This window comes from Nocardiopsis metallicus, assembly GCF_014201115.1.
GTDB classification, from domain to species: domain Bacteria; phylum Actinomycetota; class Actinomycetes; order Streptosporangiales; family Streptosporangiaceae; genus Nocardiopsis; species Nocardiopsis metallicus.
This window is the reverse complement of the sequence record NZ_JACHDO010000001.1, coordinates 5,324,533-5,380,589: the sequence shown is the minus strand read 5'-3', so window position 1 is coordinate 5,380,589 and position 56,057 is coordinate 5,324,533. Positions and strand designations below refer to the sequence as shown.

52 protein-coding genes, 1 tRNA gene and 2 pseudogenes (1 of these 55 running past the window's edge) are annotated in these 56,057 nt (G+C 68.3%); 20 read left to right on the top strand and 35 right to left on the bottom strand.

The window, feature by feature from the left end:
* Positions 1-143: 143 nt before the first annotated feature.
* Complete coding sequence (locus HNR07_RS35140; protein WP_246420467.1) at positions 144-284, bottom strand: hypothetical protein; 141 nt, start codon at positions 282-284, stop codon at positions 144-146.
* Between the two features lie 1,008 nt (positions 285-1,292).
* Here HNR07_RS35140 and HNR07_RS36195 point away from each other — a divergent pair.
* From HNR07_RS36195 to HNR07_RS23540, 3 genes are all read left to right on the top strand, one after another.
* On the top strand, positions 1,293-1,724 hold the full coding sequence (locus tag HNR07_RS36195) for a hypothetical protein (protein ID WP_184366832.1): 432 nt from the start codon (positions 1,293-1,295) through the stop codon (positions 1,722-1,724).
* Between the two features lie 283 nt (positions 1,725-2,007).
* Positions 2,008-2,274 (top strand): AbrB/MazE/SpoVT family DNA-binding domain-containing protein, encoded by a 267-nt coding sequence (locus tag HNR07_RS23545; protein WP_184372540.1) that lies wholly within the window; start codon positions 2,008-2,010, stop codon positions 2,272-2,274.
* A 7-nt stretch (positions 2,275-2,281) separates the two neighbouring features.
* On the top strand, positions 2,282-2,581 hold the full coding sequence (locus HNR07_RS23540) for a hypothetical protein (protein WP_246420464.1): 300 nt from the start codon (positions 2,282-2,284) through the stop codon (positions 2,579-2,581).
* Positions 2,582-2,771: 190 nt separating this feature from the next.
* On the opposite strand, the gene HNR07_RS23535 is transcribed toward HNR07_RS23540, so the two are convergent.
* The 9 genes from HNR07_RS23535 to HNR07_RS23495 form a co-directional block, all read right to left on the bottom strand.
* Positions 2,772-4,196 carry an IS1380 family transposase gene (locus HNR07_RS23535; RefSeq protein ID WP_312893591.1) on the bottom strand — a complete coding sequence of 475 codons (1,425 nt, stop codon included), beginning with the start codon at positions 4,194-4,196 and terminating at the stop codon, positions 2,772-2,774.
* Positions 4,197-4,676: 480 nt separating this feature from the next.
* Positions 4,677-5,042, bottom strand: coding sequence for a hypothetical protein (locus HNR07_RS23530; RefSeq protein ID WP_184366831.1), 366 nt, complete (start codon positions 5,040-5,042; stop codon positions 4,677-4,679).
* Positions 5,043-5,148: 106 nt separating this feature from the next.
* Entirely contained in the window at positions 5,149-6,342 is a 1,194-nt protein-coding gene (locus HNR07_RS23525; RefSeq protein ID WP_246421195.1) for a Wadjet anti-phage system protein JetD domain-containing protein, read from the bottom strand.
* Positions 6,335-9,703 (bottom strand): ATP-binding protein, encoded by a 3,369-nt coding sequence (locus HNR07_RS23520; protein WP_184366829.1) that lies wholly within the window; start codon positions 9,701-9,703, stop codon positions 6,335-6,337. Before HNR07_RS23520 ends, HNR07_RS23525 begins: the two co-directional genes overlap by 8 nt.
* Positions 9,696-10,511 (bottom strand): DUF4194 domain-containing protein, encoded by an 816-nt coding sequence (locus HNR07_RS23515; RefSeq protein WP_184366828.1) that lies wholly within the window; start codon positions 10,509-10,511, stop codon positions 9,696-9,698. Before HNR07_RS23515 ends, HNR07_RS23520 begins: the two co-directional genes overlap by 8 nt.
* Positions 10,495-12,045, bottom strand: a complete 1,551-nt coding sequence (locus HNR07_RS23510; RefSeq protein ID WP_184366827.1) for a DUF3375 family protein — start codon at positions 12,043-12,045, stop codon at positions 10,495-10,497. Before HNR07_RS23510 ends, HNR07_RS23515 begins: the two co-directional genes overlap by 17 nt.
* A 289-nt stretch (positions 12,046-12,334) precedes the next feature.
* Positions 12,335-12,949: a PIN domain-containing protein gene (locus tag HNR07_RS23505; protein WP_184366826.1), complete on the bottom strand. Its 615-nt coding sequence runs from the start codon at positions 12,947-12,949 to the stop codon at positions 12,335-12,337.
* Positions 12,946-13,815, bottom strand: a complete 870-nt coding sequence (locus HNR07_RS23500; RefSeq protein ID WP_184366825.1) for an ImmA/IrrE family metallo-endopeptidase — start codon at positions 13,813-13,815, stop codon at positions 12,946-12,948. The genes HNR07_RS23505 and HNR07_RS23500 overlap by 4 nt, the downstream gene beginning before the upstream one ends.
* Positions 13,816-13,832: 17 nt before the next feature.
* A complete protein-coding gene (locus HNR07_RS23495) occupies positions 13,833-14,171 on the bottom strand; it encodes a helix-turn-helix domain-containing protein (RefSeq protein ID WP_073701080.1) in 339 nt (112 codons plus the stop codon).
* 317 nt (positions 14,172-14,488) lie between these two features.
* Between HNR07_RS23495 and HNR07_RS23490 the strand changes: the two genes are divergently transcribed.
* Complete coding sequence (locus HNR07_RS23490; protein ID WP_184366824.1) at positions 14,489-15,718, top strand: hypothetical protein; 1,230 nt, start codon at positions 14,489-14,491, stop codon at positions 15,716-15,718.
* 741 nt (positions 15,719-16,459) lie between these two features.
* On the opposite strand, the gene HNR07_RS23485 is transcribed toward HNR07_RS23490, so the two are convergent.
* The 3 genes from HNR07_RS23485 to HNR07_RS23475 are packed head-to-tail and all read right to left on the bottom strand — an operon-like array spanning position 16,460 to position 17,904.
* Positions 16,460-17,032: a hypothetical protein gene (locus tag HNR07_RS23485; protein ID WP_184366823.1), complete on the bottom strand. Its 573-nt coding sequence runs from the start codon at positions 17,030-17,032 to the stop codon at positions 16,460-16,462.
* Positions 17,029-17,325, bottom strand: a complete 297-nt coding sequence (locus tag HNR07_RS23480; protein ID WP_184366822.1) for a hypothetical protein — start codon at positions 17,323-17,325, stop codon at positions 17,029-17,031. Before HNR07_RS23480 ends, HNR07_RS23485 begins: the two co-directional genes overlap by 4 nt.
* A 33-nt stretch (positions 17,326-17,358) precedes the next feature.
* Positions 17,359-17,904: a hypothetical protein gene (locus HNR07_RS23475; protein WP_184366821.1), complete on the bottom strand. Its 546-nt coding sequence runs from the start codon at positions 17,902-17,904 to the stop codon at positions 17,359-17,361.
* 276 nt (positions 17,905-18,180) lie between these two features.
* On the opposite strand from HNR07_RS23475, the pseudogene HNR07_RS36190 reads away from it, so the two are divergent.
* Together HNR07_RS36190 and HNR07_RS23470 are read left to right on the top strand one after the other, a co-directional pair.
* Positions 18,181-18,375, top strand: a pseudogene (locus HNR07_RS36190) (HNH endonuclease); the annotation flags it as partial.
* 15 nt (positions 18,376-18,390) lie between these two features.
* On the top strand, positions 18,391-19,539 hold the full coding sequence (locus tag HNR07_RS23470; RefSeq protein ID WP_246420463.1) for a DEAD/DEAH box helicase: 1,149 nt from the start codon (positions 18,391-18,393) through the stop codon (positions 19,537-19,539).
* Between the two features lie 19 nt (positions 19,540-19,558).
* Here the strand turns inward: HNR07_RS23470 and HNR07_RS23465 are convergent.
* Positions 19,559-20,757, bottom strand: a protein-coding gene (locus tag HNR07_RS23465; protein WP_184371482.1) for an IS3 family transposase whose coding sequence is annotated in 2 segments (ribosomal slippage) — positions 19,559-20,514 and positions 20,514-20,757 — 1,200 coding nt in all. Because the reading frame shifts where the segments join, the coding sequence is not laid out codon by codon here.
* Between the two features lie 122 nt (positions 20,758-20,879).
* Between HNR07_RS23465 and HNR07_RS35130 the strand changes: the two are divergent.
* From HNR07_RS35130 to HNR07_RS36185, 5 genes and pseudogenes are all read left to right on the top strand, one after another.
* Positions 20,880-21,107 (top strand): annotated as a pseudogene (locus HNR07_RS35130) (ISAs1-like element ISMul1 family transposase); the annotation flags it as partial.
* A 340-nt stretch (positions 21,108-21,447) separates the two neighbouring features.
* Positions 21,448-22,872 (top strand): IS1380 family transposase, encoded by a 1,425-nt coding sequence (locus HNR07_RS23455; RefSeq protein ID WP_312893591.1) that lies wholly within the window; start codon positions 21,448-21,450, stop codon positions 22,870-22,872.
* Between the two features lie 166 nt (positions 22,873-23,038).
* A complete protein-coding gene (locus tag HNR07_RS23450; protein WP_184372534.1) occupies positions 23,039-23,371 on the top strand; it encodes a tyrosine-type recombinase/integrase in 333 nt (110 codons plus the stop codon).
* A 133-nt stretch (positions 23,372-23,504) separates the two neighbouring features.
* Positions 23,505-24,314 (top strand): transposase family protein, encoded by an 810-nt coding sequence (locus HNR07_RS23445; RefSeq protein ID WP_184371353.1) that lies wholly within the window; start codon positions 23,505-23,507, stop codon positions 24,312-24,314.
* A gap of 40 nt (positions 24,315-24,354) precedes the next feature.
* Positions 24,355-24,612: a tyrosine-type recombinase/integrase gene (locus tag HNR07_RS36185; RefSeq protein WP_184366819.1), complete on the top strand. Its 258-nt coding sequence runs from the start codon at positions 24,355-24,357 to the stop codon at positions 24,610-24,612.
* 732 nt (positions 24,613-25,344) lie between these two features.
* Here HNR07_RS36185 and HNR07_RS23435 read toward each other — a convergent pair.
* The 4 genes from HNR07_RS23435 to HNR07_RS23420 all read right to left on the bottom strand — a co-directional run bounded on the left by HNR07_RS23435 (position 25,345) and on the right by HNR07_RS23420 (position 28,874).
* Positions 25,345-25,431: transfer RNA gene (locus tag HNR07_RS23435), tRNA-Ser, on the bottom strand.
* Between the two features lie 113 nt (positions 25,432-25,544).
* Positions 25,545-27,524 (bottom strand): ABC transporter ATP-binding protein, encoded by a 1,980-nt coding sequence (locus tag HNR07_RS23430; RefSeq protein ID WP_184366818.1) that lies wholly within the window; start codon positions 27,522-27,524, stop codon positions 25,545-25,547.
* A 334-nt stretch (positions 27,525-27,858) separates the two neighbouring features.
* Positions 27,859-28,386, bottom strand: coding sequence for a SigE family RNA polymerase sigma factor (locus tag HNR07_RS23425; protein ID WP_184366817.1), 528 nt, complete (start codon positions 28,384-28,386; stop codon positions 27,859-27,861).
* 299 nt (positions 28,387-28,685) lie between these two features.
* Positions 28,686-28,874 carry a hypothetical protein gene (locus HNR07_RS23420; protein WP_184366816.1) on the bottom strand — a complete coding sequence of 63 codons (189 nt, stop codon included), beginning with the start codon at positions 28,872-28,874 and terminating at the stop codon, positions 28,686-28,688.
* A 292-nt stretch (positions 28,875-29,166) separates the two neighbouring features.
* Here HNR07_RS23420 and HNR07_RS23415 point away from each other — a divergent pair, with 292 nt between their 5' ends.
* Positions 29,167-30,153: a hypothetical protein gene (locus tag HNR07_RS23415; RefSeq protein WP_184366815.1), complete on the top strand. Its 987-nt coding sequence runs from the start codon at positions 29,167-29,169 to the stop codon at positions 30,151-30,153.
* Positions 30,154-30,156: 3 nt separating this feature from the next.
* Positions 30,157-31,170, top strand: a complete 1,014-nt coding sequence (locus HNR07_RS23410) for a MauE/DoxX family redox-associated membrane protein (protein ID WP_184366814.1) — start codon at positions 30,157-30,159, stop codon at positions 31,168-31,170.
* Here the strand turns inward: HNR07_RS23410 and HNR07_RS23405 are convergent.
* Positions 31,145-31,801 (bottom strand): hypothetical protein, encoded by a 657-nt coding sequence (locus tag HNR07_RS23405; RefSeq protein WP_184372531.1) that lies wholly within the window; start codon positions 31,799-31,801, stop codon positions 31,145-31,147. The two genes, HNR07_RS23410 and HNR07_RS23405, sit on opposite strands and share 26 nt — an antisense overlap.
* Before the next feature lie 171 nt (positions 31,802-31,972).
* Between HNR07_RS23405 and hisC the strand changes: the two genes are divergently transcribed.
* The gene (gene hisC, locus HNR07_RS23400; protein WP_184366813.1) at positions 31,973-33,055 is read left to right on the top strand and encodes a histidinol-phosphate transaminase; all 1,083 of its coding nucleotides are present in this window, start codon (positions 31,973-31,975) and stop codon (positions 33,053-33,055) included.
* Positions 33,056-33,133: 78 nt separating this feature from the next.
* Here the strand turns inward: hisC and HNR07_RS35940 are convergent, their stop codons facing one another.
* From HNR07_RS35940 to fbaA, 12 genes are all read right to left on the bottom strand, one after another.
* The gene (locus HNR07_RS35940; RefSeq protein WP_184373113.1) at positions 33,134-33,487 is read right to left on the bottom strand and encodes a hypothetical protein; all 354 of its coding nucleotides are present in this window, start codon (positions 33,485-33,487) and stop codon (positions 33,134-33,136) included.
* Between the two features lie 689 nt (positions 33,488-34,176).
* Positions 34,177-35,442, bottom strand: a complete 1,266-nt coding sequence (locus HNR07_RS23385) for a hypothetical protein (RefSeq protein ID WP_026116286.1) — start codon at positions 35,440-35,442, stop codon at positions 34,177-34,179.
* Positions 35,443-35,692: 250 nt separating this feature from the next.
* Complete coding sequence (murA, locus tag HNR07_RS23380) at positions 35,693-36,988, bottom strand: UDP-N-acetylglucosamine 1-carboxyvinyltransferase (protein WP_026116285.1); 1,296 nt, start codon at positions 36,986-36,988, stop codon at positions 35,693-35,695.
* Positions 36,989-37,363: 375 nt separating this feature from the next.
* Positions 37,364-38,269 (bottom strand): phosphoribosylaminoimidazolesuccinocarboxamide synthase, encoded by a 906-nt coding sequence (locus HNR07_RS23375; RefSeq protein WP_184366812.1) that lies wholly within the window; start codon positions 38,267-38,269, stop codon positions 37,364-37,366.
* Positions 38,270-38,478: 209 nt separating this feature from the next.
* On the bottom strand, positions 38,479-39,729 hold the full coding sequence (gene purD / locus HNR07_RS23370; protein WP_184366811.1) for a phosphoribosylamine--glycine ligase: 1,251 nt from the start codon (positions 39,727-39,729) through the stop codon (positions 38,479-38,481).
* A gap of 48 nt (positions 39,730-39,777) precedes the next feature.
* On the bottom strand, positions 39,778-41,061 hold the full coding sequence (locus tag HNR07_RS23365; RefSeq protein ID WP_184366810.1) for an adenylosuccinate synthase: 1,284 nt from the start codon (positions 41,059-41,061) through the stop codon (positions 39,778-39,780).
* Positions 41,062-41,316: 255 nt separating this feature from the next.
* On the bottom strand, positions 41,317-41,733 hold the full coding sequence (locus HNR07_RS23360) for a DUF3151 domain-containing protein (RefSeq protein WP_184366809.1): 417 nt from the start codon (positions 41,731-41,733) through the stop codon (positions 41,317-41,319).
* 45 nt (positions 41,734-41,778) lie between these two features.
* Entirely contained in the window at positions 41,779-42,474 is a 696-nt protein-coding gene (locus HNR07_RS23355; protein ID WP_312893954.1) for a hypothetical protein, read from the bottom strand.
* Positions 42,462-43,754, bottom strand: a complete 1,293-nt coding sequence (locus HNR07_RS23350) for an ABC transporter permease (RefSeq protein WP_184366808.1) — start codon at positions 43,752-43,754, stop codon at positions 42,462-42,464. The genes HNR07_RS23355 and HNR07_RS23350 overlap by 13 nt, the downstream gene beginning before the upstream one ends.
* Positions 43,755-43,849: 95 nt before the next feature.
* Complete coding sequence (locus tag HNR07_RS23345; protein ID WP_184366807.1) at positions 43,850-44,626, bottom strand: ABC transporter ATP-binding protein; 777 nt, start codon at positions 44,624-44,626, stop codon at positions 43,850-43,852.
* 45 nt (positions 44,627-44,671) lie between these two features.
* Positions 44,672-45,106, bottom strand: a complete 435-nt coding sequence (locus HNR07_RS23340) for a hypothetical protein (RefSeq protein ID WP_184366806.1) — start codon at positions 45,104-45,106, stop codon at positions 44,672-44,674.
* Between the two features lie 375 nt (positions 45,107-45,481).
* Positions 45,482-46,504, bottom strand: coding sequence for a class II fructose-bisphosphate aldolase (gene fbaA / locus HNR07_RS23335; protein WP_184366805.1), 1,023 nt, complete (start codon positions 46,502-46,504; stop codon positions 45,482-45,484).
* Between the two features lie 431 nt (positions 46,505-46,935).
* Between fbaA and HNR07_RS23330 the strand changes: the two genes are divergently transcribed.
* Positions 46,936-47,325 carry a RodZ domain-containing protein gene (locus tag HNR07_RS23330; RefSeq protein ID WP_184366804.1) on the top strand — a complete coding sequence of 130 codons (390 nt, stop codon included), beginning with the start codon at positions 46,936-46,938 and terminating at the stop codon, positions 47,323-47,325.
* 113 nt (positions 47,326-47,438) lie between these two features.
* On the opposite strand, the gene pyrE is transcribed toward HNR07_RS23330, so the two are convergent.
* The gene (gene pyrE / locus HNR07_RS23325; RefSeq protein ID WP_184366803.1) at positions 47,439-47,972 is read right to left on the bottom strand and encodes an orotate phosphoribosyltransferase; all 534 of its coding nucleotides are present in this window, start codon (positions 47,970-47,972) and stop codon (positions 47,439-47,441) included.
* A gap of 67 nt (positions 47,973-48,039) precedes the next feature.
* Between pyrE and cutA the strand changes: the two genes are divergently transcribed.
* From cutA to HNR07_RS23310, 3 genes are all read left to right on the top strand, one after another.
* On the top strand, positions 48,040-48,381 hold the full coding sequence (cutA, locus tag HNR07_RS23320) for a divalent-cation tolerance protein CutA (protein ID WP_376769938.1): 342 nt from the start codon (positions 48,040-48,042) through the stop codon (positions 48,379-48,381).
* A complete protein-coding gene (locus tag HNR07_RS23315) occupies positions 48,378-48,959 on the top strand; it encodes a hypothetical protein (RefSeq protein WP_184366801.1) in 582 nt (193 codons plus the stop codon). The genes cutA and HNR07_RS23315 overlap by 4 nt, the downstream gene beginning before the upstream one ends.
* 70 nt (positions 48,960-49,029) lie before the next feature.
* Positions 49,030-49,686, top strand: coding sequence for a GNAT family N-acetyltransferase (locus HNR07_RS23310; protein ID WP_184366800.1), 657 nt, complete (start codon positions 49,030-49,032; stop codon positions 49,684-49,686).
* On the opposite strand, the gene HNR07_RS23305 is transcribed toward HNR07_RS23310, so the two are convergent.
* Positions 49,656-50,255 (bottom strand): hypothetical protein, encoded by a 600-nt coding sequence (locus tag HNR07_RS23305; RefSeq protein WP_184366799.1) that lies wholly within the window; start codon positions 50,253-50,255, stop codon positions 49,656-49,658. The two genes, HNR07_RS23310 and HNR07_RS23305, sit on opposite strands and share 31 nt — an antisense overlap.
* 535 nt (positions 50,256-50,790) lie before the next feature.
* Here HNR07_RS23305 and HNR07_RS23300 point away from each other — a divergent pair.
* Positions 50,791-51,363, top strand: a complete 573-nt coding sequence (locus tag HNR07_RS23300; RefSeq protein ID WP_184366798.1) for a DinB family protein — start codon at positions 50,791-50,793, stop codon at positions 51,361-51,363.
* Positions 51,364-51,396: 33 nt separating this feature from the next.
* Here the strand turns inward: HNR07_RS23300 and HNR07_RS23295 are convergent, their stop codons facing one another.
* Together HNR07_RS23295 and HNR07_RS23290 are read right to left on the bottom strand one after the other, a co-directional pair.
* The gene (locus HNR07_RS23295; RefSeq protein WP_184366797.1) at positions 51,397-51,951 is read right to left on the bottom strand and encodes a GNAT family N-acetyltransferase; all 555 of its coding nucleotides are present in this window, start codon (positions 51,949-51,951) and stop codon (positions 51,397-51,399) included.
* Between the two features lie 305 nt (positions 51,952-52,256).
* Positions 52,257-53,012: a hypothetical protein gene (locus HNR07_RS23290; protein ID WP_184366796.1), complete on the bottom strand. Its 756-nt coding sequence runs from the start codon at positions 53,010-53,012 to the stop codon at positions 52,257-52,259.
* Positions 53,013-53,243: 231 nt separating this feature from the next.
* Between HNR07_RS23290 and HNR07_RS23285 the strand changes: the two genes are divergently transcribed.
* Positions 53,244-56,057: the 5' portion of a sigma-70 family RNA polymerase sigma factor gene (locus tag HNR07_RS23285; RefSeq protein WP_184366795.1), read on the top strand. 153 nt of this gene lie beyond the right edge of the window; the window shows 2,814 of its 2,967 coding nt (coding positions 1-2,814); its start codon is at positions 53,244-53,246; its stop codon lies beyond the right edge, outside the window.

Genomic DNA, 56,057 nt, shown 5'->3' with positions numbered 1-56,057 from the left:
GGGTCGGGCTTGGGCCGGTTTGGTGCGAGTCTGGTGCGCCTTGGCCCAGTTCGGTACACGACTGACGTGTGCGGATGGAAGACCTCGTGGGGGCGATATGGGCTGTGGCGTCGCCAGCAGGTGAGGGCTCCCGGCAAGGCGGGTCATCTGATCCCGCCTGTCCAGGCCTCAATCGGACCCTGGCCGCACAGTTGACGGCAGGTCCAGGTGAATTCTTCGTCGAGGATCGCTGGAGCGTCTTCATCGGGATCCGGGAACTCGCCGTCGTAGTCGATCGAGCGCATACCGGGGGAAGGTCCGGAGGAGGTGGTCGAACGGACTGTCGGGAACCGTGGCCTGATCGTTCTCGTCGACTTCGGGTTCTGCGTGCTCCCGAGTCACGGTTCCGATGCGGGAAGGGATCCATGGCCCGTTCGAATCCCGTCCGACAATGCGCACATGCGGCTGGTGGGGGTTTGGGCCTCCGTCTTTGGTGGGGTCGAACGTCTCGTCCGCCAAGACGTCCGGGCCATGCCCTGATTCTCGCTTCCTCCCGACGCCTGTCGGGTCCAGCGTGTCCAAGATCCAGGGTTAAGCCCCGCTGGCCGCTACACCCAGTGACAAGACGAGCCCATTTTATGTGACGCCAGTCACTCTCGCTTGGTACAAGCCCACCTGGATCCAGCCGGGTTGGGGCTGTCGGGCGTGCTGGGTTTCGCCGGTTGGCGCCGCATGCCTTCTGCGGCACTCTCGGGCCCAGGTCGCCCGAAGGCTCGTTCTCGCAGCTCAGCGGCCAGGGTTGGGGGCCGTGGGCGACGGGCGTGTGTACCTGACACGGATCCTGTGCCAGTGGACCCCTGAACATGAGAAGACCTGGGGCTTCTCTCACTTTCACGATGCGAGAAGCCCCAGGTCAGAGCGCGGAGGATATGGGATTTGAACCCATGAAGGGGTTGCCCCCTAACCGCATTAGCAGCATGGTTCAATATTGCATCATGTTATCAGGTACCCTTTTATGCCATTTTATATGGTCAGGATGGGTTCGCCGTGTCATGGTGGGTTACCCTGTGAGCCCTCGTGCCGGAAGGTTTGTGCCGGGCGCGTGCCAGGGCCTCTTCCTAAGTCCTCTGCTTGGTTTGTACCAAGCAGATGAAGCTACCATGATCTGACCCTTGCACCAGGTCCATGGCCTGTTGGGCGAGGCCCGGACCTGATTCAAGGGGCGTGACCCAGGCCCGATCTTCGGATCGTTTATGGGCAGAGTATGTGGTCAGACCTGGCCCATAGAGGGAGCCAGAAAAAAATTTACCTAGATGCCTGCTGCGAACCTGATGGCCCCGATTTCGGAGAGGGGTGTGCCGCGTATCAAAGGGTTGCAAGGCCTGGCTGTCATGCAGGTTCGCCCCTTAGTCCCCATGGCCGAGAGCGCTCCGGGCCGTTCGGTGATCAAGTGGATCTTTGGCCTCTTCTTGCCTCGATCGACAGAGTTCGAACTCGTTAGGTCCTTCTTTGAGGGCGTGCATGTTGACCAGGCTGGCGGTGCGCCATCACCAGTCCAGTTCGCTGTGGGCACCGAGTTCGTGCAGGGCTTGGCGGTGCGGCTTGGCCTCGACCGGTTCCAGTGCCCACTCGGTGAAACGTTGATCCGCAGCGGGTTCGGAAGGCTCGAAGAGCCGGTGGTGGCCACGAAGATGACCGGGGCCAACGTCTTGCGGTCGCCGTATCTGCGCCGCCCGTTGTCCTGAGGTCGGATGAGCGCTCCGTGCGCTACTTGCTGAAACAGTTTCCCCCAACTCATCCGGCACCAAGCGCTCAACCATCGACACAGAGGCAGGCTCCCGAGGAGTCAAACGAGACTAGACCTGAGACGCTCGCGTCAGAAAGTCGTACTTTCTTACCTTCAGATGTATCCTCGAGGTGTGTCTCCGGGGATGGGAAGCCCCTGGAGCACGCCCCATCAGAAAGGCCCTTACCCCGCCGGGAGGACGACCGATGCACGACACGAAAGGGAGACGTCGACGTGCGGTGATGCGTCGTAAGAACCAGCTCACCCTGCCTCGGGAGGTCACCGAGGCGCTGCACATCCGCGAAGGTGACGAGGTCGAGTTCGAGATCGGTGAGGACGGACAGGTCGTGCTGCGCGGCATGACTGTGGTCCCGGCCGATCAGGCCTGGTTCTGGGATCGGGAGTGGCAGCAGGGAGAGCGGGAGGCCAGCGAGCAGATCGCCACTGGTCGCACCGAGGAGTTCGAGGACGCGGAGTCGATGTTCGACGCTCTTGAACAGGAGCGCTGAAGAGTAGTTGGCCACGTTCGCTACCACCCCCCGCTTCAAGGCGGACTTCAAGAAGCTGACCAGGGAGCAGGTCGCGCGCTTTCGGCGCGTGGTCACGGGCGAGTTCGCTCCCGACGTGCAGAAGGGGGAGTTCCGGCCCGGCCTGCGGGTCAAGGGTGTCCAGGGTGCCCCGGGGGTCTACGAGATGACCTGGGCCCCTGACGGGCGAGCCACGTGGGAGTACGGGGAGGAGCGTTTCCCCGGAAAGCCGCACGTGATCTGGCGTCGGGTGGGTACCCACGCCATTTTCAACCCCGGCCCGCCCTGAGAGAATTGGTTGTCCAGCCCGGATTCGTCAGGGGTCTGATCGCGTCTTCTGATCCGGCACTTCGCCCATGGTGTCCCTGGTCCGGGCAGGAACGAGCCCTCGCGTGACGCCGCGGTGCGCGCCGGGCTCCACGAACCCCGGAACTGCGTGCTCCCTCCTTCCTGCTGCTCGTCGGATCAGGTCCCGATCCTCAGGTGAGGGTCGGCAGAGCGGTCAACCGCTGCCAGCAGGTAGTGAACGCCTCCGCCCAGGGCCAGGACCGTTCGATACGCAGGAAGCGGCGGCGGGCGTGGCGGGCCAGACGGGCGGGCAGGTGGTAGATCCGAAACCGCATGCTCTCAGGCTCGGCATCCGCGAGGTCCTCCGCATCGTGCAGGGTGAGCAACCGCAGCCAGGCGTCCAGATCCGCGGCCAGGTTGGCCGCGAGCACCCACGCCTGGTTGACCTGCCAGGACGATGACGGCAACAACGCGAGCCCCATCGCCTTGTTCGTGCGCACCCGATCCTCGACCTCGGCGTGGTCTCGGTGCAGCGCGTCCAGAAACTGGGCCTGGTGGGAGCCCGGCACCCGATGCATCCGCTTGATGTTGGTCGCGCAGATGGCGTAGCGCCAACCGGTCTTCCTCTCCATGGCGGTGAGCTTGGCGGTGTGGCGGCGGGAGGGGCGTACCCGGCGGACGATGAGCCGCATCCCCTTGGGCCAGCCTTCGCGGGTGTTGAGCCCGGTCAGTTCGGCGACCTCATAGCCCTCTTGGAGGTCGCCTTTCTGGTCCACGGCGCTCTCCCACGCGCTCTCGGGGATCTTCGCGATCGCCTCCTCGTCCGCGGTGGTGATCTTCCACCCGACGGTGAAGCGCACCGTCCTGCGGCTGGTGTTCAGCTTCTCCAGGTACTCGAGGAGGTCGTGGGTGGCGCCGGCTCCGTCGATACGGACGAGGATCTTGGCCCGGGAAGAGCCGGGGACCTGATCCAGGGCCCAGGTGAGCACGTTGATGTGGTCGCTCGCGGTGTTGGCTCCGGCGTTGCCGGGGCGCAGCAGCATGGCCAGGCACTCGCCGGTGTTGGCGCACCAGGCGGCCAGGGGGTGGAACCCGAAACTGGACTTGAAGGTGGGTGCGGCCCCTTCCTTGTTGGAGGTGGTGGTGATGATCGTGGCGTCGGCGTCCAGCACGATCCATCCCTTCAGGGGTTTGCCCGCGACCTTCACTTGGGGGAACCCGCCGGGGCGCAGGTGCAGCAGCGTCCACACGTGGCGGCGGATCTGCCGCCGGGCCTTGGCGATCGCCGCCAGGGCCCTCTCGTCGAGGACGTTCAGGGCGCGGCGCAGGGTGGAGTCGGAAGTGGGTGGGCCGAACACGGGCCGGTGGTGCAGGCCCAGGCGTTCGGCTTCGGAGAGGTTGCGGGCGCCGAGCACGATGGCGATGACCAGGTGGACCAGGGTGGTGGCCCGGTCCCGCCAGCCGTTGGCGGTGCTGGTGGGCAAGGCTGTGGCGAGGGCCCGGGTGAGGCCGGTGCGGTCGGCGAGCTGGCGGAGCAGGACGGCTCCGGCATGCCCGACGAGGTTGGTGCTGTTGGCGGTCACGGACAGGCGGTGGTCCCAGGTAGGCTCGTGCACCAGAAAGGTGCTCCTGATTCTGCTGTGATGTTTCCTAGACAGTCACATCTTTGCAGGTAGGGGCACCTTTCGTGCTGTCAGGGGTCGGTCCTCCCAATTCCGCTGAATAGCCGGGGCTGAGCACGAGCACCGCTTACCCAGGTGCCCTCGATCAACAGGACGGCCGTCGGCCGTTCGCCTTTGGGGGCTACGTCGGTGATACCCCACTCTGGCTGCAGCATACGCAGGGTGTGGGCCGCCGTTCGTGGTGGTAGCTCCCGGACCGGCCTCGGCGATGAGTACGTCGTACTCTGGCCGCTCGAGGTTCTCTTGCTGACTTGTCTTGGACCGGTTTGGTACAGGGCTGGTACGCCTTGGCCCAGTTCGGTACACGGCTGACGTGTTCGGGTGGAAGACCTCGCGGGGGTGATATGGGTTGTGGCGTCGCCAACGGGTGAGGTCTCCCCGGAAGGCGGGTCATCTGATCCCGCCTGTCCAGGCCTAAACCGGGTCCTGGCCGCACAGTTGATGGCAGGTCCAGGTGAATTCTTCGTCGAGGATCGCTGGCACGTCTTCGTCGGGATCCAGGAACTCGCCGTCGTAGCCGATCGAGCGCACACCGGGAAAGGCTCGGAGGAGGTGGTCGAACAAACTGTCGGGAACCGCGGCCTGATCGTTCTCGTCGACTTCGGGTTCTGCGTGCTCCCGAGTCACGGTTCCGATGCGGGGCGGGATCCATGACCCGTTCGAATCCTGTCCGACAATGCGCACATGCAGCTGGTGGGGGTGTGGGCCTCCGTCTTCGGTGGGGGCGAACGTCTCGTCCACCAAGACGTCCAGGACGGCTTCGTCGAACCTTTGGCTCATCGATTTTCCTATCCTTGTCTTATTTTCGTTGTCTGGTGTGCGTTCTCGGGGACTGACGGTAGGGCGGGGCGGCGGTGCTGGAACACGCTCAATCGAACTGAACGTGTCACTTTGGTTCGATGGCCGCGGTGAGAACCGAGTGGGCGTGGGGCCAGGGGATGCGTTCCTGTTCGAGCAGCAGACCGACCCCGTGTTCGGCGGCGTGGTGGACGAGGTGGTCGTACAGGCTCTGCTCATGCTCGGTGAGATGGGGTAGCTCTCCGCGTTGTGGGCCGGCTCCGTCGACGGCCAGGTGCTGGAATTGCTTCAGCGTGGGGAGATCCATCAGGATGCTCCGAGCCGGGACGCCCTGGTGCCGGAGGTCGTTGACGAACTGCAGCCCCGGGGCGTCGATGTCTCCCCAATAGATCACGGTGTGGGCACCACGGATCCAGGGAAGTCGTCCGTACTCGGAGACGTTGAAGCCCTGGCCGTGGAAGGCGACGACGCCCATGTGGTCGTCGGTGATGGCGTAGCCTGTCTCCTTGTTCTCCAGAATGACCACGGTGTGCGGTACATGGGCCCATCGGCTCAGGTCTTCGACCGAGGCTGCGAAGTGCCGCATCCCGCCGACCTGGGAGCGCAGGCCGGGGTCGAGTACGCAGACCTGGACGAGTTCGGGCGGAACTCGTAGCCCGAGCCGTTCGTGCAGGCGTCGGCGGATCGGACCGGGCGTGCTCGGCTCCGCTTGTTGGGCATCTGGTCCGGTGGATTTTCCGAGCAGGGCGAGTACCAGGGTGGAGTGTCGGGCGAGCCATTTGGTGTCGACGCCCTCGATGGGGAGTTGCCGCAGCAGCCGGCCGGAGGTCGGGTTGGTTTTCAGCCAGGTGACCGTGTCGACCAGTTGCTGGTACTGGTCTTCGTCCAGTTCGATGAGCTTGCGGATGATCCCGGTGAAAGAGGCCTCGGGAAAGTCACGCTGGAGCTTGGGCAGTCTTCTACCGCACCGTGCCCAGGTCTCCCGTGTGTGGGGTGTAACCCCGGCGACGTCGGCGGGCCGGTCGAAGACGAGGGTCTTCGGTATGTTGTGGAGGCCTGTAGGAAAGCGGAGTCTGGAGTGTTCGATCCTTCCCGGACCGTTGTGGTCGGCCCAACGTGCTGCCCAAGCATGGCAGCCGACCGGATCCGCCGACCGTTGTCCGGTGGACGGTGGCGCCAGGGGCACGCGTAGGGGCCAGGAACCTCCCCCGCGAGCCCATTGGGGGTAGTCACGTTCGAAACGGGCCCGAAGCCGTTCGACGACGTCGGCGGGTTCACGCATCTTCACCCCCGTCACTCTCCGCGGCCCTTCGGATGGCGAGATCGCCGAAGGTCGCTGACGTGGCGTTGGAGCGTGCACCTTCGGCCGTGGTGCGCTTCTCCACCAGGAGCACCTGACCGATGAAGGGTTCGAGGACACCGGAGATGCGGATCGGGGCGGCCACGAGAAGCTGGAAACCGAATTCTTCGAACGCGGCGAGGGCTTGCCCAGAGAACGTTTCATCGGACTTGCTGAACGCCTCGTCCAGCATGAGCGGAGCGAAGCGCGGGCGGCCCTTGGAGCTGGGGTCGGCCAGGTTGTAGCTGAGTGCCGCGGCGAGGCAGAAGGCTACGAGTTTCTCCTGCTCTCCTCCGGAGTTGGTGGCGGTGTTGCGGTGGGTGCTGACCGTGATCCCGTCGGGAGTCTCCTCGCGGCCGTAGAAGGTGTAGCCGAGGCGGACGTCGAGGACGGTGTCCCTCCAGCGGCGGGATTCGGCGTCGTCGGAGGTGAAGCGCGCCATCAGCCGGCGGACACGCTTGAATTGCTCCACAGACACCTGTACGTCGGTCTCGGCGGCGGGCTGGCTACGCATGAGCTCGTCGACCCGTCGACGGAAGTCCTTGGCCTCGGCGAACTGCTTGGCTGTGTGGGCGATCTGTAGATGGGTACCGGTGTTGAACTCGGTCCGTCGAAGCCCGATATTGACCTTCTCGACACGCTCCTTGATGCCGCTCGTGGCCTCTTCGATGGCACGTTGGACGAACGCTATCGAGGGGACCATGTCCTGGCTGATCATGTGACGGAACCTGTCCATGGCCTCTGGAAGTCGGCGTTCGTTGATCTCCTCGTGCAGGGCGGCGAAGTCGCTTCCGCTGCGCTCGACGTCGTCACTGTTGTGGGGGGCTGAGTCTTCCCACCGGTCCAGGAAACGTCGGATGGCCTGCTGGACCCCTGAGGACGACCGCTTCTGCTCGGCCTCGGCGCTCTTCCCTCGATGTTCCAGCTCTTTACGGGCGAGCTCGTAGAGTTGCGACATTGTGTCGAGGCGGACAGGAGTGCCCAAGTCGGTGAGCAGCGATGTGAGGTAGGCGTGATCGTCGTCGTCGACCGTGCGCGGTTCGGCGCACAGCCGTTCGCGCACTTGGGTCATATCGGATCTTGATCGGTCGTCGTCCTCGATTTTGTTGCTGATCCGGGAACAGGTGTCGTTCAGTCTCTTCCACGTGCTCCTCGCCGCGTCCTTCTGGTGCGTGAGTCGCTGGAGGTCGACGTCGTTCCGTTTGATGTCCGCGATGCGCTCCGCCAGGGATGCGGCCCGCTTTTGAGAGGCTCCATGGTCGAGGTCGGCCCACCTGTGGTGGTTGAGAACCTGTTCTGCGGCCTGGACCAGGTCGCGGATGGCATCGCCTCGGCGGGCGATCTCATCCGCCCTGTCCCGAGCCTTTTTCTTAGCCGTCTCCAGCCGTGCTGTCTCCTCCTCCAGAGCCGCGCGTTTTGTGGCGATATCGGCCCCGAGGATGTACGAGGACGGCTTGGCCACATCGGGGCGGTCGTCCTTGCGGTAGTGGTTGCCGGGTAGCTTCACCGTTCCGCGTACGGTCACCGCTTTACGGTGCGCCTCGAGATCACGTGTGCTCTCGACGCACACGTGGTCGAACTTGCGGGCGAGCTGTCCGCTCAGCCACAGCCCGTAGGGGTGGTCGGTTCGCACCTTCAGCTTGCTGGCCAGGGTGTCGGCGTACGGAAGGGGTTGGTGTTGCGAGGCCTGGGTGATGACGCTGTAGTCGACCACACCCCTCATATCGTGCTGGTCGATGAACGCCTTGACCGCGTCTTGCTGTTCGGAGGGGACGAGGAGGCGAAGCCCGTAGCCGCGCAGTACCTTCTCCGCGGCTGGACGCCACCGCTCCTCCTCTGGCAGGAGGTCGATCAGCTCGGCAGCGTAGGGGAGGTCAGCGGCGGGTACTCCGCTGCCACGCGCTATCTGGTCCCTGCGGTGCAGTTCCCTGGGCGGGATGAGGGAACCGGCGGTTCGCAGGGCGGTGAGTTCCTTGAGTTTGTCCTCGTACTGCCGATTGGTGGTGGAGGCGGTGCCGAACGCTTCGTGCAGCGTTGGTGTGAGTTCTTCCCTTTCCTGTTCGGCGTGCTCGCGCATGACGTCGGCCTTGTCGCGGACGGTGGTGAACGCGACCTCGTCGGAGGGGAGCGCGAGTCCGAGAAGGCGCACCTGAGCCGCGTAGCGGTCGAAGGCGTTTTTCTTCAGGTTCTGTTCGTTGCGTACCGTCTCGAGTTCAACGGTCAGTTCCTGAAGCACCGCGCCTTCCCGATCGAGCTGCCTCTCCAAGGAGCGGTAGTCAGACTCCGCGGTCGAAGCCCGCCGCGTCTGCTCCGTCAACTCTGCCTTGAGTCCTTCGCGGACCTCCTCCAATCGCGTGATCTCCGTCCGGAGCGTGTCAACGTGCACACGTCGCAGGTACCGGTCCAGCGGCGAGCCGAGGAGCCGGGACACCAGAGCGGCCTCCTCCTTGGCCTGGCCGTAGACACGCCAGTCCTCTGGGACCGAGCTGAGCACTTGCTTCTGTTGGTCGGCGCGTTTGGCGGTTTCGTAGGCCTCGTTCAGTGGTGTGAAGGCCTTCACCATCTTTTCAGCGGCCTCATAGGTCGCTGGTTCGTCCAGCATGTTCTCGCGGATGAACAGGTTCAGGTCACCGACGTTCTTCATGGCCTTGGCCTTGCCCAACAGCGACAATGCGGTCCGGGAGGTGCCCAAGCCGATGCGTTTGCTCAGGCGGCGCAGATAGACCTCCTGACCGTTGGGGTCATCGGCGGGATGCCTCTTCTTGAGCCAGGCTGTGTCGAATCCCCGCTCCGCCCACTCGTTCAGGGCGAGTAGGTCGAAGTGTCCGTCGTGCAGTCGGAACATCGATTTCAGGGACGCGCCGTCGGTTTCGGTCCCGGTGAACCATTTCACCGCTACCGCTGTCGTGACCGAGCCCTGTCCGTCCTCGTAAGTGGCACCGACGGCCGACCAGGTCGGTTGACCTCCGCGCAGGTAACGGATCCGGGACTGTCCGCGTTCGTCGTCGGTTTCGGACCATGCGCCGCGGACGTAGTCGGCGGCGTTGCGGGTGCCCTGTTTGGCACCGCGGGCTGTCAGGTCCGCTGAGGCGTTGAACCGGTGGTCCCGGGTCGGAAGCAGCACGATCGAGTGTGCGTCCATCAGTGAGGACTTTCCCGATCCGGACGGGCCGGTGAACAGCACACCGCGAGGATCGATGGGGAAGTCCTTGTATCCGCCGAAGGTGCCCCAGTTGATCACTTGCAGCCGGGTCAACCGGAATTGTGCTGCGGCGGTGTCGGCCGCATGGTGGGAGTCAGGCATCGGTGTCCTCCTGGGAGGGGCCTTCTGCAGTGTGGGCGTGCAGGGAAGTGCTTGGAGGCGTCCCGGGCGTATTGGCTCGGTCGCTGTCGACGAGCGCCTTGAAACGGGAGCTGAGGGCCTCCACCCGTTCGGCGGTGAGGATGGAGGCGATGACGCCGTAGACGACGTAGCGGCTGGTCCCCTTGACCGGCTTGATGATCGCCGCGTCTTCCAGGGATTTGATCGCTGTCGCGATCCTCCTCTGGAAGGCGGCGTCATCGGTGTCGGTGGGCCGACGGTAGGCCCGCATGTGCTCTTCCATGTCGGCGGTTTCCACCACAGGCGCGTCCGGGGAGAGCACGTACTGGTTGTAGAGGTAGAGGCACAAGGTGCTCGCGGCGAGGTTGAGGGTTTTGGTGCGCAGGATCGTCCGGCTGTGCGGGCTGGGATCCTCGGCCTGACGGGTGAAGGCGTATCCGTGTTCTCGGTTAATCTCCAGGATGAGCCCGAGTTCGGACAGCCGGCTGCGCAGGATGTCCTCGTATTGGAGGACCGTGGCCCAGTGTTTGGGGTGCTGTTGGCTGACGTGGGGTGCGGCCACCAGAGCCTGCAGCGCCCAACTCGTCTCGGCGGGTAATGCGCCGGTGTCGCCATCGAAGCGCGGCTGATGTGTTGCACCCTCTACGTGCGAACCGACGGTGTCGCCCTCGTCGTCGAACACCTCGGAAAGGTTGTCGCTGGCGATGCCGGCGGGCGAAGAGGGGGCGGCGCCCGGGCGCTCCGTCTCACCGAAGACCTCTTCGAAGGACGGTTCAGGGGGGTGGCTCATCCTTGCTGCCTTTCCGAAGGGGCCCTCGCGCTCGGGTAGGTGGGGCGGCGGTCAGGTGCGCGGGGGTGGGGATCGGTTCGCCGAAAACCAGGTAGGGCACGGACAGCTCACGGAGTCCTCGGTCGGTCTCGACCTGGACGCTGATTCGCGTACGGTCGTCAATCTCCCCATAGCGCGCGGCCAGTGACCACAGACCGACGATGTCGCCGGTTCGCGCCTGGGGCAGGTGTTCGAGCACCTCGGCGAGGGTGGCGATGTCTCCGTGACCGGCCATCGCGGCGTGTACGGCCGCACGCAGGGCCACCCAGTCGATGGATTCCCGCCCAGTCAGCGCGGTCGGGTCGATAGCGAACTCATCTCCGGAGTCGGTGACGAGCTCGGGCTGGGTCGCGGTGCCCTCGTCCAGACGCAGTCTGCCGACCGACGTAGTGTCGGCACCGCTCATGGGAACGACGAACCCTACGTCGCGGCCACCATGGGTGACGTGGAACGCGTCGGCGGCGAGTGCCTGTGCCTCGCTGATGCGGGTACGCATACCCCGGTAATGGGCCGCGTCACCACCGCGCACAAAGTTGCTCATCCTGCGAAAGGCGGCCCCGCGGACGTCTTCAACCTCTTGGACACGGCGCCACATGGCGTCGATGAAGCCCCGTAATGACCCTGCCGGATGCTCGGGAAGTTCCTCCAACCTCGTGAGGATCTCTTTGATATCGGATTCCAGCTGGGAGCGTTGCGAAGGAGTTCCGACCAGTGTGGCGAAAGCGCGGAACGCTTGCCCTTCAGGGGATTCGGCGATGACGTCGTGACCGGCGAACATACGATCGAGGGCTTGTGCGAACTCCGCCGGTGTGTCCGACAGGCTCTGCCGGAGGAGCGTGGCGGTGTTGGTGTGCATCTCCTCGCCGTAGCGCGCGAGGTCTGCGGGAATGCGTTCGATCAGCTGGGACAGGGCCGTCACCCGGTCGATCAGTCGATTCGTGTCGACCTTGATGTGCCGTTGGTCTTCGAGTTCCTCGCGCTGAGCTTGGAGCGCGAGGATCTGCTGGTCGATTGCCTCCCGTCGCACGGCGGGGTCGGGGTCGGCTTCGGTAGCGATCTGCCGCAGCTCGGCCATGACCATCGCGAGTGCGGATCGGGTCGCGACCGAGGCTTCCCGACGCAGGCCCCGCATCTGCCGTACTGCGTGCGCGGCGCCCGAGGTCAGTTGATAGCGCTCAGTGCGGGTCTCGGGATCCACACCGCGATGGACCCATCTCTTCCTCACCCACGTCGCGAGAGTCTCCTCCGCGTCCGAGAGGGCACCTGTGGGCGTATCCGCTTCCGCTCCCGGGATGCTCTGGGTGAGCAGGGGGAGGTCCTCGTCGAGTCGAGCGGTCAGGGTCATACCGTCCGCGATCTGCCCGTCTCCCAGGTGGGCGGCCATCAGGGCCAGATGCACCAGAGCATGCCGGGACCGCAGCAGCGACATCGCCGTGTCCGCTTCCGCACCGTTGCGGAACTCGTGGAGGAACTGCTCGGCGCTCTTGGTCCCCATCCGAGGGACCACCTCCCTAGGAAGGCCGGACCTCTACCCATCTCGGATGAGTCTTACAGACACCGGTGACAAAATCACGAGGAGCTTGAGTGCGAACACCTCGACCAGGTCCAGCATCTTGTGGCGGAACTCAGCTGGGTATCGATCACGTTCCACGATGTCCTCTTTGAGGTCGCGGGGTCCCAGAATCTAGAAATCCGTCTCTGAAGAACGCGGGACACATCACCAGCTCCGCCAACCCCGGTACGGGAACAGCCCACACTGCGATTTTGTGCAGCGAGGACCGCTCTCAGGGCCAGAGGCCAGGCGACAGCAGTCGGGTCGTCTCGATCGGCGGCAACCCGTCATCGAGTCCGCGCAATCTCCGGTAGAGCTGGCGCATATCCGCTTTGCCTGGCACGTACTGCTTCTGTGCCGCACGCTCCAAGATGGTCAGCGTGCTGACCAGACTGATCGACCCCACCGGACGCCCACTGCGCCGGAGTCGTTCGAGGCGGTTGATCTCGGAGGTGGCGGTCCGCGCCCCTTCCCCGTCGTCGATGAGCACGGTCACCTCCTGACCTGCTTCAGCAGCCACGACCGCGTGCGCGATGACCATGATCTCGCCCAGGTCCTTGGGCCGCCCCAGACGTTCAGCCATGGGTTGGTGGGTGATGCGCTGGACGACGCCTTCGAGTTCCGGGGTCTGGTCGTCGGACAGGATCTGCATCCAGTTGGGGGTCAGCTTTCGCCAGATACCTTCGGCGACGCGGAAGCGCTCATCCTGCCGGGCCTTGCTGAACACCTCGCTCTGCACGGTCTCTGGGGCACTGAGCTTGCCCAGGACGCGGATGAGGAGACGCTCCTGGTTGATCGAGAGGAAGTTCAGGCCGGGACCGGCGTCGATGATCGGCCGGTGGCTCATCCGTCCTCGCCCGCTGTCACCTCAGGAGCCGCGGCATCGTGATCAGGACCCTCGAGAGCTGCGTCCAAAGCCGCGAGGTCCACGTCCGCATCCGGTAGTTCGGTGAGATCGGCCCACTCGACTGGCTGTTCGCTCGGAACCACGCCGGCCTCGCGCAGTTCCGCTTCGGCCTCCTGCCGGGTGATACCGCGAAGGGTGGCGATGGCCTGTACGGACAGCACGCCCTCGGCGTAGGCGCTGATGGCTCGGGCGAGCAGTCGTTGCGGTGCCCTGCGCCGAGCTGATTCGTCCCGCAGCGCGCGGTACTGGTCGCTCCACCCGAACCGCGTGGCCAACTGCGGCGTGGTGAGTGCCAGCCACTCCCGTTTGGTGGCGGCGTCGATGTAGCCCGCCTGACATAGCGCGATCGCGGCGATCGATGGTGAGACGAGGAAGCGCTGAACAACCTCGGAGAGCACTGACTGGGACAGCAGCTCTCGCTCACCGAGGAATTCGCGCAGGCCCTCGATCGGGATGAGCAGGTGTCGAGCGAAGGCGTCGGCTCGGATCTCTTCGTGGGACCGGTGGCTCCAGGCACCCGCCGAATTGTCGGTCACGTCCGTGAACAGGACGTGGCCGAGTTCGTGGGCGAGGGTGCTGCGTTGCCGCATCGGGCGGCTGGTGCACGCGACACCGATGAACACGGCGTCGCGCTGTGGGTCCCGCATCATCAGGCCGTGCTGGTCCTGGTCAGCCTCGAGTACGGCCACGTCGATCCCGGTGGCCTGCTCGATGAGGGCCACGAGGTCACCCAACGGCTGTACGCCTAGGTGTTGCTCCTCGCGGAACCGTTCGGCGGCGGAACGGCCTTCGGCTTCGGCGCTCACAGTTCTTCGGTTCCGTTTCAGACCGTTGCGGGGATGGCCTGGTCGTCCAGGTAGGCGTCCAGTTCCAGGAAGTCCAGCAGTGCCTGGCGCATATCGCCCATGTCAGAGTCGTTGGTGGCCCGGGCCGCGCACTGCACGCGCTCGGTTACCGCACCGGTTCCGGTGAGTTGGGCAACCGTATGCCCGGTCTCCCAGGCGATCGCCACGAGCTCTGGCATCTTCGCCACCCGGTCTTCGGAAATGATCCGAGACAGGGTGGCCTGCGAGATGCCCGTGGCCTCAGCGAGAGCACGCTGGCTCAGTCCCGCTGCCGCGCGGGCGCGTTCGATCCGCGCGCCGATACCTGCTGCTGTCATCGTCACCACCCCACCAATCTGAATCACTTTCCTCCAGCTTGATTCATTATAGCCGCATGCCCTGTGCGACGCCATGGTTCGAACAGTCAGAGGGCTTGCTCAGGGGCGGACTACAGGCGCTCAGGCCCTCGCTATTCGACATCGTGCCAACATCGCATATTATGAGCACTCACTGAGTACTCAATGGAGGCATCGTGTCGGAACCAGTGGACATCAGGGCAGCACGAGAAACACTGAACCTCAGTCAGGCCGAAGCGGCTCGCCGCGCGGGGATCTCCCTAGCCACATGGCGGCGAGCGGAGTCGGACACCTCCGCGGTGGGCGCCACAACCCGCAAGAAGATCCGTGAGATGGTCACCGCGGCCCTGCACCCGGCCCATGCCTGGGTGCCGCTCTTCAACAGGAGATTTCGCGGCGACCCGCTGACACCTTCACAAGCGCACCTGCTGGCCATGGAACTCACGATGAACGGGGAACCCTTTCACCTCAACGAGGACAATGTCTGGGACTCCCACGTCCTAGGCGAACTCGCAGACGCGGTCCTGATGCAGGTCGCCGAACGGCCACAGTGGTTCAGGCGCTTCCTGGCCACCTCCCAGCACCTGGGCGGACTCCTTGACCAGGGGTGGCCTCCCCGAGCCGAGAACCTCGCCGAAGCAGCCGCCCTGCGCATCGCGCTCACCTCTGCGTCATTGGGAGATTCATCCGAGCTCTCCGACCTCGGATACCGGGAGTACGAGCAGGACCTGGTAGGGCGCAAGAAGTGGCCGACGGTGCGGCGGGCACTGACTTCCCCTCAGCTGATCCAGGCCCTGCAGATGCTCGATGCACCCCGCTACGCGGCGCACCTGCTGGCCCCCCTGCAGATCGAGGGCCGGCTGGTCACCTCTCCCCTGCACCCCGACCGCTGGTGGGAGCCCTGGTCACAGGAGACACAGGAATGGCTGCAGCAGGCCGCATCAGGTACGCACCCGCCCTCCGACCAGAACACTCCGCACGTCTTCGACGACAACCCCGACCAGTCCCGTGTGATGGCCTCAGGCATCTTCGACCTACTGGCCAAACGCGAAGAAGACCTCAACCTGCTCCTCAACAGAATCCTTCACCAGGGACGGGTAGCCCAGATCAACGATGACTCCTGCCCCACCATCGTGTTGGAAGCCAAGACGGGCCACGATGTGCTGATCAGGGTCTCCTGCCGCGACCATAACCGGCCAGGGCAACCTCTGCCCGGCTTCCCGGACGAGGATCCCGCCGGCTCTGCGACCTTCGCCTGGGGACTCCTCGACCTGCTGAGCGAGGAGACGCCAGAGCTGGACGAGGTGTTCGAAGGCGACCTGGTGCGACAGGGACTCACGATGGCCGGGAACTCGATCCTGGTCCTACCCGATGCCTCCGGTTTCGATCTGCTGTTGAGCGTGGGGACCCAAAAGCGCACACCTGAGCGCTCAGCCGCGGTCGACGTGGCCCGCGCTTCCTGGCTGGAGTACCAGCAGGAGATCGAGGAAGAACTCGCGGCCTGGGAATTGGAAGACGACCAGGACTGAGAATCAGGGGATCTGGAGTTGTGGAACCGGCCTTGCGTTTTCCGTGGGGTTCATAGGGACGGCTGAGCGAGACACGCGGGTCTTCCTTCCCGAAGCGCTGGTGGCAGGAGGAGTCCCGCGGCCTCAGAACACCTGGCGCTGAGCGCCGGTGGCTCGGCCGGCGGTCAGGGAACCGAACCCCGTATCGGTGGGAATCGTTCACCAGGGGATTCGGAGGACGAAGGAGGGGGTGTGCCATCGCTGCCAGCAGGTGTACCAACTGGCGGCAACGGGTGCGTGAGCCTCTGGCGCACGTGCTGGCGATGATGAGCACGGCCAGGTCGGGGTTGGGGGTAAGGCTGTTCAGGAATCCTCGGATGGTGGCCGGGATGGGTGGTTGGTGCAGGCCCAGGGCTCGGCAGATTACGCGGGAGCCCAGGCGAGCCAGGGTGTGCTGGGGCGCGTTGTGCGCCTGGGCTGCTCGCGGTCAGGAAGCAGGCCCCAGACAGCACCGCGTACAGACAGATCAGGACGATGCGGTCCAGATGGTGAGGGCGGCTCCGCCGATCGCGGGGGCAGCCTCCTCATCTGTGAAGGCGCAACGGAGCCCTTGTGGCGCCAGGGGCGTGGAAGTTCCTGACCTCTCATCGGGGCTCCGTTGCTGCGTTCAAGGGGCCTGCCTGGTTCTGACGCCCTCTTGTGACCAGGAACGATGTCTCCCATCCCTGACTTTGCAACACTCCTGGACGCGGAGGGGAGGGATCAGCCCAGGAGCTGCGGTGCTGTGCGGAGCTGCTCGAAGAGCGCGCCGAGGTCCACGGCGTCCATATCGGTGACCAGGAGCAGCAGTTCCCGGTGAGGGCGGGAACCGCTGAACGCACTCATGCCATTGGAGCGCCCGAGGGCTTCGCGGAACGCAGGGTGGTGGAAGGCCTGGACTTCCACGATGTTGCCGTTCGCATGGGTGATGGTCAGCAGCGGGGCCACGTACGCGGTTCCGTCTTTGGTTTCACGCTGGGTCCAGACCAGTTCCGGCCGGATGTGGGGGCGGTCGTGCAAGATCGCGGCAGGGGCGGCGGCCAGGACGGCCTGTCCGTCTCCAAAGGTCCCCGGATTTGAACTGGTCCCTTTCTCGTCGGTACCGAGATCCTCGGTGAGCCAGGTGAGGGTACACAGTTCCGGTGCGGTTCCGATCCCCCAGGTATTGGGCAGGGGGCGGCCGGGTCCTGGGGTGTACAACCTGCGCAGGATGACCCAGGTGTGTCCGACGATGGTGATCTCGCCGAGTGCGGTAGTCCTCGTGGTGCCGAGCTTGTTGCTGGTTTGCGTGGTCATCGGCTCACCTTCTGGGCGTCGCGGCGGGTGATCTCGGCGGTGATGTGGTCGACAAGGCCGATCGGCAAAATGTCGGTGTTCCGCACCCATTTGGTGCGCTCGGCGGCGGTGAGCTCGAAGTTGAAGATCAAGCAGAAGAGCTGGAGCCCGTCGTGTTTCTCCTCTAGGCGGGCTGCGATCAGGGGGTACCCGGCGGGCAGCTCCGCTGAGGACATGAAAACCGCGACGTTCGGGGTCGGGTAGAAGGTCGGTTCGGCGATGAAGGCCGGGATGGTGATCGTGGACTCGCTCATCGGTTGGCCGCCTGTGTGTAGTGGTGGGAGACCTCAGCCCACGCCGTGTCGAACAGGTCGATTTCCCGCTGAGCGTAGACCGGCGCGGGGCGGTGCACCCCGTAAACGGGGCATTTGATCTTTTGAGGATCCTTGCCGCATTGGGCTCAGTAGAGGGCAGCCGCGGCCATGCCCAGCCGAGTGCGTGGCCGAGCGCAACACCTTGCCCTTGACGCCCTGGTCATCCAGGCACTCGTGGCAGGTGATGGTGATATCGGCGGGGTCGAGCTGGGCTTCCTCATCGGTCATGCGGGCGAGGAGGGCGTGGGAGATGCCTTCGAGGTAGGAGTCATTGACGAGCCCGTACTTCTTGGCGACGCCGAGAAGTTCGAGCTGCGTGGCGGTACGGGCGATCAGTGCGCCGAGCTGGCCGACCGTGGCGCAGAAGTTGATGGCGCCACCCTCCGTCCAGTATTGGCGCAAGGCTTGATCGGATTCGCGCTGGCACTGGCTGACCAGGTCGCCGGCGGCGGAGTTGACCTTGGTCTCGCCAATGTTGGCGAGGAGTATCCACCAGGAGCCCAGACTGCAGGGCTCCATCCCGCTGCTATCGCCTTGGGCTGTTTTTAGGGAGCCGTCTTCTTAAACAGATGGATGGCTCAGCGATTGGCTGGTTGACACCCATAGAGTTTGAGAGCAAAAAATCGAGCATCATGCCTTGAAAACAGTAAAGATGCTCCACCAAAACCGGCATATACCAGCGGGACATGCGGTGCCCGTGCCCGCTGCCGCTCGTCATACGTCTTCCGTAATGTCGGTGGCTGACGCTAGCCTTCGAACCATCATTAGGTTCTGCGGAGGGGGAGAAGAGCTCTCATGGTTGACCTTGATCCTCGCCGATCCTTCAGCTCCTCCCAACGACAAATGCTCTACGAAAACGCTGAAGGCCGCTGTCAGCGGTGCCTCACACCTTTGGACCCAGGGTGGCACGCGGATCACCGCATCCCCTGGGCCGACGGAGGGCGAACAGAAATAGAAAACGGACAAGCCCTCTGTAACTCCTGCAATCTACTCAAAGGACGTGATATGCACTATCGCGATGCCTTCATCCCCCGCCCGTTTCAAGCCAACTTGATCGACCGTGTCTTGGAACGAGTTTCCGCTGGCGAGGACCGCACGGTAGTGCTCGCGTCTCCCGGATCAGGTAAGACCCTCGCCTACCAGTCCTTGGCTACCCGGATGATCAGGGAGGGGCTGATTGACTACATCGCGGTCTTCGCCCCTCGAACGGCACTCGCAGAACAGTGCGAGGTCGGCTGGATGACGACGGACGCCAGTGGGCACGTCACAGGTGGGCTGTGCGAGCTGTTCGATGCCACGAAGCGGCTCGGGAAGATCCGCCACCGTGTCAACGAGGTGCCGCTCATTCCCAGCAACGAGCGCAACAGTGGTTTCGTTGCCACCTACAGCGCGCTGGTCACGAACGAAGAGATCTTCACTCGATGGGCCACCCGTCACCAGGGGCGTTTCCTCCTGATCGCGGACGAGGCGCAATTCTGCGGTGACGATGACAAAGAGGGCGGTGGAACCCGCGCTGGCGAGCTGATCAAGAAGCTGCACGAGTACGCGCTGCACACTTTGCTGCTGACTGGAACGCCCTATCGTGCTGACAACCAGAAGCTGATTCTCGCCGACTACGAGCCGCACCGGGACTCCGGGAAGGAGCGGCTGGTTCGGCACGCGGAGGCCACCTACATCGATGGCATCGCCGAGAGCTATCTTCGAACCTTCGAGATGAAGCTCACCGACGCTCGGATCTCCAAGCGCACCATGAGCGAGCCTGAGGCCGGCCGTGGCGACAGCCTGCTGGAGTTCAACCTCTCCAACGACGGCAGTGAGCTGAGGGCGGCGCTGAAGGATGAACGGACCTGGAAACCACTGGTTGACTTGGTGGTCAAATCGGTTCGGGACAAGCAGAAATTCAACCAGGCCTACCGCGGCTTGATCTCCTGTATGCAGCAGGCCGAGGCGAAGAAGGTCGTCAAGTACCTGCAGGAGAACCATCCTGGACTGCGGGTCGGTCTAGCGGTCTCGGCCGAGGCAGGCGCCGCTGGTCGGGCTCTAGCCGACTTCAAGGTTAAACCGATGGATCTGCTGGTGACTGTCCGCATGGCGTTCATCGGTTACGACTGTCCGGAGATTAGCGTCGTCGGTGATGTTGCTTCAGTTCGGTAGACACCTGTGAGCTGGGGTTTTACGCGGCCTGAGACAGCGCCGCAAGCCTGTCTTGAGCAACTTCGGTGTGGCGACGTTCATACTCAGCCGGGCTGAGCTGACCATTGGCCGAATGCCGCCGCCAGGGGTTGTAGAACCCCTCGATATAGGAGAACACCTCCCGCTCCGCATCCGCCCTGGTGGCGAAACGGGTGCGGTCGATCAACTCGGTCTCCAACGACGCGAAGAAGCTCTCGGTGACGGCGTTGTCGTAACACGACCCCGTCCGCCCCGTCGAGGGAGCGATCCCTGCCTCTTCGCAGCGGCGACCAAAGGCCAGACTGGTGTATTGCGATCCCTTGTCCGAGTGATGGATCAGCCCCGGACCGGGACGGCGGGCGGTCACCGCCATGGCCAGCGCGTCGCAGACCAGATCGGCGCGCATGTGAGGGGCCATCGCCCAGCCCACGATGCGGCGCGAGAACAGGTCCATCACCACCGCCAGGTACACCCACCCCTGGTCGGTGGGCACGTAGGTGATGTCCGCGCTCCACTTGGTGTTGGGGGCATGGGCGGTGAAGTCACGACCGACCAGATCCGGTGGGGCTGTGGCCATCCGGTCCTGGGAGGTCAGGCTTTTGCGGCCGGTGCGGCGGTGGACCCCGACCAGGCCCTGGCGGCGCATCAGCCGGGTGATGCGGTTGCGTCCAGCGCGGATGCCGTCGAGCTCGGCCAGGTCGGCCTGGAGCCTGGGGGAGCCGTAGGTGCCGCGGGAGCGCTCGTGGTGGCCCTGGATGCGCTCGGACAGGTCAGCGTCGGAGCGTTCCTTGGCCGTGGGGCCGTCCTGGATTCGGTGGTGGTGTTTGTAGTAGCCCTGCCGCGATACGCCGAGCAGCCGGGACATCAGGGAGACGGAGTGGCGTGTCTTTTCTTCGTCGATCAGCCGGAACATCACCGACTGGTCTCCCGGACGAAGAAAGCCGTGGCCTTGCGCAGGATCTCGCGCTCTTCGCGCAGCTGGGCGTTCTCTCGGCGAAGGCGGGCCAGTTCGGCCTTGTCATCGCTGGTGGTGCCCTCTGCCTGGCCGGAGTCGATCTTGGCCTGATTGATCCAGGTGCGGATCGTCTGGGCCGAGGGTTCGAACTCAGCTGCCAGGTCCTCGGGGCTACGGCCGGAGCGGGCCAGCGCGATGATCTGATCGCGGTACTCCGGCGGGTACGCAGGGCGGGTCTTGGGCACTTCAATCTCCTCGTTCAATGACAAAGTATCCGAAAGCGGACACCTGTCCACCGAACCGAAGCAAGATCAACCTGATCACCTCGGCCGACCACCGCGTTGCTCCTGCGTTGGTGCTGTCCGGGTGGGTGCGCCAGCACTGGGGGATCGAGAACAAGCTCCATCACGTGCGGGATGTGACCTACGACGAGGACCGCTCCCAAGTGCGCACGGGCAGCGCTCCCCAGGTCATGGCGACCCTGCGCAACACCGCGATCGGACTGCTGCGAGCAGCCGGGTTCGACAACATCGCCCAGGCCAACCGTCACATGATCCGCGACGAGGCTCGCCCACTCAGACTCCTACAGACCTGACTTTGCCGGAGCCCTGCCAGCCCAGGGCGCATCCACAAGGTGCACGCGGTCATCAGGTCGGCCCTGAATCATGCCTGTAGGGCCGGGCTGCTCGCTCACAACCCCGCCCAGTACGTGACCCTGCCGCGGGTGCCCTACCGGCGCGCTCTGGTGTGGACCCCGGAGCGCACGGAGAGTTGGCGAGGTACCGGCGAAAAGCCGTCCGCGGTCATGGCCTGGACTGACCCCGGCTATTCAGCGGAATTGGGAGGACCGACCCCTGACAGCACGAAAGGTGCCCCTACCTGCAAAGATGTGACTGTCTAGGAAACATCACAGCAGAATCAGGAGCACCTTTCTGGTGCACGAGCCTACCTGGGACCACCGCCTGTCCGTGACCGCCAACAGCACCAACCTCGTCGGGCATGCCGGAGCCGTCCTGCTCCGCCAGCTCGCCGACCGCACCGGCCTCACCCGGGCCCTCGCCACAGCCTTGCCCACCAGCACCGCCAACGGCTGGCGGGACCGGGCCACCACCCTGGTCCACCTGGTCATCGCCATCGTGCTCGGCGCCCGCAACCTCTCCGAAGCCGAACGCCTGGGCCTGCACCACCGGCCCGTGTTCGGCCCACCCACTTCCGACTCCACCCTGCGCCGCGCCCTGAACGTCCTCGACGAGAGGGCCCTGGCGGCGATCGCCAAGGCCCGGCGGCAGATCCGCCGCCACGTGTGGACGCTGCTGCACCTGCGCCCCGGCGGGTTCCCCCAAGTGAAGGTCGCGGGCAAACCCCTGAAGGGATGGATCGTGCTGGACGCCGACGCCACGATCATCACCACCACCTCCAACAAGGAAGGGGCCGCACCCACCTTCAAGTCCAGTTTCGGGTTCCACCCCCTGGCCGCCTGGTGCGCCAACACCGGCGAGTGCCTGGCCATGCTGCTGCGCCCCGGCAACGCCGGAGCCAACACCGCGAGCGACCACATCAACGTGCTCACCTGGGCCCTGGATCAGGTCCCCGGCTCTTCCCGGGCCAAGATCCTCGTCCGTATCGACGGAGCCGGCGCCACCCACGACCTCCTCGAGTACCTGGAGAAGCTGAACACCAGCCGCAGGACGGTGCGCTTCACCGTCGGGTGGAAGATCACCACCGCGGACGAGGAGGCGATCGCGAAGATCCCCGAGAGCGCGTGGGAGAGCGCCGTGGACCAGAAAGGCGACCTCCAAGAGGGCTATGAGGTCGCCGAACTGACCGGGCTCAACACCCGCGAAGGCTGGCCCAAGGGGATGCGGCTCATCGTCCGCCGGGTACGCCCCTCCCGCCGCCACACCGCCAAGCTCACCGCCATGGAGAGGAAGACCGGTTGGCGCTACGCCATCTGCGCGACCAACATCAAGCGGATGCATCGGGTGCCGGGCTCCCACCAGGCCCAGTTTCTGGACGCGCTGCACCGAGACCACGCCGAGGTCGAGGATCGGGTGCGCACGAACAAGGCGATGGGGCTCGCGTTGTTGCCGTCATCGTCCTGGCAGGTCAACCAGGCGTGGGTGCTCGCGGCCAACCTGGCCGCGGATCTGGACGCCTGGCTGCGGTTGCTCACCCTGCACGATGCGGAGGACCTCGCGGATGCCGAGCCTGAGAGCATGCGGTTTCGGATCTACCACCTGCCCGCCCGTCTGGCCCGCCACGCCCGCCGCCGCTTCCTGCGTATCGAACGGTCCTGGCCCTGGGCGGAGGCGTTCACTACCTGCTGGCAGCGGTTGACCGCTCTGCCGACCCTCACCTGAGGATCGGGACCTGATCCGACGAGCAGCAGGAAGGAGGGAGCACGCAGTTCCGGGGTTCGTGGAGCCCGGCGCGCACCGCGGCGTCACGCGAGGGCTCGTTCCTGCCCGGACCAGGGACACCATGGGCGAAGTGCCGGATCAGAAGACGCGATCAGACCCCTGACGAATCCGGGCTGAAGGTCAGGCAGGGTGGTTCCTCGACCAGATCGAGGAAACAGAATACCGCGACCACTCCCTGTTCCATCTGGCGCTGACCCGGGGGCCTCGGTGTCAGGAGATGCTCAACCTCAAATGGCGCGACCTGAGTCTGGAAGGCTCGGGGGAGGTCGCGATTCACGGAACAAAAACCCCGCGTAGCCAGCGCACCATCAGTTTGGGCAAGGAGAACGTTGCGCAGCTGCGTAAATGGCGCAAGGCTCAGCAGCTTAAGCGCGAAAAAGCTGGCAACAAGTGGGTGCAGTCGGATTATGTGTTCACTGAGGTTTTCTCAGCGAAATGATCTCTGCGGAGCAGGGTGATTTTCGGATCCCCGCCGGGCCGGACGAGTGGCACCTGGATGCGAGCAGACGTAAAGCCCCTGGTAGGACAGGTCTCACCACAAGATCATGTCCGTAACCACCAGAGGCTTCACGTTGGTCACCTATTCTGCCACCCTCGACGTCCCACGCCACATCGTCGAGTTCCTCGCCCGACACCTGGCCGCCCACCGCCGAAGCATCGCCACTCCGAAGGGCTCACGGGCACTCGGGCCGTTCCGCCAAGCGGTGCTGGTGCTGCGCTGGTTCCGTGAGCGCGGCTGTGTGCACTGCCTGGCCCGTGACGCCGGAATCTCCCAGGCCACCAGCTACCGCTACCTACACGAAGGCATCGACGTCCTCGCCGGCCAGGCCCCCGACCTGCACGAAGTCTTGGCCAATTGCCACAACGAAGGGATAGCGCGCGTAGTCTTGGACGGCACGCTGATCGCCTCCGACCGCCTCGCGGGCGTCCGCGAGAACGGCAACGACCTGTGGTTCAGCCAAAAACACAAGGCCTTCGGCGGCAACATCCAGTTCCTATCCGCACCGGACGGCACCCCGCTGTGGGTCTCCGCAGTCGAGCCCGGATCCACCCCCGACATCACCGCCGCCCGCCTCCACGCCCTGCCCGCCCTGTACAAGGCAGCGGCCGAGGGCCTGCCCACCCTGGCTGACAAGGGCTACCAAGGCGCCGGTATCGGCGTGCACACCCCCATCAAGCGCCCTACGGGCCAGGGCGAAGGGGCTCTGCACGTGGACACACGGATGTATAACGCGCTGTTGCGGCACGTGCGTGCGCTCGGTGAGCGCACCGCCGCCGAACTCAAGGAGCGCTGGCGGACGCTGAAGTACGTCACGCTTAGCCCGAGCCGGATCGGAGACATCGCCCGTGCGGCTCTTGTCCTCAACAGGCAGTGGAAATGATCTTCGCTGAGAAAACCTCACTGATGAGAACGGCGAGCAGATGACTCGACACCAACTGCGAGAAAAGTTGATCGCGTTGACCAAGAAAGCTGACCTGCCTCCCATCAGGGTGCACGACCTTCGGCACTGCGCGGCGAGTTATTCCTTGTCCGCAGGAACGAGCCTGAAGGTGATCTCGAAGATGCTCGGACACCGGAACTACAAGTTCACCGCCGACACTTACGTCCATGTGATGCCCAAGTGCGATGAGGCGGCTGCTGAAGCGGTAACCCGGGTTATTCCTCGTCTTGCGGCTTGAGGACCTGAAACCCGAGTGTCCTCACGCAACGCCTAAGGGCTCTTTTTCCCGCTGAGTCCGGGGCGACAAGTCAATGCGCAGGCGAAGCATCCAACCAACTCTGATGCGCTCGCCCTGCTTAGCGCCGACCCAACCGTTTCAGCGACACGTCCTGGCGGTCCAAGCGGTCAGCGATCCACGCCTGTGCGGCACTGGTGCAGGTGCTCGCAGTCATGCCCTTTGCCGCCGCGCAGCGTCGGTTCTCCCCACTGGCGTCCGCCCCGAGCGCGGAAGGGCGTTGTCCCAGCTCCAGGGCTTGCCGACCTGGCATCTGGGCGGAACCGCGCCTGAGAACACCCTCAAGGGCTGGCGGGCCGCCTCGACGGGGATGGGGGTTGCTCCCCGCTGTGCGCCTCGATGTTCCGAAGGTCTGCTGACCGCTACACCCAGTGACAAGACGAGCCCATTTTATGTGACGCCGGTCACTCTCGCTTGGTACAAACCCACCTGGAGCCAGCCCGGTTGGGGCTGTCAGGCGTGCTGGGTTTCGCCGGTTGGCGCCGCATGCCTTCTGCGGCACTCTCAGGCCCAGGTCGCCCGAGGGCTCGTTCTCGCAGCTCAGCGGCCAGGGTTGGGGGCCGTGGGCGACGGGCGTGTGTACCTGACACGGATCCTGTGCCAGTGGACCCCTGAACATGAGAAGACCTGGGGCTTCTCTCACTTTCACGATGCGAGAAGCCCCAGGTCAGAGCGCGGAGGATATGGGATTTGAACCCATGAAGGGGTTGCCCCCTAACCGCATTAGCAGTGCGGCGCCATAGGCCTCTAGGCGAATCCTCCCGGCTGCGACCAGACTACAGAGCGCGGAGGTCCTGCGCAAAACGAATCCCCCACCCGGGGAGGTGCCTGGTCGGCGGCCCCGCTCCGAGTGGGTTCCGGCGGGTCCCGGTGGGTCAGGGCGTGCGCGACCTCGGGGCGGACGGGGGCCGGTAGGCGCTGGCCTGGAGTTCCCACAGTTCCCGGTACAGGCCGTTCTCGGACATCAGCTCGGCGTGGCTGCCCTGGGCCACCACCCGGCCCTTGTCGAGCACCACGATGTGGTCGGCCATTCGCACCGAGGCCAGTCGGTGCGTGATGAGGACCACTGTGGCGCCCGTGCGGCGGGCGTGGGCGTGCACGGAGGTGAAGAAGCCGTGTTCGGCGCGGGCGTCCATGGCGGCGGTGGGTTCGTCGGCGATGAGCAGGGGCACCTCGGCGCCGTCGTCACCCCGGTAGAAGGAGCGGGCGGCGGCCAACCTCTGCCACTGGCCGCCGGACGGCTCCACTCCGTGGGCGAAGCGTTTGTCCAGCAGGGTGTCCCAGCCGTCGCGGAAGCCCGAGACCACGGCGTCGGCCCGGGCGGCGGTCGAAGCTCGGGCGAAGCGGTCGGGGCACTCGGCGCTGCTCATCACGGTGTTGCCGCGTGCGGTCAGCGGCCAGTGGGTGTGATCCTGGGCGATCACCGAGATCCGCTCGCGCAGGCTCACGCCGTCCACCCCGGCCAGGTCGGTGCCGTCCCAGCGCACGCTGCCCTGTTGGGGCGTGTACAGCCCGGACAGCAGTTTGGCCAGCGTGCTCTTGCCCGAACCGTTCTCCCCGACCAGCGCCACGGTCCGGCCGCGGCGGAGGGTGAGGTTCACGTCCTTCAGCGCGGGGGCCTCGCTGGAGGGGTAGCCGAAGGTGACGTTCCGCAGGTTGATCTCCTCGAACCCCGCCGGGGCGGGCACGAGGCCGGGGCGGGGCAGGCGGGTGCGGGCCTCGTTCTGGAAGGCCACGAAGTCGGAGAAGTAGAGCCCCGACTCGTACAGCCTGGTCACCGAGTACAGGGCGTTGCTCAGCGCACCCTGGGCCACCCGGACGGCGACGACTGCGGCCCCGGCGACCGCGATCGGCACCACGCCCTGGACCAGTAGCACGGCCAGTACCGCGAACACCCCGGCCGTCACCAGGCCGCTGGCGGTGTCCCCGGCCAGGCGGACGGCGGACTGCCGGGTGGCCAGGCCCAGGTGGATGTCCAGCTCGCGCCGGGCCACCCGGTCGAACTCCGCGAGCAGGCGGCGCTCCATCGTGAACGAACGCACCTCGGCGGCGCTTTCCCTGGCGGTCATGAGCTGTTCCAGCATGTACTTGCGGCGGCTGCCCTCGGTGAAGGCGAGGATCATCCGGTACCGCATCCGGGCCGAGGCGGCCGCGCCCCACCACTGGGGGACCATCGCCAGCAGCAGGAGCGGGACCAGCGCCGGGTGCAGGGCGGTCAGTACCCCGGCGGCGGCGACGATGCCCACCATGGCGGTGAGCAGGTCGGTGGCCTGCCGGACCAGGGCGCCCGCCTCGTCGCAGCCCCGGGTGTGTGAGCGGTACAGGTGGTCGTGGAAGTCGCTGTCGTCGAAGGCCCGCAGCTCCACGGAGGTGGCGTCGCGCAGCAGGCGCCGTTCGGCGGCCAGGACCACCTTGGGTACCAGGCGGGCCTGGGCGCGACCGGCCAGGGCGCCGCAGCAGCCCCGCAGGACCAGTGCCAGGGCGAGCAGGGCCAGAGAGGGGAGCGCGGCCCAAACCCGGTCCGGCGTGGGCACCTCAGCGAAGAGTTCGGTGAGGACGGAAGTGGTGGCGATCAGCGCCCAGGCGGTGGCGGCACCGGAGCCTAGGTTGAACAGGAGGGTGGTCACGACGTCCCGGCGGCCGCTCTGCCAGGCCAGGACGGCGGCCTGGACGACCAGCGCGGGCATGCGGCGGGCGATCCGGAACCAGGAGGCCCCGGCGACGGCGGCGCCGTGCCGGTTCCACTTGGGCGGGGCGAGTTCGGGCAGGTCAAGGCCATGGTCGGGGGTCGCCGGGGCGGCGGTGTCGTCGGGGGTTTGCGGCCCACGGTCCTCGGGGGAGCGGGTGGTGCGCACGGCGGTTCCTCCTGGCGGTCGGGGCGGGTTCGGGCGGTGCCGATCATCACCCGGGGGTCGACGCCGCGGGCAGGCTTCAGACGTTGCGGACGGTCCGGATCACGGCCGGGCCGGACGGGGTGTGCGCAGGGCCGGGGAAGGGGCGCGGGAGGCTCCGGTCGGATTTCCTCGGATAGTCACGATCCGAATACCTGTACGAATCGGCCGCGCGTAAAGCACCGGGGGCGGGTGCCGGTGGCTGGCGGCTCGGGGGCCGAAAACCGGAGTACGGCTGAGGCGGCTGAAACGGCTCGAAGAACCTGGTGGCCAGGTTGGGTTCGGCTGGGTGGTGCGCTCAGCCGGTGGTGCGCTCGATGATGAGGTCGGCGTCTCTGCGCAGCTTCTCCACGGCCCGGGACAGGGTGCTCTTGACGGTCCCGATGGTCACGCCCATGCGTTCGGCGATCTGCGCTTCGGTGAGGTCGTCGTAGTAGCGCAGGACCACGGTGGTGCGCTGTCGGCCGGGGAGCCGCTCGATGGAGCGGCCCACCACGTCGGCCAGGTCGCTGCGCCACGTCGGGTCGTCCACCCGCTGCTCGGGGATCTCGTCGGTGGGGTAGACGTCCAGGTGCTTGCGGCGCCATTCGGAGATCTGGGTGTTGACCATGGCCCGGCGGACGTAGCCGTCGCGGGCGCGGGGGTTGGCGATGCGCCCCCAGGCCAGGAAGGTCTTGACCAGTGCGGCCTGGAGGAGGTCCTCGGCGTCCGCGTGGCTGTTGGTGAGGGAGCGGGCCATCCGCAGCAGGGCTGGCCCGCGTTCGGACACGTAGCGGCTGAACTCCTCGGACCTGGGAGTCTGAGTAGTTCCGGACACGCCGTTCACCGCCCCTCACGGGCCGCGCGGAACCCTGTCGCGCGCCGTCGCTGTGTTGCACGGCGGCCGCGGCCCCCCTGGACTTCTCACTCTCACACAGCGAACGCAAACCCCCAGGAATATGTGCGCCACGTGCCGACAAACCGCACAAAAGGCGGCGAAGAGGGCGCCTCGTCCCCCTTCGCCGCCGTCCTCACCGGGCCGGATCCGATCCGGTCGACCGGGCCGGGCCCGACCGGGCCCCGCGGAACCCTGACCAGGTCCTACGGGCCCAGCTCCTACGGGCCCAGCTCCTGCGGGTCCGGGCCCTACAAGCCGAGGTAGGCGAGCAGGGCGCCCAGGCCCAGCTGCTCGGAGGTCACCGCGACCAGGTGGTCCACCGCGCCCGCGATGGGCGCGAGCTCGGCGGCGCCGGCCGGGGCGGCCAGACCGATCAGGACGAAGGGCACGGCCACGGCGACGGCGGCGGTGTTGCGCAGGGCGCGGTTCTTGTTCATGTCTCGCGTTCTTTCCGGAACTGGGGAGTACGGGGAGTACATCGACAACCTTGCGGCCACAAGCTGTACGCGGATGCTCGCACCCGGTCGCCCCGGAGCGCGGGCGATTCACATGGAGTTCTTCCTTGGTCACAGGGGGAGCCGAAGGCCCGCCGCGGTGCAATGCCCCGGACATGTCACCGACACGAACCGGTCCGTGTCGGCGTGTGAGCAGCCGTTACGGGGGTCGGGGGCGACAATGGGCACAGACGGACGAGTCGGTCTACAAGGGGGCGCGAAGGACATGTCAGTGATGACGGACAGCGGTCGGGATCACGGGCGGGACCGCCGGCGGTTCACCGCCGCCGTGCTCGGGGCCGCGGCCGCACCCGAGCCCACGCCGGTCCACCACCGCGTCGCGCGCGGCGTGGTCGTCGACGCCACCTCGTACATGCTCTGCCTGGCCACCCCCCAGGGGGAGGAGCGCTTCCTCTACGAACGCGTCACCAGTTTCTGGCGCGGCGGTGAGGTCCGCCCCGCCGAGCTGCGCCCCGGTGACGACGCCGTGGTGCTGTGCTCGCACGACGGCCGCCTGGTAGCCGAACGGGTCTGGGCCCAGGCCGCCCGGGCCACCGGTGTGATCACCGACCGGGAGGGCGACACCCTCCAGGTCGACCCCGGCCACGGCCGCCCCCGCCTGACCGTGGTCCTGCCCTACCGCTCCTCCGGGCGCATCACGGTCCGGCACCCGCGCCTGGAACCGGGCTACCTCTTCGACGCCGTCGGCACCTGGCAGAACGGCGAGATCCAGGCCTCGCGGCCGGTCACCACACAGCCGCCCTACCCGCTGAGCGCCACTCCGCGGCGCCCGCCCACCCGGCAGTACTCGACGACCGTTACCGGCATCGCCACCTGGTACGACCCCGCCTGGGGGCGCTCCAGCCACCTGGACCCGCGGGCCCTGGTCGCCGGTGCCGCCTACCCGGCGCTCGACCCGGTCGGCCACGAGGGCGAGCACAACGGCACCTGCGACCGGCGCACTTCCTGCGTGCCCCTGCCGCTGCTGTCCACCGGTGCCGCGCTCAGCCTGCGCAACGACTGCACCCGGGACACCGCCGTGGTCCCCGTGGTGGACTGCGCGGCCGCCGACAGCTGGCTGTGCGACCTGTGCCCGGCCTGCGGCAGCCAGAGCGCGGGCCGGCTCGCCTCCCTCACCATGACCTCCTTCGTCGCCCTGGGCGGGCGGCTCGAGGCGGGTTGTTTCAACGCGACCATGACCGTCGCCAACCAGGAGGGGTGACCGATGTTCCCGGAGGTTCTCGAAGCGGTCCGCGAGGTCCAGCTGCCGCTGTTCGCGGCCCTGCTCCTACTCGGCGCGGCGGCCAAGGCCAGCCCGCGCGCGGCCGGGACCGGCGTGGCCGTCCTGCTGCCCGAACGGCTGCGCGGACCGGCCACCCTGGCCACCTGCTTGCTGGAGGCCGCCCTCGCGGTGGCCCTGCTGACCGCGACCGGCGCTCTCGGTGAGGCGGCCCGGCTGCTCACCGCCCTGATGTTCGCGGTGTCCGTGGTCCTGCTGCTGGCGGCCCGCCGCCGCGACCCCGAAGCCGGGTGCGGCTGCTTCGGCGGGCTGAGCCAGGCACCGATCGGCTGGCGCACGCTCACCCGGGCGTCCCTGCTCACGGTGGCGGCGCTGGCCACGGTCGGGTTGGCACCCACCGGTTGGCAGGTGGCCGCCGAGCCCACCCCGGTCCACGGCGCGGTCCTGGGCGTGCAGCTGCTCCTGCTGGCCCTGCTCAGCCCCGAACTGCGCGAGGCGGCGGCCCGGGTCACCACCAGTGAACCGTGCGCGCTACGCGAGGTCTCCGAGCGGTCGACCACCCGACGCCTGCGCCGGAGCGAGGTCTGGCGGACCAACGCCAAGCTCATGCTCAAGTCCGAGCCGGAGGAGACCTGGCGCCACGGCTGCTGGCGGTTCCTGCGCTACGACGGCCTGCGGCACGGTCACCGGGTGGACGTGGTCTACGCGGTGCGGATCGGCGGCCCGCGCCGGACCGGGGTGCGCGCGGTCCTGGTGGACCGGGAGAGCGGCACGGTGATCGCCTCCTTCGGGGCGGTGACCACGCTCGACCTCCAGGGGCCGCCGCGCAGGCTGCCCCCGCCGCGCGAGGCGGCCAGGCGGAACGGGGCCGGCGGGCGGGGCGCGGCCAAACCGAGGACCCCCGCCAAGGCACTCCCGGGCGAGTCCGGGCGCGGTCTCCCGGTTGACTCGGGGAGCGGCCTTCCGGACGACGTCAGAGCATCTGACCCTGCCGTTTGATCGCGGCCTCGCTGAAGTCCACGAGCATCTGCTCGTAGTCCTCGGCCTCGCCCGGCCCCATCACGGAGGTGGTGCCCAGCAGGCCGCCGTTGCGGTACATGACGGTGTACATGTGGTTCTGGCCGTCGTCGTCACTGACCTGGATGCTGAAGGCGCGCGACTCGTCGCCGACCCGGGGGACGTCCAGGTCGGTGACGCCGTACTCGGAGCTGCTGCCGTCCTCGTAGGTGGCGGTGTACTCGGCGCAGGCCTCCGGGGGCTTGACGGCCAGGGCCTCGGCGGCGGAGTCCTCGTCGAGCTGGACCAGGATGCTCGAGATGTTGCCCAGGTCCCACTCGTAGGCGGCCACCGAGGCGGGGGCCCCGCGCACGGTGTCCAGGTCGCCCCACCGGTTGGCGGCGTCCATGCACTCGGGTTTGTCCAGTTCGGTGGAGGCCCGCACTTCTTCCGAATACTGCACTGTGACAAGCTCGGAGTAGGTTCCGGCCTCGCTGCTCTCGGGGAGCAGTGTCACGTCTCCGACGTGGATCGGCTGCGCGTCGTGCAGCTGCGCGGCGGCTTCGGCGTTGGGGTCCTCGCCCTGTTCCCCGTCCGCTCCGCCGCAGGCCGCCAGGGTGATCGCGCAGGTCATCGCGATTGCGGCGGGCAGGGCCGTGTTCGATGCGGAGCGGACAGGACTATGACGCAAACGCATGGTGATATCTCCTCGTTTGTGCGATATTTCCGCTTGGAGCGGTGGCCGTCCCGGGCATCTCATTGCTGAGCGTGTCGCGGGGTTAGCACAAAGTATTGAGGAAGGACAATGGTGTCGGAGTCGAAATCGCCATATCTGCGGGCGGTACTGGAGTCCATCCCCGCCTACAAGCCCGGTCTCAGGGTTGTCGGACCTGACGGGCGCTCCATCAAGCTGTCCTCCAACGAGAGCCCCTACGGGCCGCTCCCGTCCGTGCGTGAGGCCATCACCGAGGCCTCCGCCGACCTGAACCGCTATCCGGACCCGGGCGCCACCGAGCTGGTCGCCAGGCTCGCCGCGCACCTGGGCGTGCCCGAGGAGCACGTCGCGCTCGGCGCGGGCTCCGTGGGCGTGCTCCAGCAGCTCCTGGAGGCCGTCGGGGAGCCGGGCGTCGAGGTCGTCTACGCCTGGCGCTCCTTCGAGGCCTACCCGCTCCTGGCCGAACTGGCCGGGGTGACGTCGGTCCGGGTCCCGCTCAAGGACGAGGCCCACGACCTCGAGGCCCTCCTGGCCGCGATCACCGACAACACCCGCATGGTGCTGGTGTGCAACCCGAACAACCCGACCGGAACCACGGTCCGGGAGCGGGAGCTGGTCGACTTCCTCGACCGCGTCCCCGACCACGTGCTGGTCATCCTCGACGAGGCCTACCGCGAGTACGTGCGCGACCCCGAGGTCCCGGACGGTGTGAAGCTGTACGGCGACCGCCCCAACGTCGCGGTCCTGCGCACCTTCTCCAAGGCCTACGGCCTGGCCGCCGTGCGCCTGGGCTACCTCGTCGGCCACCCCCACGTGGCCACCGCGGTGCGCAAGACGATCGTGCCCTTCGCGGTCAACCACCTGGCCCAGGCGGCCGGGATCGCCTCCATCGAGGCCGAGAGCGAGCTCCTGGAGCGGGTGGAGACCACCGTGAAGGAGCGTGAGCGCGTCCGTGAGGCCCTCGTGGCCTCCGGGTGGACCGTGCCCCCCACCGAGGCGAACTTCGTGTGGCTGCGGCTGGATGAGGACACCTTGGACTTCGCCGCGGCCTGCGCCGAGGCGGGCGTCTCGGTGCGTCCGTTCGACGGCGAGGGCGCCCGCGTCAGCCTCGGCACCGCGGAGGAGAACGACGTGTTCCTCTCCGTCGCGACCTCCTACGCCAAACGCCGCTGACCGCTCACCACCGCCGCGACGCCGAAGGGGGCGGTTCCCCACTCCGGGAACCGCCCCCTTCGGGCGTGCTACTGACCTCTAACCGCCGCACCGGTGCAAGCCGTCTGCCACGGATCCGACGAAGGCCTGCCAAGAAGGCAGCCTGGTGACGGGGCCGTCGGTCTCCAGCCGCTGAAGAAGCTGTCGGCGGTTTTCGGAGAAGCGGTCATTGAGCCGTTTGGGCCTGCGGCCACGAAGCTCTGGAGCAGTCGCCAACGCCTCCTTCAGGAGCTTCTTCGGGTCAGCTATCGTCTCCGCCCTGCTGACCTGGGGCAGGCCGAGCGCGCAGCGCCCGTTGGGGTTTCCCGCGACCCTGCGGATGGCCGACTCATCCACGAGAAGCCAGGCCCCGCCCATGCGTACGGGGACCACGGGCACTTGGACCACGGGCACGTGGACCACTCCGGGCGTGTGCGTACGGGGAAACGTAGCCGGTCCCGTGCATCACTGGGGTTGAGGTGCTTCAGCCGCTCACCGAGGAGGACCGAACCGCCGGTCCGGTTCGCTCCGGAGGGTGGCTGAAACCCCAGTTCCACCTCGTAACGCAGGTAGGTGCTGGTCGCTCGGGCCTCGCGTCCGAAGTCGTCCTCCACGTACTCCGGGACGATCATCTCGGCAGCGAGAACCATGTGCCTGTCCTGGGACTCATACCCGTTCCAGAACAGCTCGCGCGGATTCCCGGAACGCTCACCTCCGGTAGGCCCCCGCACCTCGTAGGCGGCTTCGATCAGTGATCGGCCGGACAGGAGGCTCAGGAACTGGACCGCGTCGAACACGTTCGACTTGCCGGTACCGTTCTCGCCCGCAACGCAGGTGAAAGGTTCGAAATCCACTGAGAGGCCCAGTAGGTGCTTGAACCCGTCGACCTCTAGCCGAGTGAGCACCGCATCCCCTGGTCAGCGGTTCTGGTCCGAGCCGGGCGCACGTCGTAGCCGCCTTCGGTGACCTGGTGATACGGAGGTGATGAATTCAAGGCTGCCAGCAATCTGGCAAGCCAAGCGGTCCTCGCGGAGGCACCGGCGGCTTCGAACCGAAGAGCGGGGCGGCCCCGTGGGACTGCCCCGCTCCGTCGTACCCGTGTGCTACTTGCCCGCCGCGTCCTTGTCCAGCTTCTCCACGATCAGCCGGTAGAGCTGTCGCGGACGGCCGGGCTGCAGGGTGCGGTTGGGCGGCAGCGGCCAGGCCAGGCCCTCCTCCACCAGGGTGCGCAGCAGTCGGCGCGCGGTCCGGGAGGTGACCCCGAGCATGCGCCCCGCGTTCTCCGCGTCCACGACCAGCGGCCCGTCCTCCTCGGCGATCTTCTCCGAGAGCCGCACCAGGGTCTCGCGGCCCTTGGTGCGCAGGGGCTCGGACGACTGGCGGGCCGGGGCGCGCTGCGCCGGAACCAGCGAGCGGCCCTCACGGTCCACCGCGAAGCTCTGCCGGGATGCCTGGGCCCGGTTGAGCGCCGCGCGGGCGTGCGACTCCGCGTCCTGGGTGGTGCGGCCCATGCCGATACCCACCTCGATCGCGATGCCCAGCTCCGCCTTGATCCGTTCCACGAACGGCGGCTGCCGGAAGCCCTCGGTCGCGGTGACCAGCGAACCGCGCGTGGCCGTCACCATGAACGAGTGGTCGTCCAGCCGGTGCGCCGTCGCGTTGATCCGGTGGGCCTCCTGGAGCAGCAGCCGGTGCAGCGACAGCCGCAGCTCCTCGCGCCAGTAGCGCGGGGTGGAGCGCCGGGAGGAGTCGCGCAGTGTGGGCACGTCCACGACGACCACACCGAGCTGGGCCTCCTCCAAACGGTGGTGCGCGCCCAGCAGACCAGCGGTCTGCAGCGCGCTGCGCACCCCCGCGTTGGTGGGCCGCAGCCGGATCACCGGAACCCCGATGGCCTCCAGCCGCTCGGCGACCCCGCGCACGCAGGTGATCGCCATCTTGGTGGCCTTGCGCCGCCACAGCCCCTCGTGGAAGGACGTGAGCTGGGCGGTGTTGGTCAGCTCCTCGTGTACGTGGATACCGTCCACGGGCAGGTCGACCTCGGAGTAGGCCTCGACCACGTCAGCGCGGCTGAGCACGTCGAGACTGGCTCTGGTCGGGTCGAACCGTTCGTCCAGGGTCGCTCGGAGCAGGGCTTCGTGCAGGCTGGCCCCGCCGAGCGGCACGAAGGTCGCGGGCATGGTCAACACGCCGGCCTTCCGTGCGAACTCGTAGGGCACGGGGCTGGCGAACAAATAGGCGTCGATCGCCGACCCCAGCCTGACGACCTTGTCCGTCGCCTCTTGCTCATCTCGGTAGGCGGCGGCGATGAGTCTGGCGTTGAGGGGCCCGGTGGACCCCGGACCCATGAGCATGACCCGTTCGACCACCTCATGGGGTCCTATGACGCCGATCGTCAAATCGCCAGTACGCTGCGCACTCACCTCGGGCTGCTCCCCGCTACCATTCCACGCTCTTCACTATGTGCGCCCACTGGTTTCCCGACCCGATCTCTGTCACGGCATGATTGCCGAGATCGTACCCATTGTGCGGGGCCAAAGAAGATCGTTTTCCATATCAACGCCGAAAGCCCGGGTGGGAGGAAGCCCCCCACCCCGGCTTGAACTGCGCTTACGGCCCCTACGAGACGGTGACGCGCTCCACGTCACCGCCCAGCGCGGCGAGCCGCGAAGCGAACTGAGCGTGACCGCGGTCCACCAGATAACCAGGCGCCACGATTGTCTCACCTTCGGCGACCAGTCCGGCGAGAACCAGGGCCGCGCCGGTGCGGAGGTCGTGCGCGATCACCTCGGCACCGTGCAGGTTGGTGGAACCGTGCACGATGGCGCGGGTGCCCTCGACCTCGATCTTCGCGCCCATCTTGTTGAGCTCGTCGGCCAGCGCGAAGCGGCCGTCGTAGATGGCCTCGTGGATGTAGCTCTCACCCTCGGCCAGGGTGGCCAGGGCCATCAGCGGGGACTGGAGGTCCGTCGCGAAGCCCGGGAACGGCGAGGTCACCGCGTTGATCGGACGCAGCGGCACGGACGGGTCCCGCTGGACGTGCAGGACGGCGCCCTCCTGGGAGAAGCCGACGCCCATCTGCTCGAGTTTCCAACGGGCCACACCCAGGTGGTCCAGGTTGGCGCCCACCAGGCTGACCTCGCCACCGGTGGCGGCGACGGTCATCGCGAACACCCCGGCGTCGATGCGGTCGGACATGATGGTGTGCTCGACGGCGGTGAGCTCCTCGACGCCCTCGACGGTGATCAGGCCGGTGCCGCCACCGCTGATCTTCGCGCCCATGGCGGAGAGGAAGTTGATGACGTCGATGACCTCGGGCTCGAGGGCCGCGTGCTCGATCACGGTGGTGCCGGGAGCCAGCACGGCCGCCATGAGGAGGTTCTCGGTACCGGTGTGGGACGGGGTGTCCAGGTACAGGTGGCCGCCGCGGAGCTTGCTGGCCTCCACGTTGATGTGGTTCAGCTCGAGGTCCTCGGTGACCTCGGCGCCCAGCCGGGCGAAGCCGCGGTAGTGGAAGTCGAGGTTCCGGCTGCCGAGGTTGCAGCCGCCGACGCCCTCGATGCGGGCGCGGCCGGTGCGGTGCATCAGCGCGGGGACGAAGAGCACGGAGCCGCGGAAGCGGGCCGCGATGTCGGCGGGCAGGACTGCGCGCTCGGGGTCGTTGAGACCGGAAGCGTCGATGACGACGGTGCGCTCGGACTCGTGGAAAGCGACCTTGGCGCCCACGTGTTCGGCGAGCTCAAGCGCGCGGTAGACGTCCTCGATGACCGGAACGTTCCGCAGCACAGTACGGCCCTTGGCCGCCAGCAGGGCGGCTCCGATCATCGGCAGGACGGCGTTCTTCGCGCCTTGGATGAACGCCGTTCCGCTGAGGGGGCGTCCGCCGCGGACGCGGTAACGAACCTCCTGGCCCATGCTCATGTGCTCCTTTGTGAGGCAGATGTGAAAAAGAGGGACACCCTCGTCGGGTTTCGCCTGTTTGCGTTTAAGACGCGGGTTTGCCCCGAAATGTTGCGGCCATCTTGCGTGTGACCTGCGCAGCCTTGAACCGGTGGGTTCGCGATGACTCTATAGCAAGCACTACACATGAACAGGCCCAGAACGTGGTATACCCGCAGATCGCGGTTGAAGTCCCGCCAAACGGCCAAAGAGGCATTACACCGGAGGGAGAGACCGAGGGTCGTACGCATGGCTGTCCGTTACTTCGGCGTTGCCTACGACCACACCACCATACGCGCTCCCACAGCCGAAACGACGTCCGCGTGCGCTGAATCACGCGGACGGCGTCGGTCACAGGGCGGGCTTGGTGCCGGTCAAGCGCTCGTGGATCTCCGTGTAACGGGACAGAGTGTGCTCCACCACGTCGGCCGGGAGCTCCGGCGGGGGCGTGTCCGACGCGCGGTCCCAGCCCGAGGCCGACGAGGTCAGCCAGTCGCGCAGGACCTGCTTGTCGAAGGACGGCTGGGGGCGTCCCGGGCTCCACTCGTCGGCGGGCCAGTAGCGGGACGAGTCCGGGGTGAACACCTCGTCGGCCAGCACCAGGTCACCGGCGGTGTCGCGGCCGAACTCGAACTTGGTGTCGGCCAGGAGCACACCGCGCTCCCGGGCGATGTCCCGGCCGCGCCCGTACACCCGCAGGGTCAGGTCCCGCAGCTCCGCGGCGAGTTTCTCCCCGTGCCGGTCCGCCACGGCCTCGAACGACACGTTCTCGTCGTGGTCGCCGACCTCGGCCTTGGTGGCCGGGGTGAAGATCGCCTCGGGCAGTTCGGAGCCGTCGGTGAGCCCCTCGGGGAGCGGCACCCCGCACACCGTGCGGTCCACCCGGTACTCGGCCAGTCCGGAACCGGCAAGGTAGCCGCGGGCCACGCACTCCACCGGGACCATGTCCAGCCGCTCACAGACCAGCGTGCGACCGGCCCAGTCGGCGGGTGCGCCCTCGGGAGGGGTGTCCGAGACGACGTGGTTGGCCACCAGGTCGCCGAGCCGCTCGAACCACCACAGGGACAGCTGGGTGAGCAGGCGGCCCTTGCCGGGGATCTCCGTGGGCAGCACCCAGTCGTACGCCGAGATCCGGTCGCTGGCCACCATCACCAGTTCGCCGGTGGCCGTCGAATACAGGTCGCGCACCTTGCCGGTGTGCAGGTGGGTGAGTCCTGGAACCTCGACGGGCTCGGGGACGGTGACGAAGCCGCTCATGACGCTACTCTCCGGGTTTCGGTGCGAACCCCTCCAGTATCGCGTTCCCGCTGTTCCGAACGGTCGGGCGGCCCCCGCTCAGGCGCTCATCGGCCAGTCGGCCCCGGGCCGGGCCGGACTTCGGCCCCGGTTCGGGCCCGTGCCGTACGGCGAGGGGCCCCCGGCGCTTGCCGAGGGCCCCTCTCACGCTCTCGCGTCGCTTCCGGGTACTAGACCTCGGCCGCGGCGCGTTCGGCGATGTCGGTGCGGTAGAACGAGCCGCGCAGTTCGAGGCGGCCAGCCGCCTCGTAGGCGCGCTCACGGGCCTGACGCAGGTCCGCGCCGGTCCCGACCACGTTCAGCACGCGGCCGCCGTTGGACTTGATGTCGCGCACCCCGTCCCAGGCGGTGCCCGCGTGCAGCACGTAGGCGCCCTCGAGGGCGTTCGCGGCGTCCAGGCCGCCGATGAGGTCGCCCTTGACCGGGTCGCCCGGGTAGTTCTCGGCGGCGACCACGACGGTCACCGCGGCGCCCGACTTCCACTGGAGCGAACCGATCGAGCCCAGACCGCCGGTGTCGGTCGCCTGCAGGACCGCGCCGATCGGGGTGGCCAGCCGGTCCAGCACGACCTGGGTCTCCGGGTCGCCGAAGCGCGCGTTGAACTCCACCACGCGCGGACCCTTCGAGGTCAGCGCCAGGCCCACGTAGAGCAGTCCCTGGTAGCGGTGGCCGCGGCGGTTCATCTCCGACACCGTCGGCCGCACGACCGACTCCATGACCTCGTCCACCAGACCGGCGGGGGCCCACGGGACCGGGGCGTAGGCGCCCATGCCGCCCGTGTTGGGGCCCTGGTCGCCGTCGTAGGCGCGCTTGAAGTCCTGGGCGGGCAGCAGCGGCAGCGCGTGCGCGCCGTCGGTGAGCACGAACAGCGAGACCTCGGGGCCGTCGAGGAACTCCTCGATGACGACCCGGCCGCACTCGCGGGCGTGCTGCTCCGCGAGCGCGCGGTCCTCGGTCACCACGACGCCCTTGCCCGCGGCCAGCCCGTCGTTCTTGACGACGTAGGGCGCCCCGAACTCGTCGAGGGCCTCGGAGACCTGGCTGGCGCTGCGGCACACCCGAGCCTTGGCGGTGGGCACCCCGGCCGCCTCCATGACCTCCTTGGCGAAGGCCTTGGAGCCCTCCAGGTGCGCGGCCTCCTTGTCGGGGCCGAAGACCGGGATGCCGCGGTCGCGCAGGGCGTCGGCCACCCCTGCCACCAGTGGCGCCTCCGGGCCGATCACGACCAGCTCGGCGCGCAGGCGCGCGGCCAGTTCGGTCACGGCCAGCCCGTCCGTCACGTTGATGACGTGGTTCTCGGCCAGGTCGGAGATCCCCGGGTTGCCGGGAGCGCTGTGAATGCTGGTGACGCCCGGATCAAGGGACAGAGCGCGGACGAGTGCGTGCTCGCGGCCTCCGCCGCCGAGAACGAGGGCTTTCACTACTGGGGGCCTCTTCTTCTACTGGAGCTAAAGACGGTTGGTGGCCGGTCAGACCAGGGAACGCAGCTGAAGGGTCTCCTCGCGGCCCGGCCCGACACCGATGGCGGAGATCGGGGCTCCGGCCATCTTCTCTAGAGTACGCACGTAGTCCTGCGCGTTCTTGGGGAGTTCCTCGAATTTGCGCGCGCCCGTGATGTCCTCGGACCAGCCGTCGAAGTACTCGTAGATCGGCGTCGCGTGGTGGAAGTCGGTCTGCGTCATCGGGATCTCGTCGTGGCGCACGCCGTCGACGTCGTAGGCCACGCACACGGGGATGCGGTCCAGGCCGGTGAGCACGTCGAGCTTGGTCAGGAAGAAGTCCGTGATGCCGTTGACGCGCGTGGCGTAGCGGGCGATCGGCGCGTCGAACCAGCCGCAGCGGCGGTCGCGGCCGGTGGTGACCCCGTACTCGTGGCCCTGGGTGCGCAGCCAGGTCCCCTGCTCGTCGAGGAGCTCGGTCGGGAAGGGGCCGGAGCCCACACGGGTGGTGTAGGCCTTCAGGATGCCGACGACCTTGGAGATGCGGTTGGGGCCGATGCCCGCACCCGCCGCCGCGCCGCCCGCGGTGGGCGAGGAGGAGGTGACGAACGGGTAGGTGCCGTGGTCGATGTCCAGGAGGGTGCCCTGCGAGCCCTCGAGGTAGACCGTCTTGCCCTCGTCCAGCGCCTTGTTCAGGATCAGGGAGGTGTCTGCGACGTGCGGGCGCAGCTTCTCGGCGTAGCCCAGGTACTCCTCGATGATCGGCTCGGCCTCGAGGGCGCGCCGGTTGTACACCTTGGTGAGGAGCTGGTTCTTGTCGTGGAGGGCGAGCTCGATCTTCTTGCGCAGGATCTTGGGGTCGAACATGTCCTGCACGCGCACGCCCTGGCGGGTGACCTTGTCGGCGTAGGTCGGGCCGATGCCGCGGCCGGTGGTGCCGATCTTGCCCTTGCCGAGGAAGCGCTCGCTGACCTTGTCCAGGGCCCGGTGGTAGGGCATGATCAGGTGCGCGTTGGCCGAGATGACCAGGCGGGACGTGTCCACGCCCCGGTCCTGGAGGCCGCGCAGCTCCTCGAAGAGCACGCCCGGGTCGATGACGACGCCGTTGGCGATGACCGGTACGACGTTCGGCGACAGGATGCCCGAGGGCAGCAGGTGGAGGGCGTATTTCTGGTCGCCGATGACCACCGTGTGCCCGGCGTTGTTGCCGCCCTGGTATCGGACCACGTAGTCCACGCGGTCGCCGACCAGGTCGGTCGCCTTGCCCTTGCCCTCGTCGCCCCACTGGGCACCCACGAGCGTGATCGCCGGCATTGGTCTCTACCTCTTCGCTCGACACCTGACCGGGGCGTTTCCGGCCCCGAACATGGAAGAACCCCTGGCGCAAGGCAGCGACAGGGGCCGTTGCGTATTGAGCGTACACGACCTGCGCATCCGGGTTAAGAGGGGCACTGCGGCCCTTGCACCACACGGGTCCCGGGTGCTTTGCGCGCAGGCCGTTTCCCCGGGCGGGCCGGTCCGGTTCGTGAAGGGAACCGGCCCGGCCCGCCTTCGCGGAGTTCGGTGGACTCAGCCGTTGAGGGCCTTGTCGGCCTCCGCGCTGGACTCACGCAGGAAGCTCGCGCAGCGCTCGGCCTCCTCGGTGTCGCCGATCTGCTCCGAGGCCTTGCCCAGGGCGTGCAGGGCGCGCAGGAAGCCCTGATTGGGCTCGTGCTCCCACGGGATCGGGCCGTGGCCCTTCCACCCGGAGCGGCGCAGCTGGTCCAGCCCGCGGTGGTAGCCGGTGCGGGCGTACGCGTAGGCGGCCACCGGCCGGCCGTCGGCCAGGGCCAGCTCGGCCAGGCGGGCCCAGGCGGCGGAGTAGGACGGGAAGCGACCGGCGACCGGAGTGGGGTCGTCGGCGATGGCCAGGGCCTCGCGCGCCTCGGGGTCGTCGGCCAGGCGCGTCTCGGGCGGCTCGTTCAGCAGGTTCTGGTGCAGGTTCATGCCCCCATCCTGCCACCGGGTGCGGTGTCTCCCGGAGCCCCGGGCTCAACCCGTCTCCGCACCGCGCCGCCGGACCCGGGCGGTGGAGCCGTACGTCAGCGCGTGCGCCGCCACCGCGGCGGCGGCCAGTCCGAGGGCCAGCGCGGGCACCGTCGCCCCGGCGAGCAGGTCCGGGGCCGTCCACCCGTCCGATCCCGCGTACGCGTACGGGCTCACCCGGTTCAGCCCCGGGACCGTGTTGCAGGCCGCCGCCCCCAGGAAGATCCCCGCCAGCACGACCAGCCCGGACGGCACCGCCCCCAGGAAGGGCGCCAGCAGGTACACGGCGGACACCGCCAACAGGACGTTGGTCACCAGCAGCCAGGAGTTCTCCGCCTCCGACGCGGAGGGCAGCAGTGCCAGCGCGGCGCCGCCGAACAGCAGCACGCCGAGCACGGCCACCGCGGCCGCCCGGATCCGGGTCCGAGCCCCGCCCAACCGCTCCCACTCCCACAGGCGGGGCCGGTTCGCCCACGCCCCGACCGCGGCCGCGCACACGCACAGCAGTTCGGCGACAGGGATCCGCTGTTCCTCGTAGGGCCAGTCGAACACCGCCACCGGCACCACGGTGCCCGCGGTGGCCAGGCCCAGAACCACCGCCGCGACGGCCGCGGCCAGGGCGCCGAGCATCGGCAGCAGGCAGGGGCGTAGCGGGGTGAGGACGGGGCGCGCTGCCGGGGGGCGCGGGGTCACGGCCGCCACGGCAGCTCCTCCGGTTCCACCTCGCACGCCGCGAGCCGGTCCTCGTTCCGGTCGATCCACTCCCGGACTCCGTCGGGGTCGGCCCCGGCAAGCGGTCCGTCGCCGGAGGAGTCGGGGAAGGACCGCGAGGCGAGCCACGCCTCGAACTCCACCAGCGCGCTCATCCGCCGCTGCTCCGGGGTCGCCCCCTCGTCCGTGCCGCCCACGCCCTCGGAGCCGCACACGAACACATCGGGCACCAGCCACCCGGCCGCCGCCGCGGGTACTTCCTGGTACGGGTCCCAGCCCGGATAGACGCGCATCCAGAGCACACCGTGCTCCGCGTCGCTGAGCACCTCGTCGTCCCCGGCGGCCAGGCTGTGGTCGCGGACCTGTGCGGGGACGGCATCGGTCGACCCGTAGGCGGCGAAGACCGGCGCGGCCAGGTCGGTGATCAGCGAGAGTTCGTCCGCGTGTCCCTCGTGCACGCAGTAACGGACCCCTTCGCGCTCCGCGCAGACCTCGGAGCCGCCCGGGGCGTAGGTCACGAGCGGGAACGCGTACAGGTGGGGCAGGACGGCGGCGGCCGCGACCGCGGCCACCGCCGTGACCTGTGCGGCCGACCACCGGCGCGGGGCCCGCAGCAGCCAGACGGCCGTCCACGCGACGGCGGTCGCCAGGAGCAGGAAGAACCCCAGCCGGTACAGGCCGAGCGGAAGGCTCTCGCGCATGCCGAGGGAGGGGGTGAACGGAAGCTGGAGTGACAGCGCGGTCCAGGCGTCGGCGACCAGCGGCAGGCTGGTCAGCACGAAGACCAGGCCGACCGCCACCGGGACCGCGATGAGCCCGCGCAGGGCGACCCCGCACAGGTAGCCGAGCAGAGTGAGGGCCGCGAATCCGGTCAGCGCACCCAGGACGGGCACCGGGTCCGGTGCGCCCGCGCCTCGCACGGCGACGGCGGCGGTCAGCGGGAGCAGCCCCACCAGGTAGGCGCCCAGGCACCAGCCGGTGACCACCCTCGCGTGCCGCAGCGGGACGTCCCGCTCCATCCGGGGCTGCCAGGGCTGGGCGAACACCAGGCTCGGCCGGGCGAAGCGGGCCGCCGCCAGGGCCGCGGCCCCGGCCGCCACCGCAACCGGCAGCCGGGCCTGGACCCCCACCTGTCCGGAGAGGTGCACCCAGTCCAGGGCCCGCCAGGAGAGCTGGCCCCAGGTCGAGGCCAGGGTCAGGGCGAGGATCAGCCCGGCCGGGACCAGCACCAGGTGTGGTGGCAGCGGCCAGAAGAGGGGAGAGGCCGCCAACCTGTTCCTGGCCGACGTGTCCTGGGCGGACGGGTCCTGCGCCGACGGGCCCCGAGCTGCCTCGCTGCTCCGGGGCGCCCGGTCGCGGAGCGGGCTCACGGGCGCTCTCCGACCCGGGCGATCAGCCGGTCGTAAGCGCGCTCGAAACCGGAGCCGTAGGCGCTGGACCCGGAGGTGTCGTCGATCAGGGCCTCCAGCTCCGGGAAGGTGCCCTGGAACTCGATCCGCCCGCCCGCCAGCACCCCGATCCGGGAGCACAGGTGGGCGACGTCCTCGATGAGGTGGGTGGAGATCAGCACGGTCCGGTCCTCGCCCAGCCCGGCCACGACCTCGCGTACCCGGAGCCGCTGCCCCGGGTCGAGGCCCGCGGTGGGCTCGTCCAGGATCAGGACCCGGGGCTCGTGGGCGAGGGCGGCGGCGATGCCCACGCGCTGGCGCTGGCCGCCGGAGAGGGAGCGCGTGCGCTGGTCGGCGAGCCCCGCCAGGTCCACGGATTCCAGGGCCCGCAGGGCTGCCTCCCCGCACACGCGGCGGTCCAGTCCGTGCACCCAGGCGGCGTAGGCGACGGTGTCCGCCACGGTCAGCTCGCCCGCCAGGGAGAAGCGCTGTGGCACGAACCCCAGCTCGCGGCGGGCCCGGGACCGCCCGGTCCCGGTGGCCAGGTCGTGCTCCCCGATGAGCAGGCGCCCTCCCCGGACGGGGAGCAGCGTCACGATGAGCGAGAGCAGGGTGGTCTTGCCCGCGCCGTTCGGGCCGAGGAGCCCGGTGACCCCGGGCTCCACGGTCCAGGTGAGGGCGTCCAGGACCTTCTTCCGGCCCCGGTGACCCCAACTCCGGTAATCGAAGTCCAGGCCCTCAGCGGTGACCCGCATGGGTCCGTCCCTTTCCCCTCACCGGATTGCGGCCGGTGGTCCCGGTCAGCACCGGTTGACCCTTCCGGAGGACAGTTTGTTTCCGCTCGAACTCCTGGTCTCGGTGAAGTACGTGCCGTTTCCGTCGCAGTTTCCGGAGGCGCGGAGGGTCCCGTTGGAGAATCCGGTCTGGCTGGTCTCGGCCACGACCTTGTCGGGCCAGGCGGTGCGGTGCTTGCGCACCTGCACGGTGAGGGTCACTGTGCCCCCGCAGCCGGTACGGGAGCCGGTTCCGGAGATGGTGCCACCCGACACGGAGGGGTTGTTGGCGCCGAGCCCGCAGGAAGACGCCTGTTCGGTCGTGGTCTGGGCTGTGGTCGCGGCCGGGGCCGGAGACGGGGACGCCCAAGCGGCGCTGGCTGCCGAGCCCCCGACGAGCACGCCGCCCGCCACGAGCACGCCGACAGCCGCCAGGCGGGCCGATCGGTTTCTGTCCTTCACGTTTCCTCATTCCGTCCGAGGGGAATCCGAGGGAAGCGCAGGAGGAATGCCCGGGAACCCGGCCGCGAAACCGAGGCTCGGCGGACCTTTTCCAGGGCTGGGCGACCTGTGGGGAAATGCAGTGAAAAGCGCGCCCGGTTTTCTCTCGCGTGGAGGGACTGGAGAACTTTTCTCCGCGTGATTCGGGCAGCACGCGGGCGCGTTTCGTGTCGCGACCGATACCTGCCACCGGGGCGGAGGGGGCGAGGGGAACGGGTAAGGCGCAGGTGAAGAGAACGGTGCCCGGCGGTCGTGTCACGACCGCCGGGCACCGGGTGCCGGACCGCGGGGGAACGGCCGGGCAGAGGCCCTACTGGGCAGGGGCCTACCGGGCCCCTACTTCATCTTGTTGCCGGCGGACTTCAGGTGCTGGGCACCCTCGACCACGCGGGCGGCCATGCCGGCCTCGGCGGCCTTGCCGTAGGCGCGCGGGTCGTAGGCCTTCTTGTTGCCGATCTCGCCGTCGATCTTCAGCACGCCGTCGTAGTTCTTCATGATGTGGTCGACGACCGGACGCGTGTAGGCGTACTGGGTGTCGGTGTCGATGTTCATCTTCACGACGCCGTAGTCGATGGCCTCGTGGATCTCCTCCATGGTGGAGCCGGAGCCGCCGTGGAAGACGAAGTCGAAGGCCTTGGCCTTGCCGTACTTGGCGGCGACGGCGTCCTGGGCGTTCTTGAGGACCTCCGGGCGCAGCTTCACGAAGCCGGGCTTGTAGGAGCCGTGCACGTTGCCGAAGGTCAGGGCGGTCATGTAGTAGCCCTTCTCGCCCAGGCCCAGCACCTCGGCGGTACGCAGGGCGTCCTCCGGGGTGGTGTACAGCTTCTCGTTGATCTCGCCGACGATGCCGTCCTCCTCGCCGCCGACGACGCCGACCTCGATCTCGAGGATGGTCCGGGCGGCCTTGGAGGCGGCGAGCAGCTCTTCCGCGATCTGGAGGTTCTCCTCCAGTTCGACGGCGGAGCCGTCCCACATGTGCGACTGGAACAGCGGCTCCTGGCCCTTGGCCACGCGCTCCTTGGAGATCTCCAGCAGCGGGCGGACGAAGCCGTCGAGCTTGTTCTTGGGGCAGTGGTCGGTGTGCAGGGCGATGTTCACCGGGTACTTGGCGGCGACGACGCGAGCGAACTCGGCGAAGGCGACCGAGCCGGTGACCATGTCCTTGACCGTAGCGCCGGAGAGGAACTCCGCACCGCCGGTGGAAATCTGGACGATGCCGTCGCTTTCGGCCTCGGCGAAGCCGCGCAGGGCGGCGTGCAGCGTCTGGCTGGAGGTCACGTTGATCGCCGGGTAGGCGAAGCCCTCGGACTTCGCGCGGCTCAGCATCTCGGTGTAGACCTCGGGGCTGGCGATGGGCATGGCTTGACTCTCCCTGGTTCGGCCTGGAGCGAGCGGCCGTCAGCGCGATGCTCTCGCCTGCCGAGCTCTCGCGTACTGACGGCACCCCACGTGCGTTGTCCCGGTGGAGGGACCGGAGCGTCGGGGGCGGCCCGCGGGCCGCGTGTCCGGATGTATCCACCGGGCGTCGTCCAAGTATCCCGAATAGCCGGAGCCGTTGGAAAGGTCTAGACCAAAAAGCTCAGGATCGGCGACGTACCCGCAGCTTACGGGGACAGGAGGGAGTGCGGGGGAGGGGGTGCCGAATGGGTCGGGGGATGCTGCACGGCTATGTCACGAATGATGGTGAAGCTGTGTGTTCTGGGCGACTGCTGTCGCTTTTTGTCGTGATACACGCTACATTCGTCGCCGTGGGCAGGCATAGGAACGATCCTCGCGGCGTTGGTCAGGTGATGGCCATCGTCGGTGCCGTCGTGCTCTTGGTCACCCTGGTGGCCCTCGGCGGGTACTTCCTGTACCGCGCGCTTCCGGGCACCGGAACCAGCGTCAGCGCCAACGCCTCGGAGGCGGCCGCCGACGCGGTGGAGTCCGACGAGATGGGCGTCCTCTACATCCGCGTGGTGGGCGAGTCCAGCAAGGTGTTCGTCCGGGTCCCGGGCGGGGACGTGCTCCTGGACCAGGAACTCACCCAGGGCAGCTCGGTGAACTACCCCAGCAACGCCAACGGCCTCGAGGTCACCATCGGCGAACCGACCGCCGTCGAGGTCTACGTCAACGGCGACCATCGCGACGTCTCCGACCGCGACCCGGGGCACAGCTTCACCCTCCAGCCGGATTCCTGATCCCCTGGTCCTGACCCCGTAGCCCTGACCGGGGCGGGGCCCGAAGGCCCCACCGCGAGCAGTCAGTGGTCAGCGGTCACCGGGGCGATCAACTGGGTTGGTCACCGGGGTGGTCAGACGTCCAGGTCGGACACATCGAAGACGGGCCGGTACTCCAGGCCCTCCTCCTCCAGCTTCCCGCGCGCGCCGCGGTCGACGATCAGCGCGACCGCCACCACCTCGGCACCCGCCTCACGCAGGGCCTCCACGGCCGTGAGCACCGAACCGCCGGTGGTGGAGGTGTCCTCCAGCGCCAGCACACGGCGCCCCTTGACGTCCGGGCCCTCGATCCGGCGCTGCAGGCCGTGCGCCTTGCCCGCCTTGCGCACCACGAAGGCGTCCAGCTTGCGCCCGCGCGCGTGCGCCGCGTGCAGCATCGCGGCGGCCACCGGGTCCGCGCCCAGGGTCAGACCGCCCACCGCGTCGAACTCCAGGTCCTGGACGGTGTCCAGCAGGACCGAGCCGACCAGCGGCGCGGCCTCCCCGTCCAGGGTGATCCGGCGCAGGTCGACGTAGTAGTCGGCCTCCTTGCCGGAGGACAGGGTCACCTTCCCGCGTACGACCGCCTTATCGTTGATCTGACGCAGGAGTTCATCACGTTCGCTCATGGTCAGTGAGCCTAGAACACCGGGTGGGGCCGCGCGGACCTGGGCTCCCGCCCCGGAGGGGATGCCAGTGAAGGAAGAGACCGGAGTCGTCCGGGTGGAGACCACCGTCGACAGCCGCGAGGGCGCCGAGGCGGTGGCCGGTTCGGTGGTCGAGCACCGGCTTGCGGCCTGTGTCCAGGTGGGCGGGCCGATCCGGAGCTTCTACCGCTGGGAGGGCGCGACCCAGGCCGACGAGGAGTGGACCGTGGTGATCAAGACCGCCGCGGACCGCCTTGATGATCTGGTCGCGCACCTGAACCAGACACACCCCTACGACGTCCCCGAGATCATCGCCGTGCCGGTGACCGGCGGCAACCCGGCCTACCTGGCCTGGGTCCGCGACGAGACCCGCGAGGGCGGCCCCGCGTGATCACTGTTCTCCTACCCCCCACCCTGCGCGCCCCCTTCTCGCTCCCCGGCGTCGCCGAGGCGCTCTCCGCCCGGGGACACACCCCGGTGTTCCCTGACATCCCGGATGACGACACCGCTCCGCACGCCGCCCGCTACGTCGCCCGGGCCAGCCTGGAGATCGGCCGCCTGGCCGCTGGCCGGGCTCCGGCGGTCCTGGTCGCCGAGGGGGACAGCGGACCGCTTCTGGGGGCGGTCGGTGCGGCTCAGCGCTCCGCGCACCGCCCCGTCCACGGCTATGTACTGGTGGACGCCCCGCTGCCCCAGCCCGGCAGCCCCACCCGCGCCGACATCGCCAAGAACCAGCAGCTCACCGAGGTTTCTGTGCGGGAGGGCGAACCCGCCGCCTACCGCACCGAGCGACTGCCCACCGTCCCGGACTGGCCGGACGCGCCCTGCGGCTACCTGCTGACCGACCCCGCCTTCGCGCACCCCGCGCACCTGGCCGGGATGCGCGGCTGGGTGGTCCGCGACGCCACGGGGGACCGGTCCAAGGCGGCGGCCGAGCTGGCCGCGCTCATCGACGAGCTGCTCCGCTGATGTTCCGGTGCGGCCCCGGGGCGTCCGAAATCAAGGTGACAGTAGCACCGGCCGTCGCCATCATCAGGACATGATCGCGGACCACTTCCCCCCGATGGGGCTACGCCTGAACACTCCCCGCCTCCAACTGCGGATGCCCTCCGACACCGACCTGTCCCAGCTGGCTGCCGCTGCGGTCGCGGGCATCCACGACCCGGAGCGGATGCCGTTCATCGTCCCCTGGACCGACCAGACGCCCCGCCGTCTGGCACTCGGGGTCATCCAGCACAACTGGTCGGCGATGGCTTCGTGGACGCCCGAGAAGTGGACGTTCAACGCGGCCGTGGTGCACGAGGGCACCGTGATCGGCATCCAGGACCTGACGGGGAAGGACTTCGCGATCACCCGCCAGGTGGGCACCGGTTCGTGGCTGACCCGCAGCCACCAGGGCAAGGGGTTGGGCACGGAGATGCGCGCGGCGGTGCTCCACCTGGCCTTCGAGTGTCTGGGGGCGGACGCGGCGGTCACGGAGGTATTCGAGACCAGCGAGGCCTCCCGGGGCGTGACGCGCAAGCTCGGTTACGAACTGGACGGGAGCAACCTGGTCGCGGTCCGGGGACAGCAGGTCAGCGAGGACCGGTACCGGCTGACCAGGGAGAACTGGGAGAAGCACCGCACCGTTCCGGTGACCGTCGAGGGACTGGAACCGTGCCTGCCCTACTTCGGGCTGGGTGAACTCCCCGCCTGACTGCTCACGGCGGGGGCTCCCGTCCCACGGAGCATGAGAACCAGAACCACGAGGGGAGCGAGCAGGAAGCCCACGCCGGTGACGACCCCGCTGACCAGCGGTACCCATTCCGGATGGCCCAGCGCCACCATGAGCAGCCCGATCCCGCCGAGCACGGCCCCGTACCAGGCGACGGACAGGATCTCGGGCTGCTTCCAGTACCAGGCCAGCGGGAAGAAGTGCAGCCCGACGACGAGCGTCACCCAGGCCACCCCGGCCTGGTCGGGGACGTTCTCGAGACGGGAGATGGTCTGTGCTCCGCCGATGATCAGCAGTACCTCGATCGTGGTGACCACCCCGAAGAGCACCCCGAAACGCTGCGCTCCTGGTCCGCCACCGGAGCCGACCGCCGCCCGGCTCTCCTTCCGTACGCAGAGCAAGGCCAGAACCACGACGGCGATCGCGGCACCCACGGCCAGCGCCCGGACCACGGCGGTCACGGATGGCGGCAGTGGTGGGCCGCTGTTGATCAGGACGAACGCCAGACCGAACACCGAGGCGACGAAGAATCCAGCAAAGCGAGCAATCATTCCTGGAAACTACCAACCGCTATCGGTGCGCGATTCGTTTTTTAGGGCTTATGAGTCTTTTTGGGGTTTCTAGGTTCCCTGGTGAATAAATTGTGGTGCCAGCGCCCCCGTGCCGCCACGCCGCCCTTCCTCGTGCCAGCACGTCATCGTCAGCCTGGCTGGGAGACACTGAAGCCTCCGGCCGGTGGCCGAGTTGCTTCAGTGAGGGGCTCGGGCCCGGTCAGCGCGGATGACGCGGAGGACGGCGGCCCACTCCGACCCCGCGAACCCGAGGTGTCCCGGATTCCCTGTTCTGGGTGTCGCGCAGGTCCACGACGGTGGGCGCCTCCCGAGCCTCGACGCTGAGCTTCGGGACGGCTCCGACGGCCGGAATGGTGGTCAGCTACATCACCGCGCTACTCATGTGAGAGTCGTAGAGACTTGTCCACAGGCTGTGCATTGACTCCGTCCACAGCCTGTGGACAGTCAGCCTGCACTCCACAGAGCACGTCCGAAACCCTGTGGCCACGAACAACCCGTGCCAGGCTCAAGCCCTATGATCGACGAATTCGCGAAGTCCAACCTGCACAGCAGACTGAAGCGGGACCGCAAAGCGCTGCTCTGGAAACTCGACGGCCTGTCCGAATACGACTCCCGCCGACCCCTGACAGCGACCGGGACCAACCTCCTCGGCCTGGTCAAGCACGTGGCCACCGTCGAGGCCAGATACTTCGGCGAGGTCTTCGACCGCCCTTCCCCGGAACCGCTATGCCCGTGGCAGGACTCCGACGGCAGCGACCAGTGGGCGCACGAGGACGAGACCCGCTATCAGATCGTCGGGTTCTATCTACGCACGTGGGAACACTCGGACGCGACGATCAACGCGCTCCCCATCGACGCCCCCGGTCACGTCCCGTGGTGGCCCGAGCCCCATCCCAACACGAACCTGTTCGCCGTCCTGGCCCATGCCCTCAGCGAGACCCTCCGGCACACCGGACACGCCGACATCCTCCGCGAGAACATTGACGGCCGAACCGGCCTGCGCCCCGAACACGAACAACTCATCGACGAGGCAGCCCGCGCGGCCCACCGAGCAAAGATCGAACAGGCCGCCAGACTCGCCACGTGAGACACCCTTGGCACACTCTGCTCGGGGGCGGCTTCAGCGCAGACTCAGGCCGAGTGCCCAATTGGGTGGGTGAGACTCTCCGGTCTTCCAGTCGCCTCGGGTAAGGGAGTAGCCAAGAATGTCATGGTGCACCCCATCGATCTCTGGTCCGGCTTCCCGGTAGTGGGATTCCTTGACCCAGCCAGCCTTCAGGAAGGTCCGCTGCATCGCGACATTGTCGTCTCTGGTGCTGCCCTCCAGGCGTCGCAGGTGGCTGTGCGTGGAAAAGGCCCGGTCGCCGATCGCCAAGAGTGTGTGAAGTCCCAGGCCGAGGCCGCGCGATGACTCGCGCAACCGCAGATCCAGCAAGGCGCACGGGTCTTCGACGTCACTGAGGACGACGAGCCCCACCCGTTCGCCTCCTTCGAGCACCCAATAGCCCTCATTGTCGGGTGCCGAGAAGTCGCCTCTCTCCATCCTGCGCCTGACAGAGAGTTCAGTCGGCGAAGAGTCCAGATGAAAGGGAAAGCTGTTGCCGGTGAGAAAAGCGACCAGCTGCTCCCGGTCGTTCTCAGCGTGCAACGCGGTGAGCTCTACTGTTCCGTTCATGCCTCGCATTATGGTCGGGTGACCTTCCCACCCCGGGACCACATCGTCCGCTGACGTGACGAAGGCGCGCCCACCTCCCCTGTGTGAGCGCGCCTCCGGGCGCCGCGCTGGGCGGCGCCTACCCGTCCGACGGTCCCGTGGGCCGCCCTCTCGTTGGGGGCCAGAGAGCCCGAGGGCCCCCGTCGGACGGGCCGCCGACCGCTGCGCGCTCCGTCCCCTCAGGCGGGCGCGGCGGTCGGCTGGCCGCCGGGACCGGGCCCTCCCCCCTCAAGGAGGGCCGCGCGGTCCGCGGCGGCGTCAGTGGGTCATTCGTCCTTCCGTGACCGGGACAGCCCGTCGATCAGGGCGGACGCCTCCCGGTGGGTGCCGGGTAGCGGGACCGACCACACGGCGGCCCCGTGCTCCCAGCCGATCCCCTCACGGAGTTCGTCGATCTGGGCTTCGAGAGCGGGCCCGTCCTGGCTGACCACCGCGATCCGGCCCCGGCTGACCAGGCCCACGGACTCGCCCCGGGTGAAGAAACGGCTCAGTTCGTGCCCGAGCACGATCAGCCGTGCGGCGCGCCGCCAGGGATCGAGCGCCGGGTCCAGCGCCACCACCACGAGGCGGTGGTCGAACGCCGCCGGGACCGTTTCGTCCGCGCCGCGGTAGAGCTCGCTGACGCGGGTGCGCAGGTACGCCCCGCTCGCCAGGCCGGTGAGCGGGTCCTGGCAGGTGTTCCGGTCCCGTCCGCCCTCGACCCAGCCCTCGGCCAGCGCGCGCACGAGCGGGAGCGGCACCTGGTCCCAGCCCACGACCCGGCCGAAGGAGCCGAGGTCGTCCAGGGCCCGGCCGATCTCCACCCCGGAGCGGGCCCGCGCCTCGCCGAGCTGGGCGCAGGCCCCGGACAGGTCGCGTCCGGCGGCGTACGCCTCGCAGACGGCGTCCACGGAGGGCGTCCACCAGTCCTCGCCCGGGTCCCAACCCTCCTCCCTGCTCCGGCGTCCCCACGGCGCACGCAGTCCCCGGGCGCGGTGAACCACACGGTCCCGCGCTCCGGCACCCACATCGGTCTCGCCCATGGCATAGCTCCCGGTCGTCGTTTGGCCAGGTGAACGGAGGTGGGTCCGCGCCCCCGCGGTGGGCCCCCTCCGCTCGCCTTCATCTCAATCACGGAGATCGGTAGCGGCTATGACGCGGATACGGGATATTTTTTCGAGCAGGTGATTCTTTGACACCGCACCCCCGCATCCAGCACCTTCCGGTTCCGGCTCGAGGCGGGGGCCGCGGGACCACTAGGGAAAGGGCGCTGGGTGACCGACGCCGAAGGTGAGCACACAGACACACTCGTCGGTGACGCGGAGATCATCGAGCGGGTGAAGGCCGGTGACAACGCCGCCTACGGAACCCTCTACGAGCGCCACGCCGCCGCGGCCCGCGGCCTGGCCCGCCAGCTGCTGCGCGGTGAGGCCGAGGTCGAGGACGCGGTCGCCGAGGCGTTCACCAAGGTGCTCAGCGTCATCCAGCGCGGCGGCGGCCCCAGCGACGCCTTCCGCCCCTACCTGCTGACCGCGGTCCGCAACGCCGCCTACGACCGGGGCCGGGGGGACAAGCGCCAGGTCGTCACGGACGACATGGAGAGCTACGACTCCGGCGAACCCTTCGTCGACCCGGCGCTGGAGGGGCTCGAACGCTCGCTGATCGCCCGCGCCTTCCTCTCGCTGCCCGAGCGCTGGCAGTCCGTGCTCTGGCACACGGAGATCGAGGGGGTCAAGCCCGCCGAGGCCGCGAGCATCCTCGGGATGAACGCCAACGGCGTGGCCGCCCTGGCCTACCGGGCGCGCGAGGGCCTGCGCCAGGCCTACCTCCAGATGCACCTGGAGGGCGGCGGCGCGGCGGAGGCCTGCCGTCCCACGCTCGGCCTGCTCGGCGCCTACGTCCGCGGGGGCCTGTCCAAGCGCGACACCACCAAGGTCGACCGGCACATGGACGACTGCGCGGACTGCCGCGAGGTGTACGCGGAGCTGATGGACATCAACGTCGGGCTGCGCGGGATCGTCCTTCCGCTGGTGGTCGGCTTCGGTGCCACGGGCTACCTCGCCGCGACCCCGGGCGGGGCCGCGACCGGCGCCTGGTGGAACCGGATGTCGCGCCGCCAGCAGCAGACCACGGCCGGGGCCGTGGCTGCCGCGGGTCTGGCCGTCGCGATCGCGCTCGCCCTGGTCGGCGGGGAGGGCGCGCCGCCGACCGACCCTCCGCCTGTGGCAGCCCCCCAGGACCAGACGCCCGCGGGGGACCCGCCCGCCGCCGGTGACCCGCCGGCCGACCCGCCCGCGCAGGACCCGGCGGACCCGGACGCCCCGGCGCCCCAACCCGTGCCCGGGCCGCCCTCGGACATCCCGGCGGCCTCGATCCCGAGCCCGTCGTCCCCGGCCGTGCCCCCCGCCGTGCAGGACCCGCAGGACCCGGACGCCCCCGGGGTCCCCGGGGTCCCCCAAACCCCGCAGCCCCCGCAGCCTCCGGAGCCCCCGCAGCCTCCGGAGGCGCCCGAGGAACCCCAGCCGGTGTTCGCGGCGGGCATCGACCCGGTCGGGGCACTGATCCCGGGCAACGACGGGATCATGGTCCTGGATGTGCTCAACCTGGGTGCGGCCACCCTCGGGGACGTGGTCGCGGCCATCACCCTGCCGCCCGGGGTGGAGATGATCTCCTCCGGCGGCGCGGGCAACGCCGTCCCGATGGCGGTCGGCCACGGCGACTGGGGCTGCTCGGCGGGCAGCGGCGGCGGCGAGTGCGTGCGCACGGGTATGGAGGAAGGGGAGAACAGCACCCAGTTCTTCGACGTCCGGGTGTCGTCCGACGCCGACGTGAACGTGCCCGCCAGCGTGGTGATCGCTTCGGGCGGGGTGCGTTACCAGGCGGTCGGTGAGCGTGGGGTGACCCCGGAGGGCATCGCCGCTCGTTACGCCACGGCGGGCCAGGTGCGTACGGAGGCCGTGGGTAACGCCCTGCTGACCTGTACCGAACCGGATCCGCCCCAGGGCGGCTGGCCCTGGCCCTGGTGGGGCTGGCCGGGGGGCTCGGGCGGCCAGGGTGACCTGCTGGACGAGCGCCCGATGTCCCCGCCCGGGCCCGAGCCCCAAGAGGAGGACGACGCCGACCTGCGCCGCGCCCCCGCCGACACCGGTGCTCCTGGTGCCGGTGCGGGTGGTGGGGCCGGTGGTCCCCTTGGTGGGGATGGGCTTCTCGGTGGCTCCGGGGACGGATCCGACAACGATTCCCCCGGCGGTTCCCCCGGCAGCTCTGAGGGCGGTTCCGAAGGCGGAACGTCGGAGGGCGCCGAAGAGGGCGGTGCCGGGTCGGGCGGTGGCGGAACCGGGGACACACCCGGGACCGGAACCCCCGACGACCCCTCCGCCACCCCCGAGGACGGATACGGCGGGGAAGAGGGAGAAGAGGAAGAGGAGAAGTCCGGGCCGTGCGCCGACGCGCGTGAGCGGGTCGGCGACAAGCTCGACAACGACAACTGGGTGATGGCCCCCCTCGACCGTGACTGGGACCCCACGACCACTTCCTCCAGCTCCGCCACCTGGGAACTCCCCACCGGGGGTTCGGTGCGCTGGGCCGGGCTGTACTTCTCCGCGGCGGGCGAACCCGGCGCACCTACCGCCCGGGTCAAGGGCCCGGGCATGACCGCCTACACGACCGTCACGGCCACCGACACGCGGGTCGCCGAGCTCCCGGGCTACCCCGCCTACCAGGCGTTCGCCGAGGTCACCGAGCTGGTCCGCGCGGGCGGCGGTGGTGAGTGGTGGGTCAGTGACATCCCTGCCCGGGAGGGCCGGGGCGTCCACGCGGGCTGGAGCCTGGTCGTGGTGCTGGAGGACCCGGCGATCGAGGGCTACCACCAGGCGATGGTGCTGGACGAGACCACCGCGGTCTTCCAGAACGAGACCGGGGCGCGGTTCCCGGTGTCCGGGCTGCTGCCGGAGTCGGTCCCGGCCCGGTTCCACGTGGTGGCCTGGGAGGGCGACGCCGATCTGGGCGGTGACCGGGTGCTGGTGTCCGGGAACCCGGTCGGGCCCTCGGGAGGGCACGGCAGTGCCGACAACGCCTTCGTGAGCTCC

Coding starts and splice junctions, on each gene's coding strand:
- HNR07_RS23290 (WP_184366796.1), bottom strand. CDS start 53,012: ATGGGCGAGACCGATGTGGGTGCCGGAGCGCGGGACCGTGTGGTTCAC.
- HNR07_RS23470 (WP_246420463.1), top strand. CDS start 18,391: ATGCACTATCGCGATGCCTTCATCCCCCGCCCGTTTCAAGCCAACTTG.
- HNR07_RS23495 (WP_073701080.1), bottom strand. CDS start 14,171: ATGACAGCAGCAGGTATCGGCGCGCGGATCGAACGCGCCCGCGCGGCA.
- fbaA (WP_184366805.1), bottom strand. CDS start 46,504: ATGCCCATCGCCAGCCCCGAGGTCTACACCGAGATGCTGAGCCGCGCG.
- HNR07_RS23505 (WP_184366826.1), bottom strand. CDS start 12,949: ATGAGCCACCGGCCGATCATCGACGCCGGTCCCGGCCTGAACTTCCTC.
- HNR07_RS23295 (WP_184366797.1), bottom strand. CDS start 51,951: ATGAACGGAACAGTAGAGCTCACCGCGTTGCACGCTGAGAACGACCGG.
- HNR07_RS23545 (WP_184372540.1), top strand. CDS start 2,008: ATGCGTCGTAAGAACCAGCTCACCCTGCCTCGGGAGGTCACCGAGGCG.
- HNR07_RS36185 (WP_184366819.1), top strand. CDS start 24,355: ATGACTCGACACCAACTGCGAGAAAAGTTGATCGCGTTGACCAAGAAA.
- HNR07_RS23375 (WP_184366812.1), bottom strand. CDS start 38,269: ATGAGCGGCTTCGTCACCGTCCCCGAGCCCGTCGAGGTTCCAGGACTC.
- HNR07_RS23305 (WP_184366799.1), bottom strand. CDS start 50,255: ATGATTGCTCGCTTTGCTGGATTCTTCGTCGCCTCGGTGTTCGGTCTG.
- HNR07_RS23520 (WP_184366829.1), bottom strand. CDS start 9,703: ATGCCTGACTCCCACCATGCGGCCGACACCGCCGCAGCACAATTCCGG.
- HNR07_RS23480 (WP_184366822.1), bottom strand. CDS start 17,325: ATGAGCGAGTCCACGATCACCATCCCGGCCTTCATCGCCGAACCGACC.
- HNR07_RS23360 (WP_184366809.1), bottom strand. CDS start 41,733: ATGAACCTGCACCAGAACCTGCTGAACGAGCCGCCCGAGACGCGCCTG.
- HNR07_RS23420 (WP_184366816.1), bottom strand. CDS start 28,874: ATGAACAAGAACCGCGCCCTGCGCAACACCGCCGCCGTCGCCGTGGCC.
- hisC (WP_184366813.1), top strand. CDS start 31,973: ATGGTGTCGGAGTCGAAATCGCCATATCTGCGGGCGGTACTGGAGTCC.
- HNR07_RS23365 (WP_184366810.1), bottom strand. CDS start 41,061: ATGCCGGCGATCACGCTCGTGGGTGCCCAGTGGGGCGACGAGGGCAAG.
- pyrE (WP_184366803.1), bottom strand. CDS start 47,972: ATGAGCGAACGTGATGAACTCCTGCGTCAGATCAACGATAAGGCGGTC.
- HNR07_RS23415 (WP_184366815.1), top strand. CDS start 29,167: ATGACGGACAGCGGTCGGGATCACGGGCGGGACCGCCGGCGGTTCACC.
- HNR07_RS23345 (WP_184366807.1), bottom strand. CDS start 44,626: ATGCGGGTCACCGCTGAGGGCCTGGACTTCGATTACCGGAGTTGGGGT.
- HNR07_RS23510 (WP_184366827.1), bottom strand. CDS start 12,045: ATGGGGACCAAGAGCGCCGAGCAGTTCCTCCACGAGTTCCGCAACGGT.
- HNR07_RS23530 (WP_184366831.1), bottom strand. CDS start 5,042: ATGAGCCAAAGGTTCGACGAAGCCGTCCTGGACGTCTTGGTGGACGAG.
- HNR07_RS23300 (WP_184366798.1), top strand. CDS start 50,791: ATGATCGACGAATTCGCGAAGTCCAACCTGCACAGCAGACTGAAGCGG.
- HNR07_RS23475 (WP_184366821.1), bottom strand. CDS start 17,904: ATGGAGCCCTGCAGTCTGGGCTCCTGGTGGATACTCCTCGCCAACATT.
- HNR07_RS23405 (WP_184372531.1), bottom strand. CDS start 31,801: ATGACCTGCGCGATCACCCTGGCGGCCTGCGGCGGAGCGGACGGGGAA.
- HNR07_RS23525 (WP_246421195.1), bottom strand. CDS start 6,342: ATGCGTGAACCCGCCGACGTCGTCGAACGGCTTCGGGCCCGTTTCGAA.
- HNR07_RS23485 (WP_184366823.1), bottom strand. CDS start 17,032: ATGACCACGCAAACCAGCAACAAGCTCGGCACCACGAGGACTACCGCA.
- HNR07_RS23410 (WP_184366814.1), top strand. CDS start 30,157: ATGTTCCCGGAGGTTCTCGAAGCGGTCCGCGAGGTCCAGCTGCCGCTG.
- murA (WP_026116285.1), bottom strand. CDS start 36,988: ATGGGCCAGGAGGTTCGTTACCGCGTCCGCGGCGGACGCCCCCTCAGC.
- HNR07_RS23515 (WP_184366828.1), bottom strand. CDS start 10,511: ATGAGCCACCCCCCTGAACCGTCCTTCGAAGAGGTCTTCGGTGAGACG.
- HNR07_RS23310 (WP_184366800.1), top strand. CDS start 49,030: ATGATCGCGGACCACTTCCCCCCGATGGGGCTACGCCTGAACACTCCC.
- HNR07_RS35140 (WP_246420467.1), bottom strand. CDS start 284: ATGCGCTCGATCGACTACGACGGCGAGTTCCCGGATCCCGATGAAGAC.
- HNR07_RS36195 (WP_184366832.1), top strand. CDS start 1,293: ATGCCTGCTGCGAACCTGATGGCCCCGATTTCGGAGAGGGGTGTGCCG.
- HNR07_RS23330 (WP_184366804.1), top strand. CDS start 46,936: ATGGCCATCGTCGGTGCCGTCGTGCTCTTGGTCACCCTGGTGGCCCTC.